The 54,831-nt window shown below is 56.8% G+C and carries 46 protein-coding genes; 27 read left to right on the top strand and 19 right to left on the bottom strand.

The annotated features are described in order from the left end of the window. From ahpF to QZ534_RS14900, 3 genes are all read left to right on the top strand, one after another. Positions 1-1,182 (top strand): alkyl hydroperoxide reductase subunit F (gene ahpF / locus QZ534_RS14910; RefSeq protein WP_296935443.1); only part of this gene is annotated, 1,182 nt, incomplete at its 5' end. 240 nt (positions 1,183-1,422) lie between these two features. Next, positions 1,423-2,127 carry a transporter substrate-binding domain-containing protein gene (locus tag QZ534_RS14905; protein WP_296935441.1) on the top strand — a complete coding sequence of 235 codons (705 nt, stop codon included), beginning with the start codon at positions 1,423-1,425 and terminating at the stop codon, positions 2,125-2,127. Between the two features lie 102 nt (positions 2,128-2,229). Further along, complete coding sequence (locus QZ534_RS14900; protein WP_296935439.1) at positions 2,230-3,384, top strand: ABC transporter substrate-binding protein; 1,155 nt, start codon at positions 2,230-2,232, stop codon at positions 3,382-3,384. 24 nt (positions 3,385-3,408) lie between these two features. Here the strand turns inward: QZ534_RS14900 and QZ534_RS14895 are convergent, their stop codons facing one another. Continuing rightward, positions 3,409-4,077, bottom strand: a complete 669-nt coding sequence (locus QZ534_RS14895; RefSeq protein ID WP_296935437.1) for a transglutaminase family protein — start codon at positions 4,075-4,077, stop codon at positions 3,409-3,411. A gap of 116 nt (positions 4,078-4,193) precedes the next feature. Further along, positions 4,194-4,922 (bottom strand): RNA methyltransferase, encoded by a 729-nt coding sequence (locus QZ534_RS14890; RefSeq protein WP_296935435.1) that lies wholly within the window; start codon positions 4,920-4,922, stop codon positions 4,194-4,196. A 156-nt stretch (positions 4,923-5,078) separates the two neighbouring features. Between QZ534_RS14890 and rlmE the strand changes: the two genes are divergently transcribed. Next, positions 5,079-5,699 (top strand): 23S rRNA (uridine(2552)-2'-O)-methyltransferase RlmE, encoded by a 621-nt coding sequence (gene rlmE / locus QZ534_RS14885; protein WP_296935433.1) that lies wholly within the window; start codon positions 5,079-5,081, stop codon positions 5,697-5,699. Between the two features lies 1 nt (position 5,700). On the opposite strand, the gene QZ534_RS14880 is transcribed toward rlmE, so the two are convergent. Continuing rightward, the gene (locus QZ534_RS14880; RefSeq protein ID WP_296935430.1) at positions 5,701-6,735 is read right to left on the bottom strand and encodes a histone deacetylase family protein; all 1,035 of its coding nucleotides are present in this window, start codon (positions 6,733-6,735) and stop codon (positions 5,701-5,703) included. A gap of 143 nt (positions 6,736-6,878) precedes the next feature. Here QZ534_RS14880 and QZ534_RS14875 point away from each other — a divergent pair, with 143 nt between their 5' ends. Then, the gene (locus QZ534_RS14875; protein ID WP_296935428.1) at positions 6,879-7,427 is read left to right on the top strand and encodes a YgjV family protein; all 549 of its coding nucleotides are present in this window, start codon (positions 6,879-6,881) and stop codon (positions 7,425-7,427) included. Between the two features lie 9 nt (positions 7,428-7,436). Here QZ534_RS14875 and QZ534_RS14870 read toward each other — a convergent pair whose 3' ends face one another. Then, entirely contained in the window at positions 7,437-8,306 is an 870-nt protein-coding gene (locus tag QZ534_RS14870; RefSeq protein ID WP_296935426.1) for a carbohydrate kinase family protein, read from the bottom strand. Between the two features lie 212 nt (positions 8,307-8,518). Here QZ534_RS14870 and QZ534_RS14865 point away from each other — a divergent pair, with 212 nt between their 5' ends. Further along, complete coding sequence (locus QZ534_RS14865; protein WP_296935425.1) at positions 8,519-10,045, top strand: NAD(P)/FAD-dependent oxidoreductase; 1,527 nt, start codon at positions 8,519-8,521, stop codon at positions 10,043-10,045. Here the strand turns inward: QZ534_RS14865 and mltF are convergent, their stop codons facing one another. Next, complete coding sequence (mltF, locus tag QZ534_RS14860; protein WP_296935424.1) at positions 10,046-11,422, bottom strand: membrane-bound lytic murein transglycosylase MltF; 1,377 nt, start codon at positions 11,420-11,422, stop codon at positions 10,046-10,048. It lies immediately after the preceding gene. 185 nt (positions 11,423-11,607) lie between these two features. Here mltF and QZ534_RS14855 point away from each other — a divergent pair, with 185 nt between their 5' ends. Beyond that, complete coding sequence (locus QZ534_RS14855) at positions 11,608-12,063, top strand: DUF302 domain-containing protein (protein ID WP_296935422.1); 456 nt, start codon at positions 11,608-11,610, stop codon at positions 12,061-12,063. Positions 12,064-12,100: 37 nt separating this feature from the next. Here the strand turns inward: QZ534_RS14855 and QZ534_RS14850 are convergent, their stop codons facing one another. After that, positions 12,101-12,916 (bottom strand): TlpA disulfide reductase family protein, encoded by an 816-nt coding sequence (locus QZ534_RS14850; RefSeq protein WP_296935421.1) that lies wholly within the window; start codon positions 12,914-12,916, stop codon positions 12,101-12,103. Between the two features lie 332 nt (positions 12,917-13,248). Here QZ534_RS14850 and QZ534_RS14845 point away from each other — a divergent pair, with 332 nt between their 5' ends. Next, positions 13,249-14,571 carry a DEAD/DEAH box helicase gene (locus QZ534_RS14845; protein ID WP_296935419.1) on the top strand — a complete coding sequence of 441 codons (1,323 nt, stop codon included), beginning with the start codon at positions 13,249-13,251 and terminating at the stop codon, positions 14,569-14,571. Between the two features lie 146 nt (positions 14,572-14,717). Here the strand turns inward: QZ534_RS14845 and QZ534_RS14840 are convergent, their stop codons facing one another. Together QZ534_RS14840 and QZ534_RS14835 are read right to left on the bottom strand one after the other, a co-directional pair. Then, positions 14,718-15,458, bottom strand: a complete 741-nt coding sequence (locus QZ534_RS14840; protein WP_296935417.1) for an OmpW family outer membrane protein — start codon at positions 15,456-15,458, stop codon at positions 14,718-14,720. Between the two features lie 167 nt (positions 15,459-15,625). Further along, positions 15,626-16,096 (bottom strand): helix-turn-helix domain-containing protein, encoded by a 471-nt coding sequence (locus tag QZ534_RS14835; RefSeq protein ID WP_296935415.1) that lies wholly within the window; start codon positions 16,094-16,096, stop codon positions 15,626-15,628. An 89-nt stretch (positions 16,097-16,185) separates the two neighbouring features. On the opposite strand from QZ534_RS14835, the gene QZ534_RS14830 reads away from it, so the two are divergent. Together QZ534_RS14830 and bamE are read left to right on the top strand one after the other, a co-directional pair. After that, complete coding sequence (locus QZ534_RS14830; RefSeq protein ID WP_296935413.1) at positions 16,186-17,298, top strand: NADH:flavin oxidoreductase; 1,113 nt, start codon at positions 16,186-16,188, stop codon at positions 17,296-17,298. A 154-nt stretch (positions 17,299-17,452) separates the two neighbouring features. After that, on the top strand, positions 17,453-17,758 hold the full coding sequence (gene bamE / locus QZ534_RS14825; RefSeq protein WP_296935411.1) for an outer membrane protein assembly factor BamE: 306 nt from the start codon (positions 17,453-17,455) through the stop codon (positions 17,756-17,758). A 51-nt stretch (positions 17,759-17,809) separates the two neighbouring features. Here the strand turns inward: bamE and pntB are convergent, their stop codons facing one another. The 3 genes from pntB to QZ534_RS14810 form a co-directional block, all read right to left on the bottom strand. Next, positions 17,810-19,201: a Re/Si-specific NAD(P)(+) transhydrogenase subunit beta gene (gene pntB / locus QZ534_RS14820; RefSeq protein ID WP_296935409.1), complete on the bottom strand. Its 1,392-nt coding sequence runs from the start codon at positions 19,199-19,201 to the stop codon at positions 17,810-17,812. Positions 19,202-19,213: 12 nt separating this feature from the next. Next, complete coding sequence (locus tag QZ534_RS14815) at positions 19,214-20,791, bottom strand: Re/Si-specific NAD(P)(+) transhydrogenase subunit alpha (RefSeq protein ID WP_296935408.1); 1,578 nt, start codon at positions 20,789-20,791, stop codon at positions 19,214-19,216. Between the two features lie 103 nt (positions 20,792-20,894). Further along, positions 20,895-21,527: a TetR family transcriptional regulator gene (locus QZ534_RS14810; protein ID WP_296935406.1), complete on the bottom strand. Its 633-nt coding sequence runs from the start codon at positions 21,525-21,527 to the stop codon at positions 20,895-20,897. 484 nt (positions 21,528-22,011) lie between these two features. Here QZ534_RS14810 and QZ534_RS14805 point away from each other — a divergent pair, with 484 nt between their 5' ends. From QZ534_RS14805 to QZ534_RS14775, 7 genes are all read left to right on the top strand, one after another. Further along, entirely contained in the window at positions 22,012-23,595 is a 1,584-nt protein-coding gene (locus tag QZ534_RS14805; RefSeq protein WP_296935405.1) for an NAD(P)/FAD-dependent oxidoreductase, read from the top strand. A gap of 115 nt (positions 23,596-23,710) precedes the next feature. Beyond that, positions 23,711-24,769: a putative zinc-binding peptidase gene (locus QZ534_RS14800; RefSeq protein ID WP_296935404.1), complete on the top strand. Its 1,059-nt coding sequence runs from the start codon at positions 23,711-23,713 to the stop codon at positions 24,767-24,769. 14 nt (positions 24,770-24,783) lie between these two features. After that, positions 24,784-26,244, top strand: a complete 1,461-nt coding sequence (locus QZ534_RS14795; RefSeq protein ID WP_069182333.1) for a circularly permuted type 2 ATP-grasp protein — start codon at positions 24,784-24,786, stop codon at positions 26,242-26,244. 1 nt (position 26,245) lies between these two features. After that, positions 26,246-27,184 carry an alpha-E domain-containing protein gene (locus tag QZ534_RS14790; RefSeq protein ID WP_296935403.1) on the top strand — a complete coding sequence of 313 codons (939 nt, stop codon included), beginning with the start codon at positions 26,246-26,248 and terminating at the stop codon, positions 27,182-27,184. Between the two features lie 35 nt (positions 27,185-27,219). Next, complete coding sequence (locus QZ534_RS14785; RefSeq protein WP_296935402.1) at positions 27,220-30,537, top strand: DUF2126 domain-containing protein; 3,318 nt, start codon at positions 27,220-27,222, stop codon at positions 30,535-30,537. 89 nt (positions 30,538-30,626) lie between these two features. Next, positions 30,627-33,131: a circularly permuted type 2 ATP-grasp protein gene (locus QZ534_RS14780; RefSeq protein ID WP_296935400.1), complete on the top strand. Its 2,505-nt coding sequence runs from the start codon at positions 30,627-30,629 to the stop codon at positions 33,129-33,131. 10 nt (positions 33,132-33,141) lie between these two features. Beyond that, complete coding sequence (locus tag QZ534_RS14775) at positions 33,142-34,098, top strand: transglutaminase family protein (RefSeq protein WP_296935399.1); 957 nt, start codon at positions 33,142-33,144, stop codon at positions 34,096-34,098. Positions 34,099-34,119: 21 nt separating this feature from the next. Here the strand turns inward: QZ534_RS14775 and QZ534_RS14770 are convergent, their stop codons facing one another. Further along, positions 34,120-35,016 (bottom strand): alpha/beta hydrolase, encoded by an 897-nt coding sequence (locus tag QZ534_RS14770; RefSeq protein WP_296935397.1) that lies wholly within the window; start codon positions 35,014-35,016, stop codon positions 34,120-34,122. A 111-nt stretch (positions 35,017-35,127) separates the two neighbouring features. Here QZ534_RS14770 and QZ534_RS14765 point away from each other — a divergent pair, with 111 nt between their 5' ends. The 4 genes from QZ534_RS14765 to QZ534_RS14750 all read left to right on the top strand — a co-directional run bounded on the left by QZ534_RS14765 (position 35,128) and on the right by QZ534_RS14750 (position 38,086). Then, complete coding sequence (locus QZ534_RS14765; RefSeq protein WP_296935395.1) at positions 35,128-36,132, top strand: helix-turn-helix domain-containing protein; 1,005 nt, start codon at positions 35,128-35,130, stop codon at positions 36,130-36,132. A 93-nt stretch (positions 36,133-36,225) separates the two neighbouring features. Further along, positions 36,226-36,849, top strand: a complete 624-nt coding sequence (locus QZ534_RS14760; RefSeq protein WP_296935392.1) for a MarC family protein — start codon at positions 36,226-36,228, stop codon at positions 36,847-36,849. 36 nt (positions 36,850-36,885) lie between these two features. Next, positions 36,886-37,470, top strand: a complete 585-nt coding sequence (locus tag QZ534_RS14755) for a gamma-glutamylcyclotransferase (RefSeq protein ID WP_296935389.1) — start codon at positions 36,886-36,888, stop codon at positions 37,468-37,470. Between the two features lie 151 nt (positions 37,471-37,621). Then, a complete protein-coding gene (locus QZ534_RS14750; RefSeq protein ID WP_296935386.1) occupies positions 37,622-38,086 on the top strand; it encodes a hypothetical protein in 465 nt (154 codons plus the stop codon). Here QZ534_RS14750 and QZ534_RS14745 read toward each other — a convergent pair. Then, entirely contained in the window at positions 38,047-38,994 is a 948-nt protein-coding gene (locus QZ534_RS14745) for a DMT family transporter (RefSeq protein ID WP_296935385.1), read from the bottom strand. The two genes, QZ534_RS14750 and QZ534_RS14745, sit on opposite strands and share 40 nt — an antisense overlap. A gap of 490 nt (positions 38,995-39,484) precedes the next feature. After that, positions 39,485-42,037 (bottom strand): penicillin acylase family protein, encoded by a 2,553-nt coding sequence (locus tag QZ534_RS14740; RefSeq protein ID WP_296935384.1) that lies wholly within the window; start codon positions 42,035-42,037, stop codon positions 39,485-39,487. Positions 42,038-42,654: 617 nt separating this feature from the next. Here QZ534_RS14740 and QZ534_RS14735 point away from each other — a divergent pair. Then, positions 42,655-44,079, top strand: a complete 1,425-nt coding sequence (locus QZ534_RS14735; RefSeq protein WP_296935382.1) for a hypothetical protein — start codon at positions 42,655-42,657, stop codon at positions 44,077-44,079. 251 nt (positions 44,080-44,330) lie between these two features. On the opposite strand, the gene QZ534_RS14730 is transcribed toward QZ534_RS14735, so the two are convergent. From QZ534_RS14730 to QZ534_RS18905, 3 genes are read right to left on the bottom strand one after another with little or no spacing between them, the layout of a single operon-like run. Continuing rightward, on the bottom strand, positions 44,331-44,708 hold the full coding sequence (locus QZ534_RS14730; protein WP_296935380.1) for a RidA family protein: 378 nt from the start codon (positions 44,706-44,708) through the stop codon (positions 44,331-44,333). 29 nt (positions 44,709-44,737) lie between these two features. Next, entirely contained in the window at positions 44,738-46,015 is a 1,278-nt protein-coding gene (locus QZ534_RS14725) for an FAD-binding oxidoreductase (protein ID WP_296935378.1), read from the bottom strand. Positions 46,016-46,033: 18 nt separating this feature from the next. Continuing rightward, the gene (locus QZ534_RS18905; RefSeq protein ID WP_366935824.1) at positions 46,034-46,807 is read right to left on the bottom strand and encodes an IclR family transcriptional regulator C-terminal domain-containing protein; all 774 of its coding nucleotides are present in this window, start codon (positions 46,805-46,807) and stop codon (positions 46,034-46,036) included. Between the two features lie 212 nt (positions 46,808-47,019). On the opposite strand from QZ534_RS18905, the gene hutG reads away from it, so the two are divergent. Genes hutG through QZ534_RS14695 form a run of 5 tightly spaced genes read left to right on the top strand, consistent with a single transcriptional unit; the run spans position 47,020 to position 52,498 of the window. Then, positions 47,020-47,988, top strand: coding sequence for a formimidoylglutamase (gene hutG / locus QZ534_RS14715; RefSeq protein ID WP_296935373.1), 969 nt, complete (start codon positions 47,020-47,022; stop codon positions 47,986-47,988). A 41-nt stretch (positions 47,989-48,029) separates the two neighbouring features. Further along, complete coding sequence (locus QZ534_RS14710) at positions 48,030-48,995, top strand: TAXI family TRAP transporter solute-binding subunit (RefSeq protein ID WP_296935372.1); 966 nt, start codon at positions 48,030-48,032, stop codon at positions 48,993-48,995. Continuing rightward, positions 48,988-49,464 (top strand): DUF1850 domain-containing protein, encoded by a 477-nt coding sequence (locus QZ534_RS14705; RefSeq protein WP_296935370.1) that lies wholly within the window; start codon positions 48,988-48,990, stop codon positions 49,462-49,464. The genes QZ534_RS14710 and QZ534_RS14705 overlap by 8 nt, the downstream gene beginning before the upstream one ends. Before the next feature lie 16 nt (positions 49,465-49,480). Further along, a complete protein-coding gene (locus QZ534_RS14700) occupies positions 49,481-51,727 on the top strand; it encodes a TRAP transporter permease (protein WP_296935367.1) in 2,247 nt (748 codons plus the stop codon). A 12-nt stretch (positions 51,728-51,739) separates the two neighbouring features. Continuing rightward, on the top strand, positions 51,740-52,498 hold the full coding sequence (locus QZ534_RS14695) for an IclR family transcriptional regulator (RefSeq protein ID WP_296935365.1): 759 nt from the start codon (positions 51,740-51,742) through the stop codon (positions 52,496-52,498). 253 nt (positions 52,499-52,751) lie between these two features. Here QZ534_RS14695 and QZ534_RS14690 read toward each other — a convergent pair whose 3' ends face one another. Together QZ534_RS14690 and QZ534_RS14685 are read right to left on the bottom strand one after the other, a co-directional pair. Beyond that, positions 52,752-53,540, bottom strand: coding sequence for an acetoacetate decarboxylase family protein (locus QZ534_RS14690; protein ID WP_296935362.1), 789 nt, complete (start codon positions 53,538-53,540; stop codon positions 52,752-52,754). Positions 53,541-53,801: 261 nt separating this feature from the next. Further along, the coding region (locus QZ534_RS14685; RefSeq protein WP_296935360.1) for a helix-turn-helix domain-containing protein at positions 53,802-54,831 on the bottom strand (1,030 nt) is incomplete at its 5' end.

Raw genomic sequence — 54,831 nt, 5'->3', positions numbered from 1 at the left:
GTTCAGGCCCTGAACCTGATGAGCGTGCTGAACCCGAACATCAAGAACACCTCCATCGACGGTGCCCTGTTCCAGGATGAAGTGGAAGAGCGTGAAGTGATGGCGGTGCCCAGCGTTTACATGAATGGTGAGCCCTGGGGCCAGGGCCGCATGACCCTGGAAGAGATTGTCGCCAAACTGGATACCAGCTCCAGCGAGAAAGACGCCGAGAAGATTAACCAGAAAGATACCTTCGAGGTTCTGGTGATTGGTGGCGGCCCGGCGGGTGCTTCTGCGGCCATCTACGCGGCCCGGAAGGGCATCTCCACCGGTATTGCGGCCGAGCGTTTCGGTGGCCAGGTGGCAGACACCATGGGCATCGAGAACCTGATCTCCGTGCCCTACACCGAAGGCCCGAAGCTTGTTGCGGCCATGGAGCAGCACGTCAAGGAGTACGACGTGGATATCATGAACATGCAGCGCGCCGAGAAACTGATCCCGGCGTCACGCCCGGGCATGCCCCACGAAGTAAGACTGGAAAACGGTGCCACGCTCAAGGCGCGCAGTCTGGTTCTGTCCACCGGTGCTCGCTGGCGCCAGATGGGCGTACCGGGAGAGGAAGAGTACCGTAACAAGGGCGTGGCCTACTGCCCGCACTGCGACGGTCCCCTGTTCAAGGGCAAGCGTGTTGCCGTGATCGGCGGTGGTAACTCCGGTGTTGAAGCCGCCATCGACCTGGCCGGCATCGTGGGCCACGTGACCCTGATCGAATTCGGTGCTGAAATGCGCGCCGACGAGGTGTTGCAGAAAAAACTGCGCAGCCTGAAGAACGTGGAGATCATCACGTCTGGACAGACCACCGAGATCACCGGTGAGAATGGCAAGGTCAACGGCCTGAACTACACCGATCGCAATTCCGGTGAGCAGCACCACATCTCCCTGGAAGGTGTGTTCGTGCAGATCGGCCTGGTGCCCAACACCGAGTGGCTCAAGGGCGACATCGAACTGAGCCAGCACGGTGAGATCATCGTCAACGATCGCAATGAAACCTCCATACCGGGTGTCTTTGCGGCGGGCGACGCGACCACTGTGCCTTACAAGCAGATCGTGATCTCCATGGGTGAGGGTTCCAAGGCCGCGCTGAGCGCCTTTGACTTTCTGATCCGTAACTCTGTGGATGAAAGCGAAGACGAAGCGGCGTAAAACAGAACACAGCCGCCTGATGAGAGAGAAGCACCGGAGCGATCCGGTGCTTTTTTTATGGCTAAACCCACAGGTTTAACAAGGTTTTTCTGGTACAAGTGAAACGACGTTGTCATACTTCCAGTTCTGTATGAAAAATAGTCACTTTTACCGTCATGGACCGATGTGCGTGTTATGAAATGCTTTCTACACACTTTTCGAGTGCTTTTATTCGGTGTAAGCATTCTCAGTGCACCCGCGATGGCCGATTCGGTGGTCCGGATTGCCGTTCCGGACATCACTAGCCTGCTGACGGAAAACCAGGATGGTGTTTACCAGAAAATTCTGTCCCGGGCCCTGGATGGGCTCGAGGTCACCGTCAGCGAGCAGTTTTATCCCTACAAACGGGCCATGATGGTCTTCGAGCAGCGTGGCGCCGACTGCATTTATTCCTTTACCGAAGTTCTGGAGCGGCGACTGGGCGAAGACGCTGTTATTGCAAGCTTTCCCCTGGGAAAGTTCACCTACTACCTGTTTACCCCGCCGGGCAACGAGCCCGTCAGCGCGCTGTCGAAACTGGAGGGTGAAACCGTAGGGGCGGTCATTGGCCATGAGACCTATCTGGACGGGGTTCTGGAGGATCACAATGTCAAAGTGGTCTGGTCGAAGAGCGATGCCCAGAACCTCGCCATGCTTGAGCATCAGCGCTTCAGCGCAATGATCGCTGCCGTTCCCGATGTCCGGCCATTCCTGGACAAGCTCAGCTACGATCCGGCAAGCCCGCTGCTTGAAAGTTATGACCGGCTTACCTGCCACAACACACAAGCCAACCGGCAATTCCTGAGCAGCCTGTCGGCCGAGATGAAGCGCCTGAAAAACGACGGCGTCTATGAACAACTGGCCGGAAAGCTTTATGTTGAGTTTGAAGACCCGGCTTCGGCAACTGAACCTTCTTCCCTGAACTGAGACTTCGGTTACGCATCTCAGCTTGTCTGTTACACGACAGGTCGGTAGCTTAGGCTTCACAAAAGCCAACCCAGGCAGATCCTCCAGAGGGTGATTTGTTGCATGAGGTCTTATCCAGCCCGCTTGTTGATCAGTTTCCTGCTCCTGCTTACAGCTTCTCTTGCAAACGCCGGCTCAAGGCCCAGCGCTGTCTTTCTTTCACCGGACGACTCCCGTTTCTGGCAACTGGTAGCCGGGTTCATGGAGGCAGTAGCGGAGGATCTCGAGGTTGACCTGGAGGTTCAATACGATCGGGAGAGCCATCGATTCAGCTATCTTCGCATGGCGAAGGAAGTGCTGAGCCGTGACGATAGGCCGGACTACCTGCTGTTCATGTGCAAGGAGCATGTCACCGAATCAATGCTCAGGCTCGCCGACGGGGCAGGCGTAAAGACATTTACCTTCAACACCGATGTGCCTGACGCCGCCCGGGCCAGCATCGGTATGCCCCGAACTGTCCTGCCGGGTTGGCTCGGCCATCTTTCTCCAGACAATATTGCCGCTGGCCGTACCCTGGTAACCTTGCTGGGCAGACAGGCCGAACAATTGGGGCTCGCCGCCGAGCCCAGCATTCCCATGGTGGCTCTCTCAGGGACTCGGGATTCCTCTGCCGCCAAGGACAGGGACGGGGGATTGCTGGCGGCTGCCGTCCAGCAGCGCAGCCAGCTTCTGCAACTGGTGTCTGCAAACTGGAGCGGAGCGCTGGCCCGCGAAAAAACAGAAATACTGCTGAAACGTTATCCGAATACGGTCTCCATCTGGAGCGCGAGCGATGGCATGGCACTGGGCGCCATTGAAGCCGCCCGGGATGCCGGCCGGTTTCCGGGGGCGAACCTGTTGGTGGGCAGCATAGACTGGCAACCGGAGGCGCTGGAGAAAATCCGTGAGGGAGAGTTGCTGGTCAGCCTGGGCCGACATTTCATGGGTGGTGGGCTTGCCCTGCTCCTGCTGCATGACTACCACCTGGGCCGGGATTTCGCTGATATGTCACCGGACTATGTTTTCCGCTACCAGCTGAAACCTGCAACCCGGGATAATATTGACCAGGTACAGCGCATTACGGACCCGGAGAATTGGAGCGCCGTTGATTTCCGTCGGTTCAGTCGCATCGGCGACACGGGGACCGGGCATGCAGTGCCTGATCCTGATGCCCTGCTGGATGCGATGACGGGGGCGCTGGCAGGGCAGGGAGCAGACGCGGTGGCGAGGACAGAGTAAGGCTTTCCTGGTTTCGGGCAGGCTCTAGGGACTCGATATATTCTGCTCAAGGCTCCCCTCAGGCATTTCAGGTTCCTCCTCGTCCTCAAATAGATGGCCATAGGCCGCCCGGACACCGGAGACGATGAAATCGTGGGGAACATCGTCGAACAGGCCATGATCGTTCACATACTCCATGTGCGCCTGGCCGTCCTCGGTGTACTCCTGAAACATGGAATCGTGCACGCCATCGAATTCCAGTGGTTCCACCTTCATCAGCTCGCACAGTTGCCGGTTGAACGCCGGCGTCGCCTTGACCCATTGGCCGTTCAGGTACAGCTCGATAAACCCGTGCATCCGGAAAATGTCCGAGCGCAGCCATTCGATCAGTTTCGGGCTGGACAGATGGTTGCGCACATCGGCCAGGCCCAGGCGGCTGGGAACGCCAATGGAGCGGGCGGCAGCGCCGAGTAGAACCGCCTTCGGAATGCAGTAGGTTTCGCCGCTTTCCAGGGCGTAGCTGGCACTGAAGGTGTTGGCGTCGGTCCGGAATACGTAGGGGTTGTAGCTGATGTTGTCACGAACGGCGAGATAGAGCGCCTTGATCTGTTCTACCGGTTCATCAGGAACACCCTCCAGCTGTGACTCAATCCAGGCTTTCAGCCGGGGATGGTCATAGTCGAAAAAGGCGGTGGGTTGGAGGTAGCGTTCCATAGTCATCAGTCCGGTTTCGGGATCAACTCCTGATCGTGCTCAATTAGCAATCTTCAGGCAATGGCGGGATCCGCCAGAACGATTGGGGAAAGTGCTCAGAGCATGGGGTTTGCAGTCTAAAGCTCACGCATTAATTCGTAGGTGCACATATTCACGGCCGAGGCCAGGTTCAGGGATTCGATCTGGCCCCGGCCCTGAATACTGTAAGGGGCAGCCTTCAGTTGGTCGAGGGCCTCCCGCGGCACACCCCGGGCCTCGTTGCCGAACAGATAGCAGTCATGCTGGTGGAAGGCCTGTGAGGCCATCGATTCGCCATTGAGATCGAGGCAGGCAAGGCTCTGGTAGCGGGCTGGAAGGCTGGCCAGTTCAACGTCGGTTTCAAGCGGCACGTGAAACAGCGCGCCCATGCTGGCTCGCACCACCTTCGGGTTGAACGGATCGACACTGCCCGGGCTCAACAGACACCGGAAACCGCCGAACCAGGCCAGGGTGCGCAAAATCGTGCCCAGGTTGCCGGGGTCCTGAACCTCGTGCAGATAAATCGCTTTCTCGCCGGGCACCGGTTCCGCCGGGCGCTCAGGCATGGGGACCACCGCCAGAATCCCCTGGGGTGTGCGGGTGTCGGCAAGCTGGGCCATCTGGCGATCGCTGATCACATGGGTTCGGAACGGGCTCTGCCAGTGCTCATAGGCACTGGTGACGTACAGTTCCGAAGCCTCGAGGGCGGGTTGGCGGGCGGCCGCTTTTTGCAGCTCGAGAATCAGGTGTTCGCCCTCAACCAGGTAGTGGCCGAACGACTGCCGGTACTTTTTCTGGTGCAGCTTTTTGATGTCGGCCAGATTCACGAGGGCAGTCTCCCGTCAGGTGGGCGTGGTGGATTCTTGAAAATCACAGAATGCTGGCCGGATTGTACGTGTGGCTGGTCCGGTTGTCAGGATTTTGCCGCCGCCCGGCGCGACACGTACAATTAGCGCATCGCTTTCCCGTTTTAAAGAGACCCCATGGCCCGATCCAAAAGCAGTAACCGCTGGCTTGAAGAGCACGTCAACGACCCCTTCGTGAAACAGGCGCAGGTAGATGGCTACCGCTCACGTGCCAGCTACAAGCTTCTTGAAATCAACAAGAAGGACCGGCTGATCCACCCCAACATGGTGGTGGTGGATCTGGGGTCTGCTCCTGGCGGCTGGTCCCAGGTGGCGGCCAAGCTGGTGGGCCACAAGGGCCGCGTGATTGCCTCCGATATCCTGCCCATGGACGCCATTGCCGGCGTGGATTTTATCCAGGGTGATTTCACCGAGAACGACGTGTTCGAAGCGATCATGGCCACCCTGGGCGATGACCCGGTGGACGTGGTGATTTCTGACATGGCGCCCAACATCAGCGGCGTGACCGTGGCCGACCAGGCCTCCTCCATGTACCTGGTGGAACTGGCCCTGGACATGGCTTGCCAGGTACTCAAGCCCAAAGGCAGCTTCCTGGCCAAGGTGTTTCAGGGCGAAGGCTACGACGAGTACCTGAAATCGGTACGTGCCGTGTTCGACAAGGTGGTGGTGCGCAAGCCGGATTCCTCTCGCTCCCGCTCCCGTGAAGTCTACGTTCTCGGCAAGGGCTTCAAGGGCTGAGTCAGCCTGCAGCCTGGTCGAAACCCTGCATTACGTTCACCGCATTCACGCCGATGGCGTCGACGTCGTAACCGCCTTCCATGGTAAAGACCGTCGGTAATCCAGGCCGTGCAAGACGCTGGCCCAGAGTCAGGTAATCGCCGGAGGTCAGCTTGAAGAAGGAAATCGGGTCTTCCTCGAAAGTGTCGACACCCAAGGCAACCACCAGGGCATCGGGCTGGAATGACTGTATCCGCTCGCAGGCTTTCTCCAGCCCCTGACTCCAGACGCTGTAGGGCGTGTTGGGCGGGTAGACCATGTTCAGGTTGTAGCCTTCGCCCGCGCCCTCGCCGGTCTCATCTTCAAAACCGAGAAAATGCGGGAACACCAGGTCCGGATCGCCGTGCAGGCTGATGGTCAGCACGTCGTTGCGATTGTAGAAAATCGCCTGGGTGCCGTTGCCGTGATGGAAGTCCACATCCAGTACGGCAACCCTGCCAAAGCCCTGATCGCGGAAGGCCTGGGCCACGATGGCGGCGTTGTTTAAAAAGCAGTAGCCGCCGAACAGGTCAGCGTGGGCGTGATGCCCCGGCGGCCGGCACAGAGCAAACGCGGCGCGCTCGCCTCCGGCCACCAGCTTCTGGGCAGTCAGGGCCACATTGGCGGAGGCCCGGGCCGCTTCCCAGGTGCCGTCCGAAATCGAAGTCTCTGCCGCAAAGCTGTAGTAGCCCAACCGGCCGTCGATGTCTTTGGGCAGCCGGTGGCGCATGCCGCGACCGGCCCACACCGCCGGGATCGCTTCACCCGGTTTGCCGGCCGCCAGCCACTCCTGCCAGCAGGTTTCCAGGAACGCTACGTAATCGGCGGTGTGCACCCGTTTGACGGGCTCAAGACCAAATTCTTCCGGTTCCAGGATCTCGCCAAGGGCCTGATCCTTCACTCGTGCCAGGATGGTTTCGGCACGGGAAGGTTTTTCGTGGGGCTCGATCAGCAGCCCGCCGTCCAGTTCGGTTTTGACATGACGGCGGCTGTGCAGGGGCGAGAATACGGTCTTCATGGTCTTGGGTGATCCTTGCTGAATGACGTGAGCACTTTGGCACAGGGGGCTTCATGGCTCAAAGGCCCTGATTGTGGCAGGCTAAACCCTTTTGCGGGCAGAGGGGATTACCGATATGGCGACGAGCGAAAGGCCGGTGAAGGATGATTGATCTGATCGCGGATATGACCCTCGCCGAAGTGCTAGGTCAGGTGTGCGGTCTTGTAGCCCTGGGTTTCTGTATCGCCGGCTTTGCCAACAAGAACGACGACCGGCTGATGATGCTTTTAATCTCGGCCAACGTTGCCTTTGCCCTGATGTTCGCGTTTTTCGAGAGCTGGACCGCCTCGGCACTGACGGTACTGGTGATTGTGCGCATTACCCTGGCGCGCAAGTATCAGGGTAACTGGCCCATCATGCTGGGCATGCTGGCGGTGAACCTGGTGGTCGCCTGGGCGACCTGGAAATCCATCACCGACGTATTCCCTCTCGCCGCCGCTGTTTTCGGCACCGTGGGCATGTTCATGCTCCGGGGCATTCCCCTGCGCATTGTCCTGGGGCTGGCGGCCCTGGCCTGGATGCTCAACAACATCGTGATCGGCTCCGTGGGCGGCACCCTGGCCGAGGGAATGGTGCTGGTCACCAACATCATCACCATCATCCGCCTCTATCGGTTGCAGAAGAAATACCCCGATTTCACCCCGGGTAGCTGATTCCGGGTGTCAGGCCAGCCGTTCAGGGCTCAGCTCAGGCGATGCCAGATCCCGGCTGGTGACACAGAGAGCTCCGCAGATTGCGCCGGCCCGCAGGCAGTCTGCCAATCCGGCGCCTTGCAGGTAGCGGTGCAGGAAGCCGCTGAAAAAGGCATCGCCGGCGCCGTTGGTATCGACCACCCCGGAGACTGACACCACCGGCTGATCCAGCCATTGCCCGTCGCCTGTCAGCAGTGTCGCCCCTTCCGAACCGTGGGTGCAGACCACGAACTCCTTGCCCCTATTGATCAGCCCCTCCATGGTGGCGCGGTAGTCCGGAAGGTTGTCGCTGGACAGGAAGATGGCCCGTGCGGCGTCGATAAAGGGTTCATGATAGGAATTGTGGCCGTCGTAGTCGTGCAGGTCGGTCCAGATGGGCGTGCCTGCTGCCTTCAGCCACGGCAGGGCCGACCGGGTGTATCCAAGGATGTTTACCACCGCCACGGAGCACTCTGCCAGTGCCTGTTGCGCTTGGGCCCAGTCGACATTTTCAGGCTCAGGAGGTGGTTGGATGAACAGGGAAATGCGTTTGCCGTCGGCCGACATCAGGTTCACATGCTGTTCGGTCGGGGCGTCGGTCTTTTCGGTCAGAAGCCGGATCCCGGGGTGGCCGAGTGCAGCCTGAACCTGCTGGCCTTCGGTATCCCGGCCCAGCAATGTATGGAAAACCACGGTTTGCCCGAGGGCCGCCAGGTTCAGGCTCTTGCCAGCGCCGGTACTGCCCAGGGCCCGGTAGCTGTCAGTGGGCCAGATGGTCTGGGCTTCCGGTGTCGGCAGTTCCGGCAGGTGGATGATGGTATCCAGCGAGGCACCGCCGAGAATGAGGATTGGTTTTGTCATGGTAGTCTCGTCCAGAGTTCAGGAGCACAAGTCATTGTAGGCAGGGTTTCGATTCTGCAGATCCTCCTTCCGGCTACGCCCCCGGCAGGATACTGACTGAAACAACCGGGGGGCGGGACCACTATGGCCAATTCCTGAGCAGGCGAGCCTGAGCTATCTTGATTGCAGGCCATTGATTATAAAAAGCGGACTGGAATCCGAGAGGACAGGCAATGAGTAACCAGCATTTCGATGTACTGATCATCGGCGCCGGCGTTTCCGGCATTGGCATGGCATGCCATCTGAAGCGCGAGTGCCCCGGGAAGTCATTCGCCATCCTTGAGCGCAGGCAGTCACTGGGCGGCACCTGGGACCTGTTCCGCTATCCGGGTATACGCTCGGATTCGGACATGTTCACCTTCGGCTACAACTTTCGGCCGTGGACTGGCGCCAAGGTGCTGGCGGACGGTGCGTCGATCAAGAATTATGTGGCGGAGACCGCGAGGGAATACGATGTTGAGCGCCGCATTCGCTTTGGCCTGGCGGTCAAGACGGCTGACTGGTCGGGTGTCGACAAATGCTGGAAGCTCACGGCCCTGAACGAAGCAACCGGCGAAACCGAGCACTACACTGCCAACTTCATGGTCGGATGCACCGGCTATTACAACTATGATCAGGGCTACAAACCGGACTTCCCGGGAGAAGAAGACTTTCGCGGCCAGATTGTCCATCCGCAGCACTGGCCAGAGGATCTCGACTACACGGGCAAGAAGGTGGTGGTGATTGGCAGCGGCGCAACCGCCATAACCCTGGTGCCGACCATGGCAGAGCAGGCCGCCCACGTGACTATGCTCCAGCGCTCACCCACGTATCTGATGCCCCTGCCCTCCACCGACAAGGTGACACTGGCCCTGCAGAAGATTCTGCCCGAGAAAACTGCCTATCGGCTGACCCGGGCCCGGAACATCTCCATTTCCCGTTTTCTTTACCAGCGCTCCAGAAAGAGCCCGCAGTTCATGCGCCGGCTGTTCCTGGGCATTATCAAACGCAAGGTTGGTGACACCGCCGACATGCGGCACTTCACGCCCGATTACAATCCCTGGGACCAGCGCCTGTGCGTGGTAAAGGACGGGGATCTGTTCCAGGCGATGAAAGCGGGCAAGGCCTCCATCGCCACCGATCATATTGACCGCTTTACCGAAACCGGCATTCGCCTGAAATCCGGCGAGGAACTGGCAGCCGACATCATCATTCCGGCCACCGGCCTGGATATCCAGATGCTTGGTGGTGTCCGGCCAACGGTGGACGGCCAGGAAGTGGTGATGAAAGACAAAATCATCTACAAGAACGTGATGGTAGAGGGCGTGCCTAACGCCGGTATGATCTTTGGCTACACCAACATTTCCTGGACTCTGAAGGTGGACATTGCCGCCGAATATCTGTGCCGGCTAATGAACCTGATGGACAAGCGTGGCTATCGTACCGTGGTGGCCCGGGATACGGAGAACAGTCGCGGCGACGACACCGTCCTTGGCTCCCTGGACGCCGGCTATATTCGCCGGGCCGCCGATCGCCTGCCCCGCCAGGGCACTCACGGACCCTGGAAGTCGTCCCAGAACTATCTCGAGGACGTGAAAATCCTGCGCTTCGAGCAGATCGAGGATGGCTACCTGGAATTTGATGGCAAGCGGACCCACGCGAGCCACAAGGAATCCGGTGGTTTCCTGCGGCCCCTGCGCTCGGCCCTGTTCGGCACTTGATTATTCAAAGGCCGAACGAATAACGTCCCGGTAGTTGCGGATTCGCTGCACGTAATGCACGGGCTCATAGCCGCGGGCGTATCCATAACGGGTGCTGGGGTAGTATCGCTTGTCGGCCTTGAGGGGTAAAACCTCGGTCATGTCCTGCCAGGAATCCGGATTCTTGTTCAGGGTCCGGGCCAGCGCCCGGGCATCCAGCAGATGGCCCCGGCCGATGTTGTAGCTGGCCAGCGCCAGGAAGGTGCGGTCCGGCTCCGGAATGGTCTCCGGCAGGCGGCGGTGCCGGTCGGCCAGGTACCGGGCACCGCCGTCAATGGCGGTTTCCGGATCCAGGCGGTTGGTCACCCCCAGCGACTCTGCAGTCCGCTGGGTCAGCATCATGATGCCGCGAACACCGGTGGGTGATTTTGCATCCGGGTCCCAGTGGGACTCCTGATAGGACAGGGCGGCGAGCAGGTCGGCCGGCATGCCGGTTTTCGCCTCGGCTTCCCGGAATTCGTCGATGAACTCGGGCAAACGGTCCTCGATCCGGCGGTTCAGCGCCCGCAGGTCGACAAAATCAAAATCACCAATGTAGGAATAGTAGCGGTTTTCCATCAGGCCAATGGCTTCATCGCCGTCGACGCTGTTCATCCATTCATGGGCATCGTCTCCAAGCGCCTGAAAGCTCTTGGGCAGGTACCAACCCAGATTACGACCGTCCGTCAGCGTCATGGCGACTTCCAGATGCGGAAAATGCCGGCGCATCACCTGCACAATGTTGGAATCTGCGACCGTGCAGCCCACTTCCTGTTCGGCAACATCCGAGAGAATCACTTCTGTGGTGCGATCAGCATCTTCCTTAAACCCGATTCCCGGATGTTGCTCATTCAGCTTGTTCAGGGTTTCGACATAGCTGGAGCCAGCGGTCACGACAATATCGGTTCCGGGAATATCCTCGGGTTTCCGGGGCATGGGTCGGGCATCGCGATGGCACACCAGTTGTTCGGTAATCTCGGTGTGGGCCGGGCCCCGGGCAAAACGCTCATCGCGGGAGGCCAGGTGGGTCAGGCCGGCCGCTGCCAGGTGCGTGTTGCCGGCCTCAAGCGCAGCAAGCACCTCGCTGGTGGACTCCAGCATGGTCCACTCCACCTGCCAGCCCCTTTGCTCGGCATAGGCACTGATCAGTGCGTGTTCGGGCCCGACGGGGTTTTCATGGCGGTCCAGGTAATAAGTCGTGGAGCCGTTACGGGTGGCGACTTTGAGTATGCCGGTTTCCGACGGCGGTTTGAGTTCTGCTGTCGGCTGTGTGGTCGTCTGTTGGCTGTTATTTTCACTGCAACCGGCGAACAAGAGCGGCAGAATCAGAATACCGGATGCGAACTTCCATCGGAACATAGCGAAGTCTTTCCTGTCTTTTGGGACAATGTCTACGTATAAACACGTATCTCCCTACCATAGTACTCGCTATCTGCCGTTTCGGATTGCTCAGACCAGATTTGCTCGCCTATTGCTGCTCCTGCAAGCGCATTGCTGACTTGTGTTCTATGCTGAAATCCTCTGCAAAATCTCCGGAGGACACCATGCGCTTTATTTTCAGACTGGCTCTGATGACTTCCACTCTGTTGTTCGCAATGCACACCCTGGCGGCAGACGGATTAGTCGCGGTCAAAAGTAGCCACGACGTCAAAGCCACCGCAGACAAACTCGAGTCTGTGCTGAAAGAGAAGGGCATGACGGTCATGGCCCGGGTTAATCATCAGCAGGGCGCCGAAAAAGCCGGTCTGGAATTGCGCCCGACCGAAGTGGTTATTTTTGGCAACCCCAAAGTCGGCACGCCGCTGATGCAGTGCGCCCAGAGTGTCGCCATTGATCTACCCCAGAAAGCCCTGATCTGGGAAGATGCCAGCGGCGAGGTGTGGCTGGGGTACAACAACCCCGAGTACCTGAAAAACCGTCATGGCATTGAAGGGTGCGATGAGGTGCTCGACAAAGTGAGCGGCGCACTGGGGAATTTTGCCAGAGCGGCCACTCAGTAGATAAACCTCAGGCCACTATCGGGAAATCGAGTCAGGATCATTCTTCCGGTGTACGGATCTTCTCCAGGCCCCTGGCCAGGGTTGCCCTGGACAGTTCCCCCATGTGGGAATCGATTAGTTGGCCCCGGGCATTGTAGAAAAGGGTGGTTGGCAAGCCGCTGCTGCCCACTGCCCGGGCCAGCTTAGCCTGATCATCCTGGTACAGGTTGTCCAGATTCAGGCGGTTTTCCTCCAGAAATGCGCGGATGGTCTCGGGCTGCTCCCGCTGATTGGCGAAAACAAAGATGATGTCCTTATAGATATGCTGGGCTTCTTCCAGCACCGGCATTTCCCGGATACAGGGCGGACACCAGGTTGCCCAGAGATTGACGACCATGGGTTTGCCCGCAGCCAACTGATCCATACTGACGGCTTCGCCATTGAGCGATCGTAGCGCAACGTCCGGCATGCCGCGGGCCTGCTGTTCGATCAGGGTAATGGTTCCCGCAGTACCGGCCCAGAACAGGGCGCCGGTCAACGCGGCCGCGGCCAGTGGCTTGCGCTGTGGTTTCCTGTGCCACATCAGGAAGCCGGTGAACAGGATGGCGCCGATGACACCCCAGAGCACATCAAAACCGCCGTCCCGGATATCAATGATGCCCAGCAGGTCGTTCCGGTAATGCTCGAAGTAGCTGATCACGAAACCGATCCGGGCGCTCAGCATTGCCACCACAAAAATATCGGCCACCGATCCGGCCACCGGCACGCGGTATTTCCGGCCCAGTATCCCTCCAACCAGCAAAGCCAGGCCGAAGGCGATAACCAGGAGCAGGTGGCCGATGGACAGGCTCAAGGGACCGATGCTGACGCTCATTCCTGTAGCTACCTTACAGAGATTCGTATTGGGTTATGGTGATCAGAACACTCTGACTTTGGTAAGTGCGCCAGGTTCCGTCGGATGCTCATTATAATCACCTATGGCTAATTGGCCGGGCCTCTGTTACTGTGCGCCCATCCTGCCTCTAGGGATTCCGCAGTTTAAGGCTTCAGGCCCGTGCGACCTATCCATACGACCTGTCAGAGGACGTCACCCCGATAACGGCGCGTGACCGTAGTCGTCTTTTATTCCATGAATGTTCATGGCATCTGCCCGCATTCGCCGAAAACGGTGGTCGTGGAGGCAGAATAATCAAGAGTTGATCTTATATGAGTTTTTCTTCACTCGGTTTGTCCGAGCAGCTGGTTCGTGCCACGTCTGACCAGGGTTATGACACCCCGTCCCCCATCCAGGCCCAGGCCATCCCCGCCGTGCTTTCCGGCCGGGACGTTATGGCCGCAGCCCAGACCGGCACCGGCAAAACCGCCGGGTTTACCTTGCCCTTGCTGCAGCGTCTGGGTGACAACCCGCGCACTGGCAAAGGCCCCCGCGCCCTGATCCTGACGCCCACCCGTGAACTGGCGGCGCAGGTTCATGACAGCGTGAATCTTTACAGCAAATACATCCCGACGAAGGCTGCCGTTGTCTTCGGTGGTGTGAAAATCAACCCGCAAATGATGAAGCTGCGCAAGGGTCTGGACGTGCTGGTGGCAACACCGGGCCGTCTGATGGATCTGTATCAGCAGAACGCGGTGCGCTTCAACGAAGTGGAAATCCTGGTGCTGGACGAAGCCGACCGCATGCTGGATATGGGCTTTATCCGCGACATTCGCAAGATCCTTGCGCTGCTGCCGGCCAAACGCCAGAACCTGTTGTTCTCTGCCACCTTCTCCAACGATATTCGCAAGCTTGCCGAAGGCTTGCTGGACAACCCCGTACAGGTTGAAGTTGCGGCCCGCAACACCACCGCGGAGAAAGTGAAGCAGTCCGTCTATCCAGTGGACCAGAGCCAGAAGACCGCGCTGCTGAGCAAGCTGGTGCGGGACAACAGCTGGGACCAGGTGCTGGTGTTTACCCGCACCAAGCATGGCGCCAACCGCCTGACCCAGAAGCTGGAGAAGGACGGCATTACCGCAGCTGCAATCCACGGCAACAAGTCACAGGGTGCCCGCACCCGCGCGCTGGCGGACTTCAAGGCCGGCGAAGTGCGCGTTCTGGTGGCCACGGATATTGCTGCTCGCGGTCTGGATATCAAACAGCTGCCCCAGGTAGTGAACTTTGAACTGCCCAACGTGCCGGAAGATTACGTGCACCGTATCGGCCGTACCGGCCGTGCCGGTGAAAGTGGTCACGCCCTGTCACTGGTCAGTGCCGATGAAGGCAAACTGCTCGCGGGCATCGAAAAGCTGATCAAGAAACAGCTGCCGCGCAAGGAAGTGGAAGGTTTTGAGCCGAAGAACAACCTGCCGCTCAAGCCCAAGGCAAAGGCCGATCCCAGCCGCGCCCGCAATCGGAATGGTAACGGCGGCGGCAATGGTCGTCCCGGCGGAAAGCCGAAGAGCTTCGGCGCCAAACCAGGTGGTCGCAGTGGTGGCCGTAGCCAGAATGGCGGTGGTCAGCGGAGTCGTCCGGCTCAGCGCCAGAGCGCCTGAGGGGCTTATAAGCAGTGACTAAAGACGGAGCTTCGGCTCCGTTTTTCTTTTTTCAGGGAAGAAAAAAGCGGGGCCGGAGGACCCCGCACAGGAGAACGCACCTTCCGCCAGCCAACAGACCGTGGCGACTGGCGGAGGCACGGGGATCAGAACTTGTAGGAGACGCCTACCATGTAGACCCAGGGGTCGATATCAACGTCGATGGTGCTGGTGTCGGCTACCGCATTGCCCGCGTAGGCATTGATGGTGGCTTCGGTGTCGATGTCGATCCACCAGACCGCTGCGTTGATACCGACGTTTTCGGTGATCATGTAATCAAAACCGATTTCAGCCGCCAGACCAAAGCTGTCATCCAGCTCGATATCGGTGCTGGTAATCGTACCGGCGGGGGTTCCCAGGTTAGCTTCTGCAACCGAGTCGTAGACTCCTGTGAGCGTGCTGGTTGTCTTCTCTTCAAAGAAATTGGTGTAGTTTACGCCTGCACCAACATAAGGCTGGAATTTGCTACCGCTGGGCATCGGGAAGTATTGCAGCGTGATGGTGGGCGGCAAGTGCTTGGTCTCTGCCAGTTTGCCGGCGCCACCGAGAACTGCGCCATCGCCTTCAATGTCGTGTTTGAAAGGAGTCGCAGCAAGTACGCCAACAGCAATCTGGTCGGTCAGCATGTAGCTTGCGGTCAGTCCGAGCTGACTGTTGGAATCAACGCTGACGTTGGCGCCATTGATTTCGCCCACAGCCTCAGACTTCAGGTTGCCGCTGGAAGAATCCGGATCAACCGTTGCCACACCAACACGGCCAATAAAATCACCAGCTTCGTACGCCTGAACAGCCGGAGCAGCAGCCATAACCGCCGCAGCCAGAACACCAAGTTTGAATGTACGGGACATATCCATCTCCTTAACCTGAATCGTTGATGACTGCAGATTAATGACATCGGGAAATGGAAACTTGATTTAGCGCAAGAATGCCCGGGCAGGTGAGTGCGTTTGATCAGCGGATTGATTCAACTCAAAAAAACAGACGGTGTTGGGGTTGCTGCGGGTATTGCGGATGGTCAGGCCGAGTTCTTTTTTCCGGCTGGCAGGCTTTCTTCCGGCACAAACACATCCCGAATGGACAGGGGCTGGCCATCGGCGTCCTGGACTTCCACCGTGTGAATCGGTCGACCTGTAGCGCGGTCCCGCAGGTCAAGGGGCGCCTCATCCGGAGCCGGGTTCCATTTGTCCCCCCACTGACGAAGCGCGATAACCACCGGGAAAAGATCCCTGCCTTTTTCGGTCAGGCGGTATTCAAAGCGTGATCCGTGCTCGCCCACGTCGACCTTGCGCAGTACTTCGTTATCCACCAGCCGTGCCAGGCGGTCACACAGGATATTCTTGGCGATGCCCAGTTCCTGCTGGAAATCCACGAACCGGCGGGTGCCATACATGGCGTGCAGCACAATGAGCAGCGACCACCAGTCGCCCACTTCATTGAGGGCGCGGGCGACGGAACAGCTGGAGTCATCAAAACGTTTTCTGGCCATGGTGGCAGTGTACCGAATAGGGTTGCATTTTAAAACCAGATTGAATAGGGTTGCTTTACGAAACCAAATTAGTGAGGTTGCACATTACCATGAGCATGAATCTTGGCCCGCTTTTCGAACCGTTTGAACTCCACAACCTCAAACTCCGCAACCGTGTGGCTATGGCGCCCATGACCCGTAACTTCTCGCCGGATGGCGTTCCGGGAGAGAACGTGGTGGCCTATTACCGCCGCCGTGCCGAGGCGGGTGTTGGCCTGATCATTACCGAAGGCACGACCGTCAATCACCAGGCGGCCAATGGCTATCCGAACGTTCCGGCGTTTCACGGCTCCGATGCTCTGGAAGGCTGGAAAAACGTGGTCGACGCGGTACACGAGGCCGGTGGTGCGATTTTCCCGCAGCTCTGGCACGTGGGTGCTGTCAGGAAAGAGGGTACGCCTCCGGATCCTTCGATCCCTGGCTACAGTCCTTCCGGTTTGTTCGCGCCTGGCAAGCCCAACGGCAAGGCCATGACCAAGGAAGACATCGAGGACGTGGTCACCGCATTTGCTGATGCGGCCCAGGACGCCAAAGCCCTAGGTTTTGACGGTGTGGAAATCCATGGCGCCCATGGCTACCTGCTGGACCAGTTCCTGTGGGAAGGCACCAACCAGCGCGATGATGAGTATGGCGGCAGTCTGGAAAACCGCCTGCGTTTCGTAGTGGAAATCGTCGAGGCGGTGCGTCACCGGGTCGGCCCGGACTTCCCGATCATGCTCCGGTTCTCCCAGTGGAAGCAGCAGGATTACGAAGCCAAACTGGTCAACAGCCCGGAGGAACTCGAACGGTTCCTGAAGCCCCTGGTGGAAGCCGGTGTCGACATTTTCCACGCCTCCACCCGCCGCTTCTGGGAGCCGGAGTTTGAAGGCTCGGATCTGAACCTCGCCGGCTGGACCCAGAAGCTGTCCGGAAAACCCACCATGTCCGTGGGCAGCGTTGGTCTGACGGAAGACTTCATCAGCGGCACTTTTGCCAGCAAGCAGGAAGCGGTCGAGAAAGCCGGTATCGATGAACTGGTGGAGCGGATGAACAACCACGAGTTTGAGCTGATCGCCGTGGGTCGGGCACTTCTGCAGGATCCCGAATGGCTGATCAAGGTGAAAGAAGGCCGCCTGAACGAGGTGGAATCCTTCGCCAAGAAGTCCCTGGCCAAGTTGTATTGATTACCCCTTCGATCAAGTGATCGAAACTTGCCGCAGAGCCTCCGGGCCTGCGGCTTTTTTGTGCCCAGTGAATCTGTCGTCTTCGTAATCGCGTCAGATCAGAGACACGTTATGATGGGTGAAATTCACCCGAATATGAGGGATCGGTATGTCGATGATTGGTTCGATCAAAACGTTGTCCGTGGCTCTGGTAATGACGGCCATGGTGGGCTGTGCCACCGTTGGTAAGGACTTCGCCACCCACAATGTGGACCAGATCCAGATTGGTGAGACCACCCGGGCCGATATCCAGGAAATGTTCGGCGAGCCCTGGCGCACCGGGATCGAGGACGGCAAACGCACCTGGACCTATGGCAAGTACAAGTGGTCTGCCTTCGGTGATGCCGAAACCACTGACCTGGTGGTACGGTTCAACCAGGACGGAACCGTCTCATCCTACGTGTACAACACCACCGAATAACGCGAGAAGTAAACAGGCGCGGGGCTGCCTTCAGCCCCCGCAAGCCTTCCTTTAGCCCCGCAGACCGCTAACCAGCTTGTCGATGCTTTCCTTGGCATCGCCAAACAGCATCCGGGCGTTGTCCTTGAAGAACAGCGGGTTCTCCACCCCGGAATAGCCGGTGGCCATGCCCCGCTTGAGGATAACCACCTGGTGGGCCTTCCAGACTTCCAGTACCGGCATCCCGGCGATTGGGCTGCCCGGGTCTTCGGCGGCCGCCGGATTCACCGTGTCGTTGGCGCCGATGACCAGCACCACGTCGGTATCCGGGAAGTCGTCGTTGATTTCGTCCATTTCGAGGACGATATCATAAGGCACGTGAGCCTCCGCCAAGAGCACGTTCATATGTCCGGGCAAACGACCCGCAACAGGGTGGATACCAAAGCGCACGTTCACGCCCTTGTCCCGCAGGATCTTGGTCATTTCGCTGACGCCGTTCTGGGCCTGGGCCACCGCCATGCCATAGCCGGGCACGATGATCACCGACTGGGCATTGCGCAGTTCTTCACAGACGTCATCCACGCTGGATTCGTGCACCGTCTGGTCGGCATCGGCGGCGGCTGAACTGCTGCTGGTCTGGCCGAAGCCACCCAGGATCACGCTGATGAACGAGCGGTTCATGGCCTTGCACATGATGTAGCTGAGGATGGCACCGCTGCTGCCCACCAGCGCACCAACGACAATCAGCAGATCATTGCCGAGCATGAAACCGATGGAAGCGGCAGCCCAACCGGAATAGCTGTTAAGCATGGACACCACCACCGGCATGTCCGCGCCGCCGATGGCCATGATCAGGTGGATGCCCAGGACTGACGCGATGATGGTCATCAGGATAAGGGCAACGATGCCGAGTGCCATGCTTTCGGTGCCCAGGAACCAGGCCCCGAGGAATACGCAGACTATGATGGCTGCCAGATTCATCAGGTGCCGGCCAGGCAGGGTCAGCGCCTTGCTGTCGATGCGGCCGTCCAGTTTGCCACAGGCTACCAGGGACCCGGTGAAGGTAATGGCACCGATGAATATGCCGACAAACACCTCCACCAGTTTGATGGTGTGCTCAGTACCGGAGGTGGCAATTAGCGGGTCGATGTAGCCGGAAAAGCCCACCAATACCGCCGCCAGGCCGACAAAACTATGAAGCAGCGCGACCAGCTGCGGCATCTGGGTCATTTCCACCTTGTTGGCGATGGGAATGCCAATGCCGACACCGAGCAACACCGCGATGACAATAGCGGTGATGCCGCCATCCACACTGGCCAGGGTAGCCCCGACCGCGATGATGATACCGGCAACGCCGTAGAGGTTACCGCGCCGTGCGGATTCCTGGTGGCTGAGGCCGCCCAGGCTGAGAATGAAACAGATACTTGCGACCACGTAGGCCACGCTCACCAGTCCTGTGCTCATATCGGGCGTCTCCTACTTGCGGAACATTTTGAGCATGCGATGGGTGACCCGGAAGCCACCGCCCACGTTGATGCTGGCAATCAGCACCGCCACGAACGCCATGATGCCCACGGCAATATTCTCCGCCTGGGCCAGATGCAGAATGGCACCGATCACGATGATGCCGCTGATGGCGTTGGTAACGCTCATCAGGGGCGTATGCAGGGAAGGTGTTACATTCCAGATCACTTGCCAGCCGATAAAGCAGGCGAGCACGAACACCGTGAAGTGTTGCAGGAAGCTTTCCGGCGCGTGGGCGCCCACTCCGTAGAGCGCCAGGGCCGTAACCACCAGAAGCACACCTTTCCCGATCAGGCTACGCCGGTCTGCGTCCTTCTTGGCGGCCGCTTTTGCCTCGGCTGAAGGCTCCTCGGTGCCAGGTGCGGGCTTGGGGCTGACCGGTGATTCCGGTTTTGGCGGCGGCCAGGTGATGTCCTCCTCGTGCACCACTGTCAGGCCACGGATGACTTCGTCTTCCATGTTCACCACCGGCTTGCCGTCTTTTTCGGGGGTGAGCTCGGTCAGCAGGTGCACCAGGTTGGTGGCGTAGAGTTCACTGGCCACCTTGGCCATGCGGCTGGGCAGGTCGGTGTAGCCGATCAGGGTAACGCCATGATGATGGGCCACCTTGCCGGGTTCGGTGAGTTCGCAGTTACCGCCCCGCTCGGACGCCAGATCCACGATCACGCTGCCGGGCTTCATGGATTTCACCATGTCGGCGGTGATCAGTTTCGGCGCCGGTTTACCGGGAATCAGCGCGGTGGTGATGATGATATCCACCTCTTTTGCCTGCTCGGCAAACAGTTCCATCTCGGCTTTGATGAACTCGTCACTCATCTGCTTGGCGTAACCGCCGCTGCCGCTGCCATCCTCATTCTCGAAGTCCAGCACCAGGAACTCGGCCCCCATGCTCTCGACCTGTTCCTTCACCTCCAGCCGGGTATCGAACGCCCGTACGATCGCGCCCATGCTGTTGGCGGCGCCGATGGCGGCCAGGCCGGCAACCCCGGCCCCGATCACCATGATTTTCGCCGGGGGGACCTTGCCTGCAGCCGTGACCTGCCCGGTGAAGAAACGCCCGAAGTGATTCGCCGCCTCGATCACTGCCCGATAGCCTGCAATGTTGGCCATGGCGCTGAGGGCATCCATCTTCTGGGCGCGGCTGATCCGTGGCAGGCTGTCGATGGCGAAAGACGTGATCTTTCTGGCAGCCAGTTTTTCCAGCAATTCCGGATTCTGGGCCGGCCAGATATAGCTGACCAGAAACGCCCCCTCCTTCATCAGATCCGCTTCGTGTTTACCCAGCGCCGGATTCTCCATGGGCGCGCGGACCTTCAGGATAAAGTCGGCCTCTTTCCAGAGAGAGCTGGTATCCGTTGCAATGGCCGCGTCGACTTTCTCATAGGCAGCATCGGAGTAGTTCGCGGCTTCGCCGGCTCCGCTTTCAACGATCACCTCGTAGCCGAGCCCGATTAACTTGTGAACAGAAGGTGGCGTCGCGGCCACTCGCCGCTCGTCCTCGAAGATTTCCTTGGGGATACCGATTTTCATTATTGGTGTGCCTCCGGATTTCCCGATCAATCAGATGTCTGGATACCTACATACTAGTGCAGGTTGCCAGATCTGCCCGGAAAGCGGAGTTATCGGAGGTTTTTCAGTCGTGTTTCAGGGCGAGTTGTTCAACTTCAGACTGGGACAGATGGTCCAGCATCGCTCCCCGGAACTGCCGGTTGATAAAGCGCTCGGTTTCGGTCTGGATGGTTTCCCGCTGTGCCGGCTTCTCGATGTAGTCCATGGCCCGGAACAGGATGTAGCGAATCGTCATGCGGGAGATTTCATGAATAGTTTCCGGTGGCACGGCGCTAACCAGCTGCCGCTCGATAATATCCTCGGCCATTTCCCGGGCGCTGGCCTCGAGCTGTGATTCCAGGGCACGGCGCAGTATCGGAGAGGGGCCATGAAGTTCGCGGACAGCCACCGTAGTTGCCGCGGGATTGGCGAGAAAGTAGTGATACACGAACGCTACCGTATCTCGCGATGCCTGTTCGGATGAGTCCGCCATCTGCCGCAAATCCCGGACCCCGGCTTTCATCTCCTCGGCAATGTAACCCAGTACCTGCAGTCCGAATTCATCCAGGCTCTTGAAGTGCCGGTAAAACGTATTCGGATTCAGCCCCGCCTCCCGGGCAAGCTCCCGCAGTCCCAGCGACGTCAGGCTCCGGGTTTCGGTAATCAGCCGAAGCGCTGCCTGAATGAGTTTGAGTTTTCCGCCGGTTATTGCGTTCATCTTTTCCTCTGTTTTTGGGGGGAGGGACCGCGTTGGTGGGCGTTCCGAAAACCGCTGCGAGTACGTCCATGTACGCTTGCTCTCCGCCATCCATGGCTCCGAGCATTTTCGGAACGCCCACCAACACGGCCCCCGGGCAATGGTAAAGGCCTGTTAGATTCCAAACTAATGTTTAAGGGCGGGCTTGCATGAGTCTGACGGTCGTTTGTGGGAAGGGCTTCCAAAACTGTCTCTCGCCATGGATGGCGAGAGCCAAGCGTCACAGGGACGTGCCGAAGGAGCGTGTTTTGGAAGCCCTTCCCACAAACGGCCAGCCCCCAAACCAGAGCCCGCCGTACAGGCCAACGATCAGTCACCTGAGGCCAATCACCGAGCAGGCAGTATGCGGCTGTCTACCAACCTGTGTATACATGTGTCTACCGGCCATGATGACCCGCCGGACAACAACAGACAAGGCCAGGCAGGCCAACGCAGGAGTGCAGCAATGGAACAGAACACACAGATCGCCATCATCGGCACCGGCTTCTCCGGCCTGGGTATGGCCATCAAACTCAAGGAAGCCGGCTACAACGACTTCGTGATCCTGGAGCAGAGCGACGACATTGGCGGCACCTGGCACCAGAACCACTACCCCGGGTGTGCCTGTGACGTGCAGTCTGCACTCTACTCCTTCTCCTTCGAACAGAACCCGAACTGGAGCCGGATGTACGCCCAGCAGCACGAGATCAAGGCCTATCTTAAGCACTGCGCCAGGAAATACGGGCTGATGAAGCACATCCGGCTGAATACCCATGTGGCTGGGGCGCGATTCGACGAGAACCATCAAAGTTGGACACTCGAAACCTGTGATAGCCCGGCGCTCTGGGCGTATATGCAGGAGAAGGGCGTGAAGCCGGGAGACCGGTTGGATCGCACCGATAAGGGCCTGCCGGAATTCGATACATTGAAAGCCGATATCCTGGTGTCGGGGATGGGCGGATTGAGTACCCCGGCCTATCCGGAGATCAAGGGGATCGAGTCTTTCCCTGGCAAGCGTTTTCATTCCCAGGACTGGGATCACGACTATGATCTGCGGGGCAAGCGGGTGGCGGTGATCGGCACCGGTGCCTCGGCCATCCAGTTTGTTCCGGAGGTGGCGAAGCAGGCGGCAGGGGTGGACCTGTACCAGCGCACGCCGCCCTGGATCATGCCCAAGCCGGATCGGGCCATCAGGCCGCTGGAGAAGCGGTTGTTCCGGGCGTTCCCGCAAACGCTCAATGCCTTCCGGCAGAGTATCTACTGGTCGCTCGAGGCGAGGGTGCTGGGTTTCGTGGGCAATCCGCGGATTCTGAAGCTGGGTGAATTGCAGGCCCGCCGGCATATCCGTAGCCAGATTCCGGACAAGGTCCTCCGCCGGAAGGTGACCCCGGATTTCCATTTCGGCTGCAAGCGGGTATTGATCTCCAACAACTACTATCCGGCCTTGGCACGGGACCATGTCGACGTTGTGACCGAGGGTATCCGTGAGGTGCAGGGCAACACCGTGATTGACGGTCAGGGCAATGAGCGGCAGGTGGATTGCATCATCTACGGCACCGGTTTCCGGGCCCAGGACCCGATCCCGGCGGGCATGATCTTTGGGCGAAACGGCCAGGATCTGCTGGATGCCTGGAAGGACGGCGCCGAGGCCTACAAAGGCACCACCGTCAGTGGCTTCCCGAATTTCTTCATGCTGATGGGGCCGAATACCGGCCTCGGCCACAGCTCCATGGTGTATATGATCGAAAGTCAGATCCAGTACGTGCTGGATGCCCTGCAACAGATGCGCCGGCAGCAATGGACCAGCATGGACGTGAAGCCGGACGCCCAGAGTCGTTACAACGCGTCTATACACGCCCGGCTGGGCGACTCCGTGTGGCAGACCGGTTGTAAGAGTTGGTACGTCAATGAAAACGGCAGGAACACTACCCTGTGGCCGGGGTTTACCTGGCAGTTCCGGCAACAGACCCGGCGCTTCGATGCAGAGCAGTACCTGTGCAAGGGCGCCAGCGAGAGCGTTGCCGGAGCAGAGCCTGCCATGGCCGTCTAGCATCGGATTCGCCGGGCATCCAGCCAGTTTCTAACGGTGGATAAGTTGCGTTTTGGCCCGGATGGCCAATACTTGAAGCAATGGTCTTGCCGGTATCGGCCAAGGATGTCCCCCGATGAAGCTGTTTCACTGCGGCCGATGCGCCAACCTGCTGTATTTTGAAAACTGTCGTTGTACCAGTTGCGGGTCTGGCCTGGGCTTTGCACCCGATGTCATGGACTTGCTGGCTATCGAGCCAAAAGATGATGGCAGCTGGGCGGCAGTCGCCCGGGGCGACCTTTACCGGCTCTGTGGCAACTACCAGAGCCAGGGGACCTGCAACTGGCTGATCCCTCTGACCGACCCTCACGCTTTCTGTGTTGCCTGCCGCCTCAATCGCACTATTCCCGATCTCAGTGTCCCAAAAAATCAGGATCTCTGGCACCGTCTTGAGAAGGAAAAACGGCGCCTGGTGTACTCCGTGTTGCGTCTCAAGCTGCCCTGCGAACCCAGGAACGAAGATCAGTACGGCATGGCATTCGATTTTCTGGCCGACCAGCCCGCGATGTTTGACGAGCGATCGAAGGTAAAAACCGGTCATGCCAATGGTGTGATCACCGTGAACATTGCCGAGGCGGACCCGGTTGAACGGGAACGGATGCGCAGCCAGATGGCTGAACCCTATCGCACCGTTTTGGGGCATTTCCGCCACGAATCCGGCCACTATTACTGGGATCTGCTGGTTCGGTCCGGGCCGTGGCTCGGGCCGGTCCGGGAGATGTTTGGCGATGACAACAGAGACTATAAACAGGCGATGGACCAGCATTACCAGTATGGCCCGCCCGGTGACTGGCAGAGCTGGTACATCAGCGCCTACGCCAGCAGCCATGCCTGGGAAGACTGGGCAGAGACCTGGGCACACTACCTGCATATGGTGGACACATTGGAAACGGCCTGGCAGTTCGGCCTGCGACTGCATGCCGAACAGAGCCCGACGCGCAGTGAACTTGATCCTGCCTTTGATCCTTATCAGGCAGACGACTTCGATGCGCTGATCAAGCACTGGTTTCCCCTCACGCTCGCACTTAACAGCCTGAACCGGAGCATGGGGCACGAGGACGCCTATCCCTTTGTGCTGGCGGCTCCGGTGGTCGAAAAGCTCCGTCTGGTGCATCGAATAGCACGCGGTGGTTAACGAAAGGACCCCACATGAAAAAGAACAAATCGATTGACTGGAAAAATTACGATCCAAATGACTTCTACGATGAGCTGATCGCTGCAAAGGGGAAGCCCCGACGCGCGGCCACGGCGATTACCGACTACCTGGGCAATCTCGGCTCCGAGGAAATCCAGGCGCGTCAGCAGGCTGCCGAGCTGGCGATACTGGAGATGGGCATCAGCTTCACCATTTACAGTGAGGGCGAGAATATCGACCGGGCCTGGCCGTTCGACATCATTCCCCGGGTAATCTCGCTCCGCGAGTGGGAGACCATTGAGCAGGGGCTTGCCCAACGCCTGACTGCCCTCAACATGTTCATCAATGACATCTACAACGACCAGAATATCGTCAAGGACAAGGTGATCCCCAAGTACGTGTTCGCCAACTCCAAGAACTTCCGCGAGCAGTGCCGGGGCTTTACGCCACCTCTGGGGGTCTGGGCTCACATCTGCGGATCGGATCTGGTGCGGGACAAGGATGGCAAGGTGTATGTCCTGGAGGACAACCTGCGGGTTCCCTCGGGCGTTTCCTACATGCTTGAGAACCGTCAGCTCACCAAGCGGGTGTTCCCGGAGCTGTTCGACAACACCAGCATCCTGCCGGTGGATGACTACACCAATCAGCTGTTCGACATGCTGGCGTCAATCTCGCCCCGGCCCCAGGATCACCCGAAGATTGCGGTGCTCACGCCGGGTATTTTCAACTCAGCCTATTTCGAGCATTCCTTCCTGGCCCAGCGCATGGGCGCCGAACTGGTGGAGGGGGCCGACCTGGTGGTTGGCGAGGATGATTGCGTCTATATGCGCACGGTCGAGGGATTGGAGCGTGTGGATGTGATCTATCGCCGAATTGATGACGACTTCCTGGACCCAGAGGTGTTCCGGGCGGATTCCACTCTTGGTGTACCAGGGCTCATGCGGGCCTGGCGCAACGGCAAGGTTGGCCTGGCCAATGCGCCGGGTGCCGGCGTGGCCGATGACAAGGTTATCTACGCCTTCGTGCCGGACATGATCCGCTATTACCTGGATGAGGAGCCGATCATCCCGAACGTGCCCACCTATATGTGTGTGAACAAGCAGGACCAGGAGTATGTGCTCGAGCACCTCGACGAGCTGGTGGTGAAACCGGCGAACGAATCCGGTGGCTACGGCATGCTGGTGGGGCCGCATTCCACCAAGAAGCAACGCACCGAGTTCGCCCGGTTGATCAAGAAGAACCCGCGCAATTACATCGCGCAGCCCACGCTGAGCCTGTCGGTGGCGCCCACCCTTTGCGACGAGGGGTTGGCGCCACGGCATCTGGATTTGAGGCCGTTCGTGTTGCAGGGCGTGCGAACCTATGTAACGGCCGGCGGGCTGACGCGGGTGGCGATGCGCAAGGGCTCCCTGGTGGTGAATTCCTCCCAGGGTGGTGGAAGCAAGGATACCTGGATCGTGGACGAGGAGAACTGATGTGCTGTCACGTGTAGCGGAAAGACTGTACTGGATGGCCAGATACCTTGAACGGGCCGAGAACAACGCCCGGATGATCATGGCTTTCAATTCCCTGGCGCTGGATATGCCCAAGGAGACCCAGCTGTCCTGGAAGGGGCTGGTGGCGGTGACGGGCATGGGCGCGTTGTTTGACCAGCACCACCAGAAGGCCGATGAGCGCAACTGTGTGAAGTTTCTGATCGCTGACAGCTACAACCCGAGCTCCATCGCCTCCTGCATCAAGGCTGCCCGGGAGAACGTGCGTACCACCCGGGACCAGGTGCCGACTGACGCCTGGGAAGTCATCAATGAACTCTACCGTTACATCCAGGAGCACATCGACCAGGGGGTGGGGAAACGGGCGAGGTACGAATTCCTGAACGAGATCGTCGGTCGCTGCCAGATGCTCAATGGTTTGCTGGCCGGTTGTATGAGTCACGACGAGGGCTACGACTTCATCCGGGTTGGCCGCAACCTGGAGCGGGCCGACATGGCCACCCGCCAGATTGAAGTGGGCGCCCTGCAGTTTCTGGATGGCTGGGATGGCACCGAAACCTATGGCGGGCTGCTGTGGACCAGCGTCTTGCGGTATCAGAGTGCCTTCCAGATGTACCGGCACAATGTGCGGCGCAAGGTCAGCGGGCCCCTGGTTATTCGCTTCCTGCTCCAAAACGAGCCGTTTCCGCGGTCGGTGCTGCACAGCCTCAGCGAGGTTGCCGGGGCTTTGGGCCGCCTGCCAAGGAACGAGATTCCATTACGCACCGCATTGCAGGCGGTACGTCACACCCGTGAGGGCGATGTGGATGCGTTGATCCGCAAGGAAGACGTGATCCTGTTCCTGGAGAACCTGCAGCTGGAGATCGGTGAGCTCCACGACGACATTGCAGAGACCTGGTTTCCTGTCTACGAGACAGCCTGAAACTCCCCATTTTATTCGCCTGCGAGATAGGTTCCATGTCGATTCATGTTGCCCTGAGTCATACCACCCACTACCGCTACGAGCGCCCGATAGCACTGGGCCCGCAGATCGTTCGTTTGCGCCCGTGCCCGCACGCGCGAACCCGCGTCCTCAGTTACTCCTTGAAGGTTGAGCCGGGAGGCCATTTCCTGAACTGGCAGCAGGATCCGCAGGCCAATTATCTGGCCCGTCTGGTGTTCCCGGAGAAAACCGATGAACTGAAGATCACGGTGGACCTTGTTGCCGAGATGGCGGTGATCAACCCCTTCGATTTCTTTCTGGAGCCGAGGGCGGAGACCATTCCCTTCGACTACGAGGAATGGCAGACGGCGGAGCTGGCGCCCTATCTGCAGAAACTGCCGGAGACACCGGAATTCCGTAAGTGGATGGCCACCATAGACCGCAAGGAAACCCCCAGCGTGGATTTCCTGGTGGGTTTGAATCAGCGTCTTGCCGATCGGATCGAGTACCTGATCCGGATGGAGCCAGGTGTCCAGACTCCGGAGGAGACCCTGAAAAAAGGCTCCGGATCCTGTCGGGATTCCACCTGGCTGCTGGTTCAGACGCTGCGGCACCTGGGCCTGGCGGCGCGGTTCGTGTCCGGCTACCTGATTCAGCTGAAGGCGGACCAGAAAGCCATCGACGGCCCCTCGGGCGCCGAGGAAGACTTCACCGATCTGCACGCCTGGTGCGAGGTATTTCTGCCCGGCGCCGGTTGGGTGGGGCTGGACCCCACCTCCGGCCTGTTTGCCGGAGAAGGGCATATTCCGTTGGCCTGCAGCCCGGATCCGTCCTCTGCGGCGCCCATTTCCGGCATGGTGGAAGACTGCGAGGTCGAATTCGAGCATCAGATGGGCGTCCAGCGTATCTGGGAAGCGCCGCGGGTGACCAAACCCTACACCGAAGCCCAGTGGCAACGCATCGTGGGTCTCGGCCATGAGGTGGACCAGCGACTGACCGAGCTGGATGTGCGCCTGACCCAGGGCGGTGAACCCACATTCGTGGCGAACCACGACCGGGACGAGCCTGAGTGGAACACCGAGGCCATGGGTCCCACCAAGCGCAAGAAAGCCATCCAGCTATACCACCGCATGCGGGACCGCTACGGCGCCGGCGGCCTGGTCCATTTCGGCCAGGGCAAGTGGTATCCGGGTGAACCCTTGCCTCGGTGGTCCCTGAACTGTTTCTGGCGCCGGGACGGCGAAACCATCTGGCAGGACGAGCGCTGGCTGTCGGACGAACGCAACCACAGCGGCGCCACGGCAGAGGCGGCCGAGCGATTTATCCAGGGACTGACCCGGGAGCTGGGCCTGGACACCGGGCAGGTGTTCCCGGCCTTTGAAGATGCCTTCTATTACCTCTGGCGGGAGCGGCGCCTACCGGTCAACGTCGATCCGTTCGACTCCCGCCTCGAAAATGCCCTGGAACGGAAACAGCTCCAGCAGATTTTCAGCCGCGGCCTGGATGAGCCCGTGGGCTACGTGCTGCCCCTGCGGGTTTCTGAAAAGGAACAGATCTGGGAAACGGGCCCCTGGTTCCTGCGCAGCGAACGCTGTTACCTGGTGCCCGGCGGCTCTCCCATGGGTCACCGCCTGCCCCTGGACAGCCAGCCCTGGGTGGCAGAAGCAGATTACCCCTGGATTCACCCGCAGGATCCGTTCGCGCCCCATGGGCCGTTGGCCAAAAACGAGGAAATCCGCCAGTGGAACAGCCGCGGGCAGCGTGTAGAGCCCGGCGCGGAGGCTGAAGCCACTGAACCGAAGCCCCCTGAGAAAGGTAAGTCCTCCCCGGAGGTGGTCCGTACCGCGCTCTGCGTGGAGCCCCGGGAGGGCATACTGCGGGTATTCATGCCGCCGCTGGCGGAGCTTGAACCCTACCTGGCGCTGGTGGCCGCCATCGAGAAAACCGCCGCCGGGCTGGAGCAACCGGTGTTGCTGGAAGGCTACGAGCCGCCTTCGGACCCTCGCCTGAACCACTTCCGGATCACCCCGGACCCTGGGGTGATCGAGGTCAATGTGCAGCCGGTGGCCACCTGGGACGAACTGGTGGAGCAGACCGAATCCCTTTACGCCGACGCCTACCAGTGCCATCTGACCTCCGAAAAATTCATGATTGATGGCCGCCATACCGGTACCGGCGGCGGCAACCATTTTGTGCTGGGGTCCCGCAAGGCCGAGGATTCGCCGTTCCTGCGCCGCCCGGACCTTCTGCGCAGCCTGATCAGCTACTGGCATAACCACCCGAGCCTGTCGTACCTGTTCTCCGGGCTGTTTATCGGCCCCAGCTCCCAGGCACCGCGCATCGACGAGGCCCGCAACGACCACGTGTTCGAAATGGAGCTGGCCTTCAAGGAGATGGAGCGGGTTTGTCCGGTGGGCGAAAAAGTCGCGCCCTGGGTGGTGGATCGCTTGCTCCGGGATCTGCTCACGGATGTCACCGGCAACACCCACCGGGCGGAATTCTGCATCGACAAGCTCTATTCCCCGGACGGCCCTGGCGGTCGCCATGGCCTGCTGGAATTGCGGGCCTTCGAGATGCCGCCCCATGCCCGCATGAGCCTGACCCAGCAGCTGCTGTTGCGGGCCCTGGTAGCCCGGTTCTGGGAGCAGCCCTACAAACCCGGCGGGCTGGTGCGCTGGGGTACCGAACTGCACGACCGGTTCCTGCTGCCGCACTATGTCTGGCAGGACTTCGAGGACGTCATCGACGATATGAAGTCCCGGGGTTACCCGCTCGAGAGCGAGTGGTTTGCTCCCCACTTCGAGTTCCGGTTCCCGAGGATTGGCGACTACAAGGTTAAAGGCATAACCCTTGAGCTGCGCTCGGCCCTCGAGCCCTGGCACGTGACGGGGGAGCACGGTGCGATCGGTGGTACTGCCCGCTACGTGGATTCTTCCCTGGAGCGTTTGCAGGTGAAGGTACGCGGCGCTGCGCCGGATCGTTTCCAGATCACCTGTAACCGTGTGCCTTTGCCGCTGCAGGCCACCGGCATGGTGGGTGAATCGGTTGCCGGAGTCCGTTATAGGGCCTGGCAGCCGTCGCAGTGCCTGCATCCGACCATCGGCGTGGATGGCCCGCTGGTTTTCGACATCGTGGATACCTGGAACGAACGCAGCCTGGGTGGCTGTGAATATCACGTAACTCACCCCGGTGGCCGGAATTTCGAGACCTTGCCGGTGAATTCATTCGAGGCTGAAGGCCGCCGTATGGCGCGCTTCTTCAGGCTGGGGCACAGCTCAGGCCAGCAGCCGCTGAGGCCGGTTCCGGAGCATCGGGAGTTCCCGTTTACCCTGGATTTGCGGTATCACAAATAACATGCGGGAACTTACCGTTTGATACTGGCTCAGGAGACTGCAAAGCGGCTATGCTTCCAGCTCACTGACTAACGGAGCCTGAATTCAAGGTGGCGAAGCAGCGCGCAGTAACTGACATCCTCCGCCAGTACCACCCGGTACCGGATCGGTTTGATGAGCTTGGCTCCATGGGTTCCGGGCCGCAGTCGCACTGGCGGCCATTGTTGCAGCAGCTGAACCTTGAGTCAGTGGCCGGCCTCAACCTCAGGGCCCAGGCCGTTTCCAATGCCATCGCCGAAGACGGGGTAACTTACAACGTCTACGAGGATCCTCGCGGCGATACCCGGCCCTGGGAAGTGGATCTGCTGCCGCTGGTTCTGGGCGCCGACGAGTGGCAATGGCTATCGAAAGCCGTCGCCCAGCGTGCGGAGCTTCTGGACAGCGTTCTGGCCGATCTTTACGGCGAGCAATCGCTGTTAAAAGAAGGTCTGATGCCGCCGGCCCTGGTCTATGGCCAGGCGGGTTTCCAGTGGCCCTGCCAGGGCATTCAACCGGCCGGGGGCCGTTTCCTGCATCTGTACGCCGTGGATCTGGCTCGGGCGCCGGATGGCGGCTGGTGGGTGATGGCGGACCGGACCCAGGCGCCTTCGGGAGCGGGCTACGCCCTGCAGAACCGGCTGGTGATTTCCCGGGCTTTTCCGGCGCCCTTCCACAACCTGCCGGTAACCAACCTGTCGGAGTTCTTCCAGGGCTTCCAGAACAGCCTGGCGAACATGTCGCCGGCGGGAACCGAATCGCCGCTTTGCGTGCTGTTGACCCCCGGCCGGTTCAACGAAACCTATTTCGAACATGTATTCCTGGCCCGTTACCTGGGCCTGCCGCTGGTTGAAGGTCAGGATCTGACCGTGCGTGACGACACCGTCTACCTGAAAACACTTCAGGGCCTGCGGCGGGTACACGCCATTTATCGCCGGTTGGACGATGGCTTCTGTGATCCGTTGGAGCTTCGCGCCGATTCTGTGCTGGGGATTCCCGGGCTTCTTGGGGCAGTGCGGGCAGGCAAGGTGCTGATGGCCAATGCCCTGGGATCAGGCGTTCTGGAGAGTGCCGCGTTATTCGGCTTTTTGCCCGAGATCTCCAAGAAATTGCTGGGCTCCCCCCTGGCTATGCCGTCGGTGGCGTCCTGGTGGTGTGGTGAGAAACCGGCCCTGGACTATGTCATCGAGCACCTGGATGAGCTGGTTATCAAGCCTGCCTTCGCGAGCATGCGAATGGAGCCGGTGTTCGGTTATCAGGTGAAAGGTGCAGAGCGCGACGCCCTGATCAAGAAGATGCACGCCCATCCCCATGCCTTCGTCGGGCAGGAGCTCGTCCACCTGTCGCAGGCGCCGGTCTGGAAGGGGGACCCGGACCAGCCGCTGGCAACCCGTTCCATCGGTCTGCGGCTATTCGCGGCGGCTACGCCCTCGGGCTGGCGGGTAATGCCCGGGGGCCTGACCCGGGTGGCCATGGACGAGGGTGTGGAGGTTATCTCCATGCAACGGGGCGGATTGTCGAAGGATACCTGGGTGCAGGCTCGTTATACGGCACCCTCCAAGTCCCTGATCAAAAAACGGTTGCAGGTTTCGGACCTGCTCGACGGAGAACGGGACACGCCCTCGCGGGTAGGGGAGAACCTTTTCTGGATGGGCCGGCATTCGGAGCGCGCTGAGGGGACTGCCCGGTTATTGCGGGCGGCTTTCAACCGGCTGTCGGGCCATGACCAGGCCAGTGAGGAAGCCCTGCTCGGGCTGCAGCAGGCAGCCGAGCAGTTCGGCACCCTGCCGGAACCCGAAGAGGACGCGGTGCCGGAGCCGCTTCCAGACATGTTGCTCAAGGCGGTCAGTGATGTGACCTCTCCGGGTTCAATTGCGTCCATTCTCCAGGCGTTGCTCTTCAATGCCAGTCAGGTCCGGGATCGGCTGTCTTCCGACAACTGGCACACGCTCAATCGGGTGGGCAAGCCTCTGGCGCCACCACCAAAAACGCCGGACCAATCGATCCGGGCATTGAATCTGGTGTTGCTGGATTGCATCTCCCTGGCCGGCTTCGCCATGGATGACATCACCCGGGACGCCAGCTGGGTATTCCTGGTGATTGGCCGGCGTCTGGAGCGTCTTGCCAATCTCTGTACCCTGATCTGCGTACCGTTGTTCAGCGATCGGTTCAGCCGCCACGCCATGCTCGAGTGGCTGCTGGAAGTGGCCAACTCGGAAGTGACCTACCGCACCCGTTACCGCCGGACACCGGAGTTGCTGGGGGTACTCCATACCCTGGTGATAGATGGGAGCAACCCTCATTCCGTGATGTTCCAGCTGAGGCAGCTACAGAAGGATCTGCCGGAGATGGGGCGGAAAACCGGGCAGCTGTTTCCGCCGGATCTGAACGACTCCCTGCAGCGGCTCCAGGCGCTTGATTTACATCCGTTTGAACGCAAACGCCCGGACAAAGCCTGTGAAGCCCTGGCAGAGCTGTTGTGTGACATCCGGTCCGAGGCCTATCGTGTGTCTGATGAGATCCAGCGGCAGTGTTTTATTCACACCCGGTATTCAGACCGGCCTGTGAAACCGGATTGAGGCGCCTGTCATGACATTTGTCCGTTACCATGTGCGTCATGAGACCCTGTACCAGTACGATCAGGTGGTGGGGGAGTCCCACCATCTGCTGAGGCTCACGCCGCGGTCGTTGCCCTGGCAGCGGAACCTTGAGCATCACCTGGCGATCTCCCCGGAACCGTCGGCAAGACGTTCTTTCCTGGACTGTTTTGGCAACCGGATTACCAAGATCCATTTCACCGCCGACCACGAATACCTGGAGATCATCAGCGAATTCTGGGTGGAGCTTCGTGAACGTCCGAAGCCCTCGGCATCCGCTGCAAAAGTCCCCTGGGAAACCGTGCGCGACAGCCTTAGGTACCGGGCCGACAGGAAGTTCCCGCCGGACCATCTTCAGGCCACGGCGTTCCGGTTTGTCTCCACCAATGTGCCCATTGATTCCCAGTATGCGGCCTACGCCCGGGAAGCCTTTCTGCCGGGGCGGCCCCTGGTGGAAGCGGCCGATGCCCTGATGCGGATGATTCACCGCGACTTCAAGTTTGATGCGACGGCGACGGAAACCTTTACCCCGGTGGAACAGGCGTTCAAGGCCCGTCGCGGGGTTTGCCAGGATTTCTCGCACATCATGATTGCCTGCCTGCGCTCGGTGGGCCTGGCTGCCCGTTACATGAGCGGTTATATCCTCACCCATCCGCCGGAGGGCAAGGAGCGGCTGGTCGGCGCCGACGCCACCCATGCCTGGGTAGCCGTATTCGTACCGGACTTCGGCTGGCTGGAGCTGGACCCCACCAATGCCTTGCGGCCGGATCTGGAACACATCACCCTCGGCTGGGGCAGGGACTTTTCCGATATCACTCCGATGCGCGGCGTGCTGCTTGGCGGAGGTGACCACGAACCGGAAATTGCGGTCACCGTGGTGCCCGAGGAGGAGTTCGCCTCACTGTACGCCGATGGCGAAACTTACCTGGAAGAACTCTCACCCGGGTGACCGCGGCTTTCTGGCACGGCATCACCCCCGGTCCAGACTTGTCAGCACCGTTTCCACGACCATGGGACTTGAGAGAATCCGATGGTGGCCAAGGCCACTGGTGCGCAGAAGATCTGCCTTATCCCACGTTTCGGCCACGCGTTGGCTCTCTTCCGGTGAAATGGACGTGTCGGCGTCATCAATGACGATCAGACCACGCTGGTTCAGACCGCGGCAAAGCGTCTCAAGATTCAGCTTCTCCCAAATGGATGGGCCGAACCGGTCTTCCATGAGTTCGAGGTGAACGGTCAGTACTTCGGGACTGAGCGCCAACTGTCTGCCAAGGTTCACCATAACGGCCTTCAGGCTGACGGGCGGTGCCAGCATAGCCACGAAGTCGGTATCAAACCCGTTGGCGATAGCTCGCGCTACTGCGATACATCCCAGGGAATGTGCCAGCACACCTCGAACTCCGCCCACGCTGGCAGCCACATGAGCAGTCACGTCTGCCATCTCGAGCAAATCTGTGCTATCCCCCTGCGCGCGGCCATGAGCCGGGGCATCGAAGAGAACTACCCGGTAGCCGGCTTCAACCAGCGGTTCAATCCAGGCGCCGAACTGAATACCTGCGCCTCCCCAGCCATGGACTCCGAGAATCACGGGGCCTTCACCCCAGGAATAAACCGGAATGGTTCGCGTGCCATGTTGAAGCTGGGTATAGCTGTCGGTGTTATCCAGCCAGTGCTCGTAGCGAACTGGCAGAGGCAGACGGGAGGGCCGGAAGGCCATACGGTTCACCAGTTTTCCGGCTTTTTGCGGCGATACCCGGGCATAGAGTTGTAGCGCCAGGCGGGTCGCGGAAAGCCCCGGAGTGGCGGGCTTCCCGGATTGGCTTGAGTGGCGTGGGATCACTGTCTGTGTATTCAGTTGTGAGGTCATGGAGAAAGTCCTTCTTCGTGCTGTGGTGGATGACAGTTTCAGGTTAGGGCTTGCCGGCTGTTAGCAGGAGTGTCATATTTGACATATAAAGTGCGGAAAGGGCCATTTCTCATGATGAATGTTGCAATCGTTGCCTTGCCCAACTGCCATGCTTCGGGCGTGCACGGTGTGATGGATTTCTTCACTGTGGCGAACTATTGCGCCCGCGTGCCAGGAGCTCACAGTGATCCCCTGTTTAACTGCCAGGTGGTGACCGTGGATAATCAGCCGGTCCGTGGTTACAGCGGTGCTCTGGTAACACCAACGGTGTGTCGTGAAAGCTTCCGGCCAGATTTGATTGTGGTTGGCTCCTCCGTTGAAGCAGCGGTCAATGCAGAGCTTCTGGAACGAACCCTGGCACCCGCCACACCACTTTTTGGCTGGCTGAGGGAAGCCTTTGAACAGGGTGCTGTGGTGGCGAGCGTGTGCACTGGCAGTTTTGTGCTTGCCGAGGCCGGTTTGCTCTACGATCAGGTGGCCACAACACACTGGCGGGCAGCACCATTGTTTCGGGACCGATACCCGGACATTCGACTGGATGAAGATCAACTGCTGGTGGATAACGGCCAGATTGTCTGTGCCGGTGGTGCGACGGCGTTTGTGGATTTGTGCCTTTACCTGGTGGAACGTTTTGCCTCTCCCTCGGTCGCCCTGGCTTGCAGCAAGATGCTGGTTCTGGACGGGCGCCGAGTGGAACAGACACCCTATATGGCCTTCTACAGCCGGAAAGCCCACCAGGATGATCCCATCCGCAAGGCTCAAACCTGGCTGGAACACCATTACTCAGACCCGATCAGCATTGATGATGTGGCCGATGTCGCCGGATTAGGCACTCGCACCTTCAAGCGCCGGTTCAAGGAGGCTACCGGGGAAACGCCCATTGGGTATCTCCAGCACCTTCGCATTGAAGCCGCGAAACACAAACTGGAATCCAGCCGCGAGCAAACGGCCCGCATTATCTGGAGCGTGGGCTACGAGGATGCCAGTTCTTTCCGGCGTTTATTCAAGCGTACTGTGGGCTGCACAATGGAACAGTATCGTAAGCGCTTCAGCTATGTGACGCCGCTGGCCGTGTGATTCAAAGGGTCGTCATACGTCCACTTCCTTACGGCAGGAAAGGTGGTAGCAAGCTATGCTTACCCGCTTTCATTGACCGCTGGAATATCCGGAATGCTTGAAACCTTCTTCTCTACCTACGTCAGCAGCACCATTCGCTTTTTGTTCCTGCTGGCGCCGTTTTTCGTGGTGACCATGTTCCTGGCGCTGACTCGCGGGCTGCCGGCAACCGAGAAGACCTCGATTATCCGACGTGCCTGTGTCTCGGCCTTTCTGATGGGCGTGATCCTGTTCTTTGCCGGTCCGCTGCTGTTCAGCGCTATCGGCATTACTCTTAATTCTTTCCGTATCGGTGCCGGTAGTCTGCTGTTCCTGACCGCCATCAGCCTGGTGACCAGTGGCACTCGGAATCACGCCACCGGTTTGCCGGATGAAGATCGCGATGACATTGCCGTTGTGCCACTGGCCATTCCGGTGATGATTGGCCCGGCCACCATTGGTGCGATCATGGTTTACGGTGCGGAGCTGAGCCGGGTTTCCGAAGTGGCCGGCGGGCTGCTGGGACTGGTTTCCAGCCTGCTTATCCTGGCGGTGTTGCTGCACCTGTCGGGTTACCTCGAGAAGGTACTGGGCAAGACCGGCCTGAACATCATGTCCAAGATCAGTGGTCTGATTCTCTCGGCCATGGCGGCGGAAATTGTGCTGACGGGCATTGCGGGTTTCATTGCCTCCACCTAGAGTATCGCGGGACAGGTTTTTGCTGCAGGGTGTCTGATGTCTGCCAATACCATTGAGCACAATCGCAAACGATACGATTTCTCCGGCGTCGAGTCGGTGTGGCTGTTTGGTTATGGCTCCCTGATCTACAAGGTCGATTTTCCCTTCCTGGAGCAACGCCCGGCGTCGATTCGCGGCTGGGAGCGGCGGTTCTGGCAGGGTTCCCACGATCACCGGGGCACGCCAGAGTCGCCGGGCCGGGTGGTCACCCTGATCGAGAAGCCGGAGGCTGTCTGCAAAGGCATGGCCTTCAGGGTCTCGCCCAATGTCTTCGAGCACCTGGATGTCCGTGAAAAGAACGGTTATCTACGCCTGAGCACCAAGCTGACGTTCGACGATGGCAGCCATGCCGAGGGTCTGGTTTACATTGCCACCGAAGACAACGAGGCCTTCCTCGGCCATGCCCCCGATGCCGATATTGCCCGCCAGATCGCCTCTGCCTCAGGCCCGAGCGGTCCCAATGCCGAGTATCTGCTGAGACTCGCTGAATCGCTCCGGGCGCTTGGTGCAGACTGCCCACACACCTTTGCCATTGAATCCCACCTCAAGTCTGCCTCCGAAAACGACACGAACGGACACTAGAACGTCAAGCAGGCACGGCGTTTCGTAAAGATCCTGCAAAGCCCGCTTCGGGGCGCTGACATTCTCTCCCGGTTCGATAATCTGGGTTCAGAGGCATCCGGCACTGGGCCCGGATGCGAGATCTGTCTCTGAACAGAACGGGAGAATCATCATGAAGCGATTGTTGATCGGAAGTCTGGTAACGACATTTCTGATGGTGTCCGCTCCGGTGATGGCCGACGACGATGACCGCCGTGGTCATGGCTGGCAACAGCACCACGAGCGGGGAAGTGCATTACCTCCGGGCCAACAGAAAAAGTTCCTGCAGGCCCATTACCGCGACGACCGTTATAAACGCCACCATCACAAGCCCCGTCATTACAAGCAGCATAAATGGGACCGCAAGCACCATGGTCGCTATGATCGTCATCGGTACCATGGCGATAAACGCAAATGGGGTAAGAAGCACAAGCGGGATGTCTATCGTGACAGGCATGACCGGCGACGCGACTGGCATCGCCACCCTTCAGGCCATTACCGCATCAAGCTGGGTTACGGCGATGGCCTGCCGCCAGAGGCCCGGATTGGCCGGATCATTTACGATACTTCGGTACTCATTGACTCTTCCCGGCGCTGAGCAGGCCACCCCGGTTCCGGAGCCGCCCGTTGCTCCGGGGCCGGATTGAAGCCTCTAGCCGGTTCCTTGCGCCGATGCTGCAGGCCAATCAGCAGCAAGGGCACCACGATCATCAGGCTGCCGGCCAGGAACCACAGGTCGGGCACCTCTCCGAACCAGATCCAGCCAATGGCGACGGCCCAGATCAGACCGGTGTATTCGGCACTGGTGACCTGGTTGGCATCCACCTGGCGGTAGGCCAGCAAGACGGTGATGTTGTAGCCCAGAATGAACAGGGCAGAGCCCATGGCGCCGATCAGGATGCCTGAATCCCATTGGGCGCCTTCCCACCAGGCCAGGGCCCCGGCCGCTGGCAGAATCAGCAGGTAGTTCAGGAACAGTTTGTGGACGGTGCTCTGCTGTTTTGGCAGTTTCCGGACCAGCACGGCGTTGATGGCCAGGGCAAAGGCAGAGGCAAGCGCGGCCACGGCCGCCCAGTTGAATTCCACCGGCCGAAGGATAAGCACGATGCCGGCAAAGCCGCTGAACACGGCGGTGACGCTCAGGGGCGTGAGTTTTTCCCGGAACAGGAACACCGAGAGCACCATCACGAGGATGGGCGCTGCGTAGAAGACGGCGTTGGCGGTGGCCAGCGGCAGATTGCCCAGGGCGATCACCATGCACAGGATGCCAGCCAGGTGAACGTGGGCCCGGAAGGTGTGGATTTTCAAGCCGGCGAACAGGTTTTTCCGGTCCAGTTGTTTTGCCAGTGGCAAAAGGAAGGCCAGGGTAATCAGGCAGCGCAGGAAGGCAAACTGGAACACCGGGGCGCCGGGTTCAAGCAGTTTGATGAATACGTCAGAGATCAATGCCATGGCGTTGCCGATCACCAGCAGAAGGATGGCGCTGTTTACGGTTTTTCCTGACATGTTTTCTCCTCAATTCCTCAACTTTGGGTGCATGAGCCCGGGCGGGAAATGGCTTCCGAAAACCGCTGCGAGTACATCCATGTACGCTTGCTCTCCGCCTTCCCTGGCTCCGAGCATTTTCGGAAGCCATTTCCCGCCCGGGCTCCCCTAACTGGTGTCAGTCCAACGCTAAGGTGAGATTCAGAGGTTTTTGAAATCAGATACTTGCGGTAGGGTCACCAAAAATTGAATTTGAGGTGACCATGATTAGGCGAGATTTCTCATGGTTTTCCACGGATAGCATGAGATTTTCCAAAAAAGATAAATTAAAACATCAGCTTATCGAGCCAAGGAGACAGATTTAGCACCGAAAAGAAGGGAGGTAAAGCGTTAATTGTGTTACCTGTGGATGTTTAAGAGGGTTCGGAGTGACAGTAATTAAGAAGGGGCCCCAAATCTATGGAGCCCCTTCCGGATCTTAAAGAATCTAGTACGTTGAGTGAGCTAAACGTTATTGAACGCGGCTTACCTCAAGCTGTATTTCTGATTCTTTATTTTCGTCGACACCCTGAGGGTTCAGGTATTCAGCCTTACAGCCCCAATCCCGGAATAGAATCAGCTGATCATCATAATGCGGGCCTTTGGTGCCATCTTGTGCAACGAAGCCACTCTGACCAGGAGGTGCAACTGTACACATCTCGGTATTGCCCGAGTCATCGAATATTACCTGATGATTCTGGGTACCACGATTCATGTACGTTGGGAGCTCCAACTGTTCTGACAGGTTCGCTTGAGGCACACCCAAGAAGTTACGAGTACTGAAACGATGAACGGCCGCTGGTGTGAGCCAAGTGGCTCGGTCCGTGCCATATTCCTGTTCCAGCTGAGATATTGCCTCTACGAGCGACTCTCTTACGATCGTGAGTTTTTCGTCATAAGTTGCCCCATTAAAGAAATCGAAAGTTTGTGCAACCCCCGCATCTTCACCGAGTAAGGCGTTATATAGATATTTACTGCTTTGACCGGGGCGAACGCTGCCCCCAGCGGTCTCTACTGGATACCCTGGATTAGATGAATATGCGAATTGCGGGATGTCGTCAGCAAGAACGGCGTCATAAGCGATTGTTAGCCATTTTCTGAACAGTGTTGCTTCAGGCTCGTTGTAAAAGCCATCAAAGTCCGGATTGGTGTTTAGCATGGACCATTCAGAAAGTGAGTCTGCTGCCAGCCTCACTGGATCATCATTTGGCAGTTCCTGAACTGACTCGACAATGTACGGAATGAAGTAACGTGCATTGGTGTCGGACAGAGCTGTTTGCCGGTTCAGATCCCAAACCTCGTCTGGCGTCAATACAGGTTTTGCCTCAATGCGATCGATAAACTCATTCACTCGATCTACGGCAGACCAGTTGGCACCATCACCAAGTCCTACTTCACCGGGGGTGGATTGGTTATTCCAGTTTACGATGTAGCCTTGACCAGGGTTATAGGTCTTCGGTACTTCATCGAATGGACGAATGCCCTGCCATTCCATGGATCCATCACCTAGAGCTGGAAGCCGAATATCCTGACTTTCCGGCCTGATAGGGAGGTAGCCAGGGGAAACATATCCAATATTTCCTTCGACATCAGCATAATACCAGTTAATGGTTGTGGCGACGTCTTCGGCCTCGGCGAGCCACTCATCCCAGTTCTGGGCTTTCATAGAATGAATCCAGCTCATGAGAGACTGAATTTCATATCCGGTCCAGCTGCGCTTGAACGCATAGGCAGTATTGTTATCTGAGTCGAAACTGGTAACTACACCATGAACGCTGTAATAGATATCTAGCGTTTCCTCTTCAAACCCTCCATCAGTTTTTACTCTGATAACCTCGGTTCGCTTGTCCATGTCGAGGTATTCGCCATCAAAGTAATATTGATACTGATTGGATGGGTTTAGTTCCAATTGGTAATAGTCATTCACGTCCAATGGACCAGCAGTTGCGCCCCACGTGATCTGGTTGTTTGTTCCAAATAAGATAACAGGGAGGGCGAAAGGGGTATTTCCCGTGACGTCATAACCAGCTCCATGCAGCCCGATACTGTACGTATATGCTGGATTGAACCAACCGAACTGTGGACCATTATTAAATATGGTCGAACCATCTGCGGTGCGATTAGGGCCGATGATCCAAAGATTGCTGGCCACTGGTCTATCGTCGGGGGTGACAATCCCCTTGAACGCAGCTTCTTGGACGCTGGAGGCCGTAAGAAGGCTTTCAGATACCGGAGCTAGAGAGTTATAAACTGCTTGGCTCTCTTCTACTCCCTCGGTGGAGGACATTAGTTCGTCGTTTTCTTCAACTTCAGCACTTCCGAAACTGTTAACACCTGGTTGTCTCGGAACGGTGGTGGGAGCTAGAGGGTCTTCAAGCCAACGAAGCTGGTTGAACATGGCGAGCCCATCTGAATCGCCTAATTCGGCTTGTAAATCTTTGAGTAATGACAAATTTCGGATTTCACTGGAGCTATTAGAGTAACGCCCTGCCATGGTCCCAACGTAGAGCATGGCTACGTCGAAAGCTGTCCATTTTTCTGGCGTAAAATCAAAATCTGTAAACTGTTTAGGAAGTAGCTCTGAAGGGTTCGCATTGACCTCTTCGATTCGCTTGTTAAACCCGTCAGCGTAGCCCTTGAAGATATCGAGATCTTCTTCGGAGAGCTCTTGCAGCTGACTCTTGATCGAATCTGGATCAAATCCTGAGCGTGAGGACCGATCTAGAGGCAGATAATCTGCACCTAATACTTCCGAAACTGTGCCAAGAACAGATCGTTTGATCATCTCCATTTGAAACAGTCGGTCTTGTGCAAGCGAGTAGCCGTAGCCGTAATAAAGGCCATAGGTGCTGTCCGCGTAAACGTGCGGAACACCGTAGTTGTCTCTTTTAATCGTGATGTTCGAAGTTTCGGTTTCATCCGGCGGTGGACTCACAGGGGAGTCGCTGTCATTGCACCCTGTTAATGCCAATGCAACTGCCCCTGCTAGCAGCCATGATGAATTTCGCCTTCCTAGATAAGTCATAAATCCTCTTCCTTTTTGTCTTTATGGTAAGTCGCTCCCTGTCTAAGCAAACAGGTAACCAAGATTTAGCACCGAACTTGATGATCCTCAAATTTCTAACAAAAAGTGAGTTGTGTATCATTTTAAATACATATAAAACAGATAGATAAAAAATTTTAAAGGACATCATGATTTGGTATTGTACGCATAAGTGCGATTTTGGTGATTTATTAGGTTGCATCGAATTGTGCAGAAAATCATGTGGTTGTTCGGGGGAGAGAACAAATATTTGAATTAAATATCTGGAATATGATTCATCTATATCGAAATAGAATATAGATATTTCACAAAAGTTATTTAGGTCTGCGAGAGGGTAGTGAAAGGCAGGTGCCGATCTACTTGTGACGTCGGATTCAAGTCGTAGTCGTAAAGAACATGCGGTTTCACGAAGAAAGCAGAAGCAATTGGAGCCGGATTTTTCCAACTCTGGATGGACCTAATACCGGGTCAGGGTCACCGCTGACCATCGCTGAACTGAAAACAGTTGAGCTAAAGGGGGCAGCTCTGAGAATTCTCAATCATGAGTTAATATCACTACTAGTAGAAGCGACCAGTGTTGGGAAAAGGTAGTCGGTGTAATGTCACATGATGAGGGCATCCTTACTGGCTTGGACCGCATTACAGACGAGCCGCGTTTCATCTCAGAGGTTGTCTCGGGCAAGGCCTGTAAATGCCGTTGTCCGGAGTGCGGTTCAGATCTAGTGGCCAAGAAAGGCCCGAAGATGGCACACCACTTTGCCCACGCTGTTCTTCCACCTGACATTCGTCGCTGCCAGGAATCGGCTCTTCATTTGAGCGCTAAGTTCATAGCGGCCCACGTTATTCGTCATCTGTATATTCCAGAGCGTAACATTCAGGTTGTCTCGACCTCTCAAGAGATTGGCATTACCGGTCGATTCCAGCGCAGGCATTTAATGCACACTTTGGGCGCAAGAAATGTTGAACGATTGTCTGGTGCCGTCGAGCCGCTTGTGCCTGAGATCTCTCCCTTTCGACCCGATGCTCGGGTCAACACAGCGTTCGGAACCTTCTTCATTGAGATAAAGGTCACTCACGCGGTTCCTCCTAAGAAACAGCAGGCGATGAAGGACCAGAATCTGGCAGTTCTTGAGGTGGATCTTTCAACAGCACCTCGACGGGGAATCAGCCCGGAAGCAATTCGTGATTTGGTTACCTTCAACGCTCCGCGACACTGGTTGTCTTTTGGATGTGATAGTGAGGTGGCGCGACTTCAATGGGAACTGGATGAGTCGGTGTGCCAGCAAGAGGCGTCGGAGCACAAGGCATTGTTAGAGCGGCTTCGTGCAGGTTTGGAAGCACCCTTACCTGAGCTTCTTCGAATTCATCACTTTTACGCCAAGCCCGAGGGTGATAGATCGATAATGCTCAGGAACATGCCGGTCACCAATGTTCGCCGAAGAAATGGTTTCACGATGGTCGACCTTCCGGTGGCGAACAATGTTCTGGTAACCACAGTCGGTGACGATCCGTCGATCAACCGTCTGTTTGCTTGGCATCAGTCCATAAAAAAACACCCTCTAACGGTGCTTTCCATCAGTGAGAGCACGAGCATATACACGGCCTCTCCGAGTGTTTTGAAACGCTTATTCGAGTACCGAGGTAGTTTAAACTCGCGATTATCCAAGAATAGACACGAAGGAATCATTCACCGGTTGCGCACGAACTGGGGCGGCCAATTGGCCGAAACAATCTGGGTTGATGCCTTCAAAGTTTGGCCGGATGGCCCGCATGTGCCGTACTTAGAGAATGTGAGTCTCTCCAGGATAAGGCAGAAAAAAGGGTTCACCTTTGCTGATATCCATGAGCTCCAAGATGTGATGGTCGTGTTCGACGATGACCAGCTGTCGATTAATTATCTGTTTGCGCGTCACGCCAAGGTCAAAGGCGGTCCTCTCACGGTTCTCGCGCTTGCCAAGTCTGCGACGATCTTCACCAACGCACGCAGTGTTTTGAATAAGCTCCGCCAATATAGTTCCCGTTGACACTGCCATATAGACTGTAAACATCCCTATTTCAGTTGCACCGCTGATTAGAGTTTTCCGTCCGTCGGTATTCCACCAGATATTCCCATGGCTTCAGGTCTTCCAGTGAATCGTGGTACCGGTAAAACGATGAACTGGACAAGACGCCAGTCTGCCAAACAGGGTTTGAGGTCAGGTTGAGGTAGAGCAGGCCGTTGAACGGCCTGGGTTGAAATCTTTAATGGTATGGCTAACGCAGAAACTCTATTTTTTTATTTTGAAATAGCAGCATAAACCACCAGTTCAACAAACATTTCTTCTCGCGCTAACCCGGCAACCACCACAGCGGCTCGATTGGGATAAGGTTCTTTGAAGTACTCTCCGTAGATTTTGTTAACAGCTGGCAGGAAAGCCCTGTCCGTAACGTAAATCATAACCTGAGTGACATCCGTTAGACTGGCGTTGGCGCAGTCGAGTGTATGGCATAGGTTCTTCATAGTTTGATGTGTCTGGGCCTCGATGCCGCCGGGAACAACCTGCCCCTGGTTATCGATTGGAATCTGGGCGGTGAACAGTATGCCGTTGCCAATAGTTGCCCACTCAAGGGGGGAGGGTGATTGGTAGAGATCGGTTTTTACCGTTTTGATCATATCTTAAGGTTTCCTTTGAAGGTCTGCGGTTAACGTTCAGCGCCTGCCAAGCGCCGCTCTACGGCGCTGACCATATTGAATCCGATTTGCCGTATCGGCTCCGGCGGCATCCAGCCTGGCTTGCCCATGAGTCCCTGCACGTCCATGTTGGGTTGCCCTGTCGCCAGGTTGGCCAACTTTTGGCCGAGAAGGGTTCCTTTGAGGATGCCGACACCGTTGCAGCCTATGGAGGCGAACAAGCCTTTCTTGATTTGTCCCCAGAGTGGAGCGCCATTCGCTGTCAGTGAGGTGGTGCCGCCCCACCATTTCTCCAGTCCGTAGCTGCGTAGTTCCGGAAAGCGGCTAAAAAGACTGTGCTCCAGGTAGCCGCGAGTCGAATCATTGCCCTCATGTTCATAGCCGTAGAAGCCGCGTATCAGGAGGCGACCGTCCTCGGTAGTTCTGAGAGTAGAGCCGAGTCGATGAGCCGGCAGCAGGCCCCAATGACCTTCGGGTGCGAGAGATGCAAACAGGTCAGCTGGAAGCTGGGGAGTGACGCCGGCATAGGTAAAGATTTTTACGCTGTATGCATTTCCGACTCCCAGAGAGGCTGCAAACGCGTTGTTCGCCAGAAAAACCATTGGAGCTTTTAACGAGCCTTCTGGGGTTGCGATTAGCCAGTCGCCCAAATAGTCCTGCGACAGGTGGATAGCCGGACTTTCCTCGTAAAGTGTGATCGAGGGTTGCAGGCTTCGGGCAAGGTTGGAGATGAGCGCGTAGGGGTTAACTAGGCTGTTGCCGGGTAGGTTCAGTCCAGCCCGATAATAGCTGCTACCGGTGATCGACCTCATATGGTCGGAGTCCATCCACTCGAAGGGTTGACCGCTCTTCTCAAGAAACTGGGCTAAGCCTGCTAAATTCTTCTCCCCTCTTTGTGTCGCGGCACCTTTAAAAATATGGGATTTTGGAGTCTGGGCTCCCTGATAGGCGGTCGCGCGTATCTCATTTTGGGTGGCTTGATAGAGTTTATAAAGCACACTCGCAGCCGCTGTATTGGCAGCGGTGAAGGCATGTTCAAGCACGAAGCCTGAGTTGCGCCCTGGAGAGCCCGAACCTACCGTCTCTGCCTCGAGAATCCTGATGTCCATGTCCGGGTTTCGAGTTGCCAGCTGTTTTGCAATAGCAATTCCAGTATAACCGGCGCCAATTATGACCGCGTCGCACGACTGCGTGCTTGCGAGTCTTGGATACCTTCGGATCAGGTTCGGAGCCTCTGTCCAACCACAGGAACGTTGATAAACAGGGTAGGGAGAACCGCTTGTACTCATCGTGCTTTCACTCTTTTACTAGGTGGATTCCACCGGGTCGAAAAGGTTGTGGCTGACCGCTCTGGCGCTTGTCAGGAGTGTTTCTGTCAGTCTTCTATAGTGATCATCAGACAGTCGGGAGCGCCGGAGGCAACAGCTCAGTGCAGCAATTGGTTTTCGATCCTTTCCAAAGACCGGGACGGCCACGCCCGTGAATTCCGGTGGATCCGAGTCTTCCACGCCGCAAGTAATTTCCAGGTGCTGACAGTTGGCAATGGCTTCGTCCACACGGCGACGTGTAATGCCTCGTGCTCGCAGGAAGGCTGGTTCATTGTGGTCAAGGATGTGCGCCTGTTCCTGTTTGCTCATGAAACTCAATATCGCAATAGAAGCCTGTCCTATTCCAAAGGGGATGCGGTCTCCCTTTTGACGGGTATAGCTCCGTGCTGGGTGCTGACCATCGACTATATCCAAGCACAACACCTGAAAGCCGTCTGGCACCATCAAGAAAAAGCTGTCTCCCAGCGTTTCGGCCATATCCAGCAGGTGCATGTGCGCAAAGTTATCCAGGGCGTCTCGAATAAGTTCTCCCCAGCCCAGAAGTCCTGGGCCGGGGTAGACAGGGCCACGGCTAAGGGGTTGCCTAAGCAACCCTAAGTCCTTCAGGGCCCGGACCAGTCGATACACAGTTGGTGTACTCAGCCCTGAAGCCTCTCCGAGTTCAGATACCGATCGACCCCGGTAGCCGGCTTTGATCACTTGCTGAAGCAATGAGTAGCTCCTGTCCAGGGTCTGAATCCCGCTTCTTTGCATTCTGTTTGGCTCGTCCTCTTGTATGTCTTCCACTGTACTCATTGCTGTGAATCTTGGCTTATCGCGAAGTGAGAAGTTGGTTCGTTTTTGGCAATAAAAATCCACTGGTGAAATCAAATTTCATAGGTAAACAAGTTGTGACGTTTGAATGTTTATTGAGTCACTTTTATGTGCTTATATGATCATATATTGAATTTTATTGAGAGCATATTGTGACGTATAAACCAGCATCAAATTGGGAAGGCCGGGTAGATATGGAGGAGGGTCCAGGTGCGATCCGTTGGCACCAGAAGGTGTCTCCTTCATCAATGGATGGCTCCAGTTCGACAGTTGGCCTGCTTGGATTTGCCTGCGATGTGGGGGTCCGGAGAAATAAAGGGCGACTGGGCGCCGCCGCCGGGCCATCCGCCTTGCGGCGTCAGTTGGCAAACTTGGCGTGGCATGGTGGCGCAAACCTTTCTGTAAGGGATTTTGGCACTGTCGAGGTTGAGGGTGATGCCCTTGAGCAGGGCCAGGAAGAGCTGGCGTCGAGAGTTGCTGAAGCGCTGCCATCGGTTCGTCGCCTATTGGTAGTAGGTGGAGGTCACGAGACAGCGTGGGGTAGTTTTTCTGGTCTCGCTCGCAGGTTCGACCCGAAAACTACTCGAATCGGGATTATCAACCTGGATGCCCATTTCGACCTCCGCATGACAGGTCAGAGGGGGCCATCATCAGGTACCCCGTTTGCGCAAATTGCCGAGAAATTTGGTCGCGAGGCCTTTCATTATTGTTGTCTCGGTTTGGCAAGGACGAGCAATACCGACTCTCTTTTCAAACGGGCTGATGAGTTAGGCGTCAGTTACCGGGAGGACCGGGATATGCGGCTATCGGATATTCCCGAGGTGCTGAAACAAGTCCGCGACTTTTGTCAGGGCTTGGACATGATCTATCTGACCATTGATCTTGATGTGCTTCCCCATTACCAAGCACCGGGTGTCAGCGCTCCAGCGGCACGAGGTGTACCCCTGGAAGTAGTTGAGGCAGTAATTGCTGAGGTGGAGCATATTGCTGCTTCACTACCGAAAGGTATGCCGCTAGCAGAAATTTCCGAGTTGAACCCTGAATTCGATGAATCCGGCGTGACCGCTAAGACAGCGGCTCTGCTGGCGGACACAATTCTGTGTCCTAACCGCCGTCTGTGAGGCGGCACCCCTAAGCTCAAACAGAAAAGGAAGGTACAAAAATGAGAAAATTGAAGACAATTCTTGTGTCTGCTGCCTTGGGAGTCGGCCTAGCCGCTGGTGCTGTTCAAGCGCAAGAGCGAGTGTTTTTCGGCATTGCGACTGGCGGAACTGGCGGAACTTACTACCCCCTCGGTGGCATGCTGGCGCAAGTGATTTCCAACAATGCTGATCTCGCCGGCAAGAAACTCTCTGCAACTGCCGAAACCGGCAACGCGTCAGTGGCCAATGCTGGTCTGCTTGGTCGTGGAGATATTGAGTCTGCCTTCGTGGCAGCCGACATTCTCGATTCCGCCTATAAAGGTAAGAACCAGTTTGAAGGTAAGGCGCAAAAGAACTTGCGTGCTTTGGGTGCCCTTTACCCAGAAGCGGTCCAGTTAGTGGCTCAGCCCGGCCTCAATTCCTTTAGTGACCTGGGAGACAAATCCATCAGCTCCGGTTCCCCCGGCTCAGGTCAATGGCAGTTGCTTGGCGACCTGCTAGAGGCTCATGGTATGAGCCGTGACGACGTGAACGAGGACTACTCGTCCTTCTCTCAGTCTGCGGAGAAGATAAAGGACGGTAACCTGGATGCGTCTTTGATCACTGCTGGAGCTCCTACTGCGTCAATTGTCGAGCTGGCCAACGGTCACGATATTAGCATCATTCCGCTGACCGGCGATCCCATCAAGAAGTTGCAGGAAACCCAGCCATACTACACATCCACGGTATTGCCAGGCGGTACATACAAAGGCGTCGATAAGGATATCGAAACGATCGCTGTCCGCGCGATTTGGGCAACTCATGCGGATCTTCCAGAAGACATCGCCTACGCTGTGACCAAAGCGCTTTATGAAAACACTGATACCCTTGGCAAGGTCCACGTGAAGGGCAAGGAAATATCGGTCGAGACTGCGCTCCAGTCAGTTTCCATTCCGCTCCATCCTGGTGCGGAAAAGTATTTCCGTGAAAAGGGCATCATTGAATAAGACTGCTCTGCGTCTGCTGCTGGCTGGGGTCCTTACCTCGGCCGGTAATCTTTCGGCTGATGGCCTTGAGGTCAGTCATTATCGGGAGGGCAGGTTGCTCACTTGCGTTCCCGTGATTGATGGGGAGTTTGAACTCTCGTTCATCCACTCGGTGTCGCTGACACCAGTGACTGACTACTATCGCCTGATCAAATCCCCAGGTGGCGATCTCGCGATCAAGCAGACGGCAGAAATTTTTGTTGCTCACGGGCAGGGTTTGCCCTCACTGGTGAATGAGCCAGATGCCACGTCATTTGAGCGACGGAATGGTCAGTTCATCCTGGAAATGGATCGTAAGATCGGTCGCCTGATTGTGCGCACCGACGAGCGGTTTAAAAACAGGCTGCATACTGGCAACAGCACAATCAATCTTAACCAATGGCCGGACAGCGGGCTGCTGATTGCGCCGGTCTCCAACTGCCAACAATAACGCAGAGTCAACGGGTATGAGCAATTCGAACAGCCAGACTGCCAACCGTTCGTCATCCAGCGGGCCTGAAATGCATCAGGCGGATCTGGACAACCTGATTAAAAAGTTCGATAACGAATCGAATTTTCGGGACCTGACAGGCATTCTCAAAACGTTAGTGACGATCACCTGCGTCGTCCTCAGTGTTTTCCATATTTACACAGCGGGTTTCGGTCTTCTGAATGAAGTGACCCACCGTAACGTGCATATGGCCTTTATCATGGGCCTGCTGTTTATCGTGTTTCCTCGGCGACCGCCTAAGCATTTCAAACTTAACATGGGGCTGAGCCTTCTATACGGCGCGTTTTACCTACTGATTGCTCACCAGCTGGTTCAGGCACTGGCCGGCGAAATCCCAGCGTGGTGGGGGTGGGGGATCTATGGCTTTGCCGGGTTGATGGCGTTGTCGGCGTTGCCAGTTGCTGCTTTGGGTGGTCGGAATAAGCCTAGTTGGATCGACTGGCCGCTGATGTTCGCGGGGGCCGGCTTCTCCGCTTATCTGATCGTCTTCTTCGAAGAGATCTTCATTATCAACGTTGGTTTCCCGAAAGCGTTCGATTACATAATGGGCGGCATCGCTGTGATGCTGGTGGTTGAGGGCGCACGCCGGACCATGGGCGAGTCGCTATCCATCATTGGTGTTCTGGCATTGTTGTACGCCATGTTTGGGCCCTATCTGCCGGGTGTAATGGCTCACCGTGGGTACGACATTATCCGTCTGGTAGAGCACTTATACTTGGGCACCGAAGGTATCTATGGCATCGCCATTGGTGTGGTGGCGACCTATGTTTACCATTTCGTTTTGTTTGGCGTACTGGCTCAGGCCTCCGGTCTTGGCCAATTGTTCATTGAGCTGGCAACTCTGGTTGCTGGTCGCTACTCGGGAGGTCCGGCAAAGGTGTCTGTCGTTTCGTCGGGCTTTTTCGGTATGATCTCGGGGTCCCCAGTCGCTAATACCGTTACTACCGGGGCATTCACGATCCCGATGATGAAAAGGTACGGGTTCAGTGGCCGTTTTGCCGCTGCCACGGAGGCCGCATCCTCTTGTGGCGGACAGGTCACCCCGCCGATTATGGGCGCCTCTGCGTTTGTCATGTCTGAAATGCTTGGCGTGCCCTATAATGAGCTGATACTCATCGCCATCATCCCAGCCGCTTTCCACTACCTGGCTACGCTTTGCATGGTTCATTTCGAGTCCCGTCGGCTGAACCTTAAGGGCATGCCCGCTGACCAGATTCCCCGTCTAGGAGCCGTACTCGCAAAACATTGGCACCAAGTAATTCCGCTCGTTGTTATGGTGACTTTGTTGTTAATGCAGTTCACTCCTTTTCTCGCTGCGTTCTGGGGCATTATTCTGACCATTGCCTGTTCCTACATTCCTTTGGTGCTGCGGCCTTTAGGCTTCAGGAAGCTGGATCATGAGAGTGTACTTACGCCGCGTCGGTTGATCGATGGTCTCGAAGAGGGCGCTAAGCAGTCTATCGCCATTACCGCCGCCTGCGCCTGTGTTGGTTTCCTGTTGGGTGTCACCACGCTGACCGGGCTGGGTTTCAAGTTCTCCGGTGCCATTGTTGGCCTGGCTCATGACTTTGGCAGCACGCTGGCCGCGTTCGTGCCTTTCGATCTCGTTACCGAAAATAGCCTGACCTTGTTCATCGCACTGTTATTGGTGGCTCTCGCTTGTATCTTGATGGGCGCGGGGATCCCGACAACACCGACTTATATCATCTTGGCCTCTATTGTGGCGCCAGCGCTGGATGAGTTTGGGATCGCTTTGTTGGCTTCGCACTTCTTCATCTTCTACTACGGTGTGTTGGCGGATGTGACGCCACCGGTCGCGTTGGCTGCATATGCTGGGGCGGGCATTTCCGGTTCGGATCCAATGCGGACAGGTGTTACAGCGTTTAGGCTATCTATGGGCAAGGCACTGGTACCATTGATGTTCATCTATGCTCCTAGCCTGCTGTTCCTTGATTTCACCTGGTATGAGTTCTCGATTGCCATGATCAGTGGCATCCTGTGTATCGTAGCGTTGTCGGCTGCCTACATCGGGTTCTTCAGCGCGCCGCTATCGAAGCTTGAAAAAACCGTTCTGAGCTTGGCCGGATTGTCGTTGGTGGCACACAGCCCATGGCTGTTATTGATCTCTGGTGGCTTGGTTTTCGCTATCCTTGGCAGAAACTATAGAATCGGGAGATATCATTTGGCGACTCAGATGGGATAGGGAGTAAACCACTTGAGTGAAAAGGACTATACCGTTCCGGCCCTTTACAAAGGCTTGCGTATCCTGGAGATGTTTGACAGCAATTGTCGCGCATTGAGCCAGGTGGAAATGGCCGATCGCCTAGGGGTAAGCACAAGCTCGATTTACCGGATTGTGCAGACCCTGACGTCCATGGGATACCTGAATAAGATCGGGACCAACACCTACGCGCTCGGCACTCAAGTGGTTTCCCGAGGCTTCAGTTACCTCGCCAGCCGTGAGATTGTCGAGGTAGCGGCCCCGTTTATTACTCGGCTTCGGGACAGCACTTCGCTGTCTAGTCATGTTGGGGTTCGTGACGGCACAGAAGTGCTTTATGTGTTTCGGGCATTAGCATTGCAGAGGGTTTCGGTTAACGTACCGGTCGGTACGCGTTTTCCTCTGCATACGACCGCTATGGGCAGGGCGCTATTGATGGGGATGGCTCCAGGGGACTTGCAGAGTCTTTTCCAGGGCCAAAGGCTGGATGGTTACCCACGACCGGCACCCCAAACGATGCCCGAGTTAATTGCACTGTGCGAGAAAGAGCGCGCACAGGGTTGGACCCGTCACTATTCTGATCATTCGACTGCGCTGGCGGTGCCAATTCGGAATTTTACCGGGCAGGTGATCGCTGCCATTAATATTTCTGGGCCAGATCCGGTCATGAACGCGGAAGGCGTGATGGAGACATTGCTCTCAGAGCTGAGGCAAACTGCATCTGAAATTATGCGTCAGGTGGGTGGAGCGTAGTGCACACGTTAATCATGTCGTAGCATTTTTTGATCTAACACCCCCCTTCCGCAAGAATTCTAGTAGCTGACGGTCTCGGGCGTCAGCGATATCGGGGTAAGTCCAGATTTGTAGAATCGGCATCCTTGAGATGCCGATCCGGATTTTTTCCTGAAAAGAATCACCCTGAAAAATCTCTACCCATTCCTGAATAGGTAGAGCCAGAGTGACTAGTTTCTGGCAGACAAGCCCACCCGATCTGTGATGTCTTCACTCAGGCTAAAAACCGTTTTGGGGTTTTGAAAAGCCTGAAGTCATCATATTTCTGACCATAAACAAACGGTAGGTATTGATCCCGACCTTCGACAGTTTCACTTCTAGGAACTGTCCAACTCGACTCGCCTTCGGTATAGAAGGCTTTGCCTGTTTTAACTATCGGGATCGTATGTAGGGGGTCCCAATCGGTGCCGCGAAGTTTGAGTGAGGCGTGCCCCTCTTTCGTAACTCTATTCCTCTCTTGGTTCTGCATGCAATTAACTACAACATCGTGCTGCAAACCCCAACCGCTGGAATGAGGTATGGCCTTCAGCTCAAAGTCCCAATTTTGTGCCTCTGAAGGACCTAAATCCTTATGAAGATCCGCTTCAATCTCGATCAAGCGGACACCTTTTCTTTCGCTGAACGCATAACAGTCGTTGCCATCTTTGTAGAGTTTAGCCTCACCGACTTTTTTTGCTTCGCCCCACATTTCTCGGCCTATTGCGAAAGGCATATCACCGCTAATAGTGAGTACCAGCATTGTTGAGCCCACTAAATCTCTATACTTGCAATTCAAAGAAATAATGCCGCAGTCATACTCTCCACACAGTTCACTTTGCCACCTGGACACACTTGCAATAGCCGTTGGTTCATCGGGTAGATCGAAGCAAGGAGGCAGTACACTCCTAAGAAAATCAAAAGTGGTTTCGAACTCCACTGCAATTTGTTCTACGGTGCACCGACCGCGTGAGAGAATTCCTTGAATCTCTTCTAATTCACTTTGCGTCTTTACGAATGAGGACATAATCCCTCCCTGCTATCGTCTTATTAGTTTAGGTCAGAATGAATAGCCGTAATGCTTGCAACGGACATTCTGTTTTGGCTGCTAAAAACAGACACACTAACCAATCTAACTTTTGCAGGGCTACTCTTATATCCAGTTTTGGAAAAGGATATTGGTTTGGCCTTGAAAAAATGACAGGTACATATTCGAGCGGCAAAAACGAATATTTATCGCTGAATCCCTCAGAAACCAATCTTTTTGGTTAATAGATAGAAGATTGTATTACGAGGAGAAAAGCTCGTATTCTTTTCGTCTTCGCGTGGCGGTCTGAGACGGGGGTTCACCGAAAAATTCCTGGTAATATTGAGAGAATCTCCCGAAATGATTGAATCCAGATTCAAGCGCGACGTTGTGGATCTTGATAGAGGGATCTCGGATAATTAATTGGCGGGCTCTATTTAGACGAACTACTTTTATATACTCCTTGGGATTTATTTTGAAAATTGAGTTAAAGCCGCTCTGAAGAGATCGACGGCTAACTCTTGTGTAATCACATAAATCTTGAACGGATATTTCTTCATATATTTTGTTGTGCAAATACTGGCAACATTTCTGAATAACGTACGACTGATTGCTGAATAAACCCTTTGGAGGAGCAGATTTATGTCCAGATAGGAAAATTACTGATAATATCTCCAAGAGGTCCTCAAGGGTCTCAAAAATCCTAGAGTCTTCAAAGTAGGAATCCTGTGACATTGTTAGAATTTGCTCTAGGCGGCTAGTCACATCATTGTGTAAATTTTGCCCAATTTCGATAAAATTTTCGAACGGCAAGCAGAACCGGTTTGTGGTCTCTAATCCGCGCATGTTGTCGAAAAAAAGTTGCTTATCAATTGTGATTATATATGCGTGAACGGGTTTTTCTGAAACTGCATGGATGGGCATGGCGGAGGAGTAGTGAATAATGGAGGCATCACAGAAAGCTCCGTTAAGCAGTACGGGTTTCTCAGACTGCACATGGAGTAAAAGCACTTTATCGGGAGCTGAAATTCCAATCTGTTCTAATGAAGATGCTTCCAGTGTTTCGCTAGTAACGCTTATCAATTCTCCAAAAGTCGTATCAAATATATTTCCGCTGAACCGGCAATGGCGATCAATTTGGTGATATTCGTTATCGCTCCAATCACGCATGGCCAAGGCATGTTGATCAGCCTCATGCGTTGAGTGTTTGTTAGGGAGACTCTGAATAAGTCTCAAAATCGGCGATAATACGGCCATTGCCAACCGCATAGGATTCGTTGCCACCATGGAT

Source organism: uncultured Marinobacter sp. (assembly GCF_913055835.1).
Lineage (GTDB): Bacteria > Pseudomonadota > Gammaproteobacteria > Pseudomonadales > Oleiphilaceae > Marinobacter.
The sequence above is the reverse complement of the archived record's forward strand: the minus strand, read 5'-3'. Positions and strand labels throughout refer to the sequence as shown.

Bases quoted from the DNA above. Each gene is read 5' to 3' on its own strand.
- QZ534_RS14905 (WP_296935441.1), top strand. From the start codon at position 1,423: ATGGCCGATTCGGTGGTCCGGATTGCCGTTCCGGACATCACTAGCCTG.
- QZ534_RS14900 (WP_296935439.1), top strand. From the start codon at position 2,230: ATGAGGTCTTATCCAGCCCGCTTGTTGATCAGTTTCCTGCTCCTGCTT.
- QZ534_RS14895 (WP_296935437.1), bottom strand. From the start codon at position 4,077: ATGGAACGCTACCTCCAACCCACCGCCTTTTTCGACTATGACCATCCC.
- rlmE (WP_296935433.1), top strand. From the start codon at position 5,079: ATGGCCCGATCCAAAAGCAGTAACCGCTGGCTTGAAGAGCACGTCAAC.
- QZ534_RS14880 (WP_296935430.1), bottom strand. From the start codon at position 6,735: ATGAAGACCGTATTCTCGCCCCTGCACAGCCGCCGTCATGTCAAAACC.
- QZ534_RS14875 (WP_296935428.1), top strand. From the start codon at position 6,879: ATGATTGATCTGATCGCGGATATGACCCTCGCCGAAGTGCTAGGTCAG.
- QZ534_RS14870 (WP_296935426.1), bottom strand. From the start codon at position 8,306: ATGACAAAACCAATCCTCATTCTCGGCGGTGCCTCGCTGGATACCATC.
- QZ534_RS14865 (WP_296935425.1), top strand. From the start codon at position 8,519: ATGAGTAACCAGCATTTCGATGTACTGATCATCGGCGCCGGCGTTTCC.
- mltF (WP_296935424.1), bottom strand. From the start codon at position 11,422: ATGTTCCGATGGAAGTTCGCATCCGGTATTCTGATTCTGCCGCTCTTG.
- QZ534_RS14855 (WP_296935422.1), top strand. From the start codon at position 11,608: ATGCGCTTTATTTTCAGACTGGCTCTGATGACTTCCACTCTGTTGTTC.
- QZ534_RS14850 (WP_296935421.1), bottom strand. From the start codon at position 12,916: ATGAGCGTCAGCATCGGTCCCTTGAGCCTGTCCATCGGCCACCTGCTC.
- QZ534_RS14845 (WP_296935419.1), top strand. From the start codon at position 13,249: ATGAGTTTTTCTTCACTCGGTTTGTCCGAGCAGCTGGTTCGTGCCACG.
- QZ534_RS14840 (WP_296935417.1), bottom strand. From the start codon at position 15,458: ATGTCCCGTACATTCAAACTTGGTGTTCTGGCTGCGGCGGTTATGGCT.
- QZ534_RS14835 (WP_296935415.1), bottom strand. From the start codon at position 16,096: ATGGCCAGAAAACGTTTTGATGACTCCAGCTGTTCCGTCGCCCGCGCC.
- QZ534_RS14830 (WP_296935413.1), top strand. From the start codon at position 16,186: ATGAGCATGAATCTTGGCCCGCTTTTCGAACCGTTTGAACTCCACAAC.
- bamE (WP_296935411.1), top strand. From the start codon at position 17,453: ATGATTGGTTCGATCAAAACGTTGTCCGTGGCTCTGGTAATGACGGCC.
- pntB (WP_296935409.1), bottom strand. From the start codon at position 19,201: ATGAGCACAGGACTGGTGAGCGTGGCCTACGTGGTCGCAAGTATCTGT.
- QZ534_RS14815 (WP_296935408.1), bottom strand. From the start codon at position 20,791: ATGAAAATCGGTATCCCCAAGGAAATCTTCGAGGACGAGCGGCGAGTG.
- QZ534_RS14810 (WP_296935406.1), bottom strand. From the start codon at position 21,527: ATGAACGCAATAACCGGCGGAAAACTCAAACTCATTCAGGCAGCGCTT.
- QZ534_RS14805 (WP_296935405.1), top strand. From the start codon at position 22,012: ATGGAACAGAACACACAGATCGCCATCATCGGCACCGGCTTCTCCGGC.
- QZ534_RS14800 (WP_296935404.1), top strand. From the start codon at position 23,711: ATGAAGCTGTTTCACTGCGGCCGATGCGCCAACCTGCTGTATTTTGAA.
- QZ534_RS14795 (WP_069182333.1), top strand. From the start codon at position 24,784: ATGAAAAAGAACAAATCGATTGACTGGAAAAATTACGATCCAAATGAC.
- QZ534_RS14785 (WP_296935402.1), top strand. From the start codon at position 27,220: ATGTCGATTCATGTTGCCCTGAGTCATACCACCCACTACCGCTACGAG.
- QZ534_RS14775 (WP_296935399.1), top strand. From the start codon at position 33,142: ATGACATTTGTCCGTTACCATGTGCGTCATGAGACCCTGTACCAGTAC.
- QZ534_RS14770 (WP_296935397.1), bottom strand. From the start codon at position 35,016: ATGACCTCACAACTGAATACACAGACAGTGATCCCACGCCACTCAAGC.
- QZ534_RS14765 (WP_296935395.1), top strand. From the start codon at position 35,128: ATGATGAATGTTGCAATCGTTGCCTTGCCCAACTGCCATGCTTCGGGC.
- QZ534_RS14760 (WP_296935392.1), top strand. From the start codon at position 36,226: ATGCTTGAAACCTTCTTCTCTACCTACGTCAGCAGCACCATTCGCTTT.
- QZ534_RS14755 (WP_296935389.1), top strand. From the start codon at position 36,886: ATGTCTGCCAATACCATTGAGCACAATCGCAAACGATACGATTTCTCC.
- QZ534_RS14750 (WP_296935386.1), top strand. From the start codon at position 37,622: ATGAAGCGATTGTTGATCGGAAGTCTGGTAACGACATTTCTGATGGTG.
- QZ534_RS14745 (WP_296935385.1), bottom strand. From the start codon at position 38,994: ATGTCAGGAAAAACCGTAAACAGCGCCATCCTTCTGCTGGTGATCGGC.
- QZ534_RS14740 (WP_296935384.1), bottom strand. From the start codon at position 42,037: ATGACTTATCTAGGAAGGCGAAATTCATCATGGCTGCTAGCAGGGGCA.
- QZ534_RS14735 (WP_296935382.1), top strand. From the start codon at position 42,655: ATGTCACATGATGAGGGCATCCTTACTGGCTTGGACCGCATTACAGAC.
- QZ534_RS14730 (WP_296935380.1), bottom strand. From the start codon at position 44,708: ATGATCAAAACGGTAAAAACCGATCTCTACCAATCACCCTCCCCCCTT.
- QZ534_RS14725 (WP_296935378.1), bottom strand. From the start codon at position 46,015: ATGAGTACAAGCGGTTCTCCCTACCCTGTTTATCAACGTTCCTGTGGT.
- QZ534_RS18905 (WP_366935824.1), bottom strand. From the start codon at position 46,807: ATGCAAAGAAGCGGGATTCAGACCCTGGACAGGAGCTACTCATTGCTT.
- QZ534_RS14710 (WP_296935372.1), top strand. From the start codon at position 48,030: ATGAGAAAATTGAAGACAATTCTTGTGTCTGCTGCCTTGGGAGTCGGC.
- QZ534_RS14700 (WP_296935367.1), top strand. From the start codon at position 49,481: ATGAGCAATTCGAACAGCCAGACTGCCAACCGTTCGTCATCCAGCGGG.
- QZ534_RS14690 (WP_296935362.1), bottom strand. From the start codon at position 53,540: ATGTCCTCATTCGTAAAGACGCAAAGTGAATTAGAAGAGATTCAAGGA.